General features: G+C 50.3%; 53 protein-coding genes (1 of these 53 running past the window's edge). 30 read left to right on the top strand and 23 right to left on the bottom strand.

All coding sequences use genetic code 11. The features are described from left to right. Window positions 1-189: 189 nt before the first annotated feature. The 5 genes from AB2U10_RS07340 to AB2U10_RS07360 form a co-directional block, all read right to left on the bottom strand. Window positions 190-549 (bottom strand): hypothetical protein, encoded by a 360-nt coding sequence (locus tag AB2U10_RS07340; protein ID WP_367915088.1) that lies wholly within the window; start codon window positions 547-549, stop codon window positions 190-192. 27 nt (window positions 550-576) lie between these two features. Next, complete coding sequence (locus AB2U10_RS07345) at window positions 577-1,239, bottom strand: response regulator (protein ID WP_367915089.1); 663 nt, start codon at window positions 1,237-1,239, stop codon at window positions 577-579. Window positions 1,240-1,342: 103 nt separating this feature from the next. Continuing rightward, entirely contained in the window at window positions 1,343-2,656 is a 1,314-nt protein-coding gene (locus tag AB2U10_RS07350) for a Gfo/Idh/MocA family protein (protein WP_367915090.1), read from the bottom strand. A gap of 3 nt (window positions 2,657-2,659) precedes the next feature. Continuing rightward, window positions 2,660-3,604: a formylglycine-generating enzyme family protein gene (locus AB2U10_RS07355; protein ID WP_367915091.1), complete on the bottom strand. Its 945-nt coding sequence runs from the start codon at window positions 3,602-3,604 to the stop codon at window positions 2,660-2,662. A 60-nt stretch (window positions 3,605-3,664) separates the two neighbouring features. Continuing rightward, window positions 3,665-5,131: a sodium:solute symporter gene (locus tag AB2U10_RS07360; protein ID WP_367915092.1), complete on the bottom strand. Its 1,467-nt coding sequence runs from the start codon at window positions 5,129-5,131 to the stop codon at window positions 3,665-3,667. 191 nt (window positions 5,132-5,322) lie between these two features. Between AB2U10_RS07360 and AB2U10_RS07365 the strand changes: the two genes are divergently transcribed. The 3 genes from AB2U10_RS07365 to AB2U10_RS07375 are packed head-to-tail and all read left to right on the top strand — an operon-like array spanning window position 5,323 to window position 6,958. Beyond that, a complete protein-coding gene (locus tag AB2U10_RS07365; protein WP_367915093.1) occupies window positions 5,323-5,610 on the top strand; it encodes an ATP-dependent Clp protease adaptor ClpS in 288 nt (95 codons plus the stop codon). A gap of 4 nt (window positions 5,611-5,614) precedes the next feature. After that, window positions 5,615-6,217: a recombination mediator RecR gene (recR, locus tag AB2U10_RS07370; protein ID WP_367915094.1), complete on the top strand. Its 603-nt coding sequence runs from the start codon at window positions 5,615-5,617 to the stop codon at window positions 6,215-6,217. A gap of 39 nt (window positions 6,218-6,256) precedes the next feature. Beyond that, window positions 6,257-6,958 carry a superoxide dismutase gene (locus AB2U10_RS07375; protein WP_367915095.1) on the top strand — a complete coding sequence of 234 codons (702 nt, stop codon included), beginning with the start codon at window positions 6,257-6,259 and terminating at the stop codon, window positions 6,956-6,958. Window positions 6,959-6,963: 5 nt separating this feature from the next. Here the strand turns inward: AB2U10_RS07375 and AB2U10_RS07380 are convergent, their stop codons facing one another. After that, window positions 6,964-7,764, bottom strand: a complete 801-nt coding sequence (locus AB2U10_RS07380) for a hypothetical protein (protein ID WP_367915096.1) — start codon at window positions 7,762-7,764, stop codon at window positions 6,964-6,966. A 118-nt stretch (window positions 7,765-7,882) separates the two neighbouring features. Between AB2U10_RS07380 and queG the strand changes: the two genes are divergently transcribed. Then, window positions 7,883-8,803, top strand: a complete 921-nt coding sequence (gene queG, locus AB2U10_RS07385) for a tRNA epoxyqueuosine(34) reductase QueG (RefSeq protein WP_367915097.1) — start codon at window positions 7,883-7,885, stop codon at window positions 8,801-8,803. Here the strand turns inward: queG and gdhA are convergent. Beyond that, window positions 8,800-10,128, bottom strand: a complete 1,329-nt coding sequence (gene gdhA / locus AB2U10_RS07390; protein ID WP_367915098.1) for an NADP-specific glutamate dehydrogenase — start codon at window positions 10,126-10,128, stop codon at window positions 8,800-8,802. The genes queG and gdhA overlap by 4 nt on opposite strands. A gap of 335 nt (window positions 10,129-10,463) precedes the next feature. Here gdhA and AB2U10_RS07395 point away from each other — a divergent pair, with 335 nt between their 5' ends. The 5 genes from AB2U10_RS07395 to AB2U10_RS07415 all read left to right on the top strand — a co-directional run bounded on the left by AB2U10_RS07395 (window position 10,464) and on the right by AB2U10_RS07415 (window position 17,944). Further along, window positions 10,464-12,800 (top strand): glycoside hydrolase family 3 N-terminal domain-containing protein, encoded by a 2,337-nt coding sequence (locus tag AB2U10_RS07395; RefSeq protein WP_367915099.1) that lies wholly within the window; start codon window positions 10,464-10,466, stop codon window positions 12,798-12,800. A gap of 109 nt (window positions 12,801-12,909) precedes the next feature. Then, window positions 12,910-13,152: a FeoA family protein gene (locus AB2U10_RS07400; protein WP_367915100.1), complete on the top strand. Its 243-nt coding sequence runs from the start codon at window positions 12,910-12,912 to the stop codon at window positions 13,150-13,152. Further along, window positions 13,142-15,196 carry a ferrous iron transport protein B gene (feoB, locus tag AB2U10_RS07405; protein WP_367915101.1) on the top strand — a complete coding sequence of 685 codons (2,055 nt, stop codon included), beginning with the start codon at window positions 13,142-13,144 and terminating at the stop codon, window positions 15,194-15,196. The genes AB2U10_RS07400 and feoB overlap by 11 nt, the downstream gene beginning before the upstream one ends. A gap of 281 nt (window positions 15,197-15,477) precedes the next feature. Then, window positions 15,478-17,010, top strand: a complete 1,533-nt coding sequence (scpC, locus tag AB2U10_RS07410; protein ID WP_367915102.1) for a succinyl-CoA:acetate CoA-transferase ScpC — start codon at window positions 15,478-15,480, stop codon at window positions 17,008-17,010. A 40-nt stretch (window positions 17,011-17,050) separates the two neighbouring features. Continuing rightward, the gene (locus tag AB2U10_RS07415) at window positions 17,051-17,944 is read left to right on the top strand and encodes a DUF72 domain-containing protein (protein ID WP_367915103.1); all 894 of its coding nucleotides are present in this window, start codon (window positions 17,051-17,053) and stop codon (window positions 17,942-17,944) included. On the opposite strand, the gene AB2U10_RS07420 is transcribed toward AB2U10_RS07415, so the two are convergent. The 3 genes from AB2U10_RS07420 to AB2U10_RS07430 form a co-directional block, all read right to left on the bottom strand. Next, on the bottom strand, window positions 17,937-18,767 hold the full coding sequence (locus tag AB2U10_RS07420) for a tyrosine-type recombinase/integrase (protein WP_367915104.1): 831 nt from the start codon (window positions 18,765-18,767) through the stop codon (window positions 17,937-17,939). The genes AB2U10_RS07415 and AB2U10_RS07420 overlap by 8 nt on opposite strands. 61 nt (window positions 18,768-18,828) lie before the next feature. Then, the gene (locus tag AB2U10_RS07425) at window positions 18,829-20,046 is read right to left on the bottom strand and encodes an aminoacetone oxidase family FAD-binding enzyme (protein ID WP_367915105.1); all 1,218 of its coding nucleotides are present in this window, start codon (window positions 20,044-20,046) and stop codon (window positions 18,829-18,831) included. A 4-nt stretch (window positions 20,047-20,050) separates the two neighbouring features. Further along, entirely contained in the window at window positions 20,051-20,536 is a 486-nt protein-coding gene (locus AB2U10_RS07430; protein WP_367915106.1) for a hypothetical protein, read from the bottom strand. Between the two features lie 110 nt (window positions 20,537-20,646). On the opposite strand from AB2U10_RS07430, the gene AB2U10_RS07435 reads away from it, so the two are divergent. From AB2U10_RS07435 to AB2U10_RS07445, 3 genes are read left to right on the top strand one after another with little or no spacing between them, the layout of a single operon-like run. Continuing rightward, entirely contained in the window at window positions 20,647-22,767 is a 2,121-nt protein-coding gene (locus AB2U10_RS07435) for a Tex family protein (protein ID WP_367915107.1), read from the top strand. Beyond that, window positions 22,764-23,525 (top strand): sulfite exporter TauE/SafE family protein, encoded by a 762-nt coding sequence (locus AB2U10_RS07440; RefSeq protein ID WP_367915108.1) that lies wholly within the window; start codon window positions 22,764-22,766, stop codon window positions 23,523-23,525. Before AB2U10_RS07435 ends, AB2U10_RS07440 begins: the two co-directional genes overlap by 4 nt. Continuing rightward, window positions 23,522-24,514 carry a serine hydrolase domain-containing protein gene (locus tag AB2U10_RS07445; RefSeq protein ID WP_367915109.1) on the top strand — a complete coding sequence of 331 codons (993 nt, stop codon included), beginning with the start codon at window positions 23,522-23,524 and terminating at the stop codon, window positions 24,512-24,514. The genes AB2U10_RS07440 and AB2U10_RS07445 overlap by 4 nt, the downstream gene beginning before the upstream one ends. Window positions 24,515-24,575: 61 nt before the next feature. Here AB2U10_RS07445 and AB2U10_RS07450 read toward each other — a convergent pair whose 3' ends face one another. The 5 genes from AB2U10_RS07450 to AB2U10_RS07470 all read right to left on the bottom strand — a co-directional run bounded on the left by AB2U10_RS07450 (window position 24,576) and on the right by AB2U10_RS07470 (window position 29,003). Further along, entirely contained in the window at window positions 24,576-25,103 is a 528-nt protein-coding gene (locus AB2U10_RS07450; protein WP_367915110.1) for a DinB family protein, read from the bottom strand. 9 nt (window positions 25,104-25,112) lie between these two features. After that, window positions 25,113-25,991 (bottom strand): 1,4-dihydroxy-2-naphthoate octaprenyltransferase, encoded by an 879-nt coding sequence (gene menA, locus AB2U10_RS07455; protein WP_367915111.1) that lies wholly within the window; start codon window positions 25,989-25,991, stop codon window positions 25,113-25,115. Further along, window positions 25,992-26,597, bottom strand: a complete 606-nt coding sequence (locus AB2U10_RS07460) for a glutathione peroxidase (RefSeq protein WP_367915112.1) — start codon at window positions 26,595-26,597, stop codon at window positions 25,992-25,994. 154 nt (window positions 26,598-26,751) lie between these two features. After that, a complete protein-coding gene (serA, locus tag AB2U10_RS07465; protein ID WP_367915113.1) occupies window positions 26,752-28,650 on the bottom strand; it encodes a phosphoglycerate dehydrogenase in 1,899 nt (632 codons plus the stop codon). Window positions 28,651-28,760: 110 nt separating this feature from the next. Continuing rightward, the gene (locus AB2U10_RS07470) at window positions 28,761-29,003 is read right to left on the bottom strand and encodes a hypothetical protein (protein ID WP_367915114.1); all 243 of its coding nucleotides are present in this window, start codon (window positions 29,001-29,003) and stop codon (window positions 28,761-28,763) included. Between the two features lie 43 nt (window positions 29,004-29,046). Here AB2U10_RS07470 and AB2U10_RS07475 point away from each other — a divergent pair, with 43 nt between their 5' ends. Then, a complete protein-coding gene (locus tag AB2U10_RS07475; protein ID WP_367915115.1) occupies window positions 29,047-30,000 on the top strand; it encodes a tetratricopeptide repeat protein in 954 nt (317 codons plus the stop codon). Window positions 30,001-30,018: 18 nt separating this feature from the next. Here the strand turns inward: AB2U10_RS07475 and AB2U10_RS07480 are convergent, their stop codons facing one another. Then, entirely contained in the window at window positions 30,019-30,453 is a 435-nt protein-coding gene (locus tag AB2U10_RS07480; RefSeq protein WP_367915116.1) for a DUF3299 domain-containing protein, read from the bottom strand. Window positions 30,454-30,584: 131 nt separating this feature from the next. On the opposite strand from AB2U10_RS07480, the gene AB2U10_RS07485 reads away from it, so the two are divergent. From AB2U10_RS07485 to AB2U10_RS07495, 3 genes are all read left to right on the top strand, one after another. Continuing rightward, window positions 30,585-30,935, top strand: coding sequence for a hypothetical protein (locus AB2U10_RS07485; protein WP_367915117.1), 351 nt, complete (start codon window positions 30,585-30,587; stop codon window positions 30,933-30,935). Beyond that, the gene (locus AB2U10_RS07490) at window positions 30,932-31,342 is read left to right on the top strand and encodes a hypothetical protein (protein ID WP_367915118.1); all 411 of its coding nucleotides are present in this window, start codon (window positions 30,932-30,934) and stop codon (window positions 31,340-31,342) included. Before AB2U10_RS07485 ends, AB2U10_RS07490 begins: the two co-directional genes overlap by 4 nt. Window positions 31,343-31,405: 63 nt before the next feature. Next, complete coding sequence (locus AB2U10_RS07495; RefSeq protein WP_367915119.1) at window positions 31,406-32,761, top strand: acyl-CoA dehydrogenase family protein; 1,356 nt, start codon at window positions 31,406-31,408, stop codon at window positions 32,759-32,761. Between the two features lie 79 nt (window positions 32,762-32,840). Here AB2U10_RS07495 and AB2U10_RS07500 read toward each other — a convergent pair whose 3' ends face one another. From AB2U10_RS07500 to AB2U10_RS07520, 5 genes are all read right to left on the bottom strand, one after another. Then, entirely contained in the window at window positions 32,841-34,331 is a 1,491-nt protein-coding gene (locus AB2U10_RS07500) for a RagB/SusD family nutrient uptake outer membrane protein (RefSeq protein ID WP_367915120.1), read from the bottom strand. Window positions 34,332-34,351: 20 nt separating this feature from the next. After that, on the bottom strand, window positions 34,352-37,528 hold the full coding sequence (locus AB2U10_RS07505) for a SusC/RagA family TonB-linked outer membrane protein (protein ID WP_367915121.1): 3,177 nt from the start codon (window positions 37,526-37,528) through the stop codon (window positions 34,352-34,354). A 320-nt stretch (window positions 37,529-37,848) separates the two neighbouring features. After that, window positions 37,849-38,469: an L-threonylcarbamoyladenylate synthase gene (locus tag AB2U10_RS07510; protein WP_367915122.1), complete on the bottom strand. Its 621-nt coding sequence runs from the start codon at window positions 38,467-38,469 to the stop codon at window positions 37,849-37,851. Further along, window positions 38,459-39,781: an amidohydrolase gene (locus AB2U10_RS07515; protein WP_367915123.1), complete on the bottom strand. Its 1,323-nt coding sequence runs from the start codon at window positions 39,779-39,781 to the stop codon at window positions 38,459-38,461. Before AB2U10_RS07515 ends, AB2U10_RS07510 begins: the two co-directional genes overlap by 11 nt. A gap of 5 nt (window positions 39,782-39,786) precedes the next feature. Next, window positions 39,787-40,689, bottom strand: a complete 903-nt coding sequence (locus AB2U10_RS07520) for a glycerophosphodiester phosphodiesterase family protein (protein ID WP_367915124.1) — start codon at window positions 40,687-40,689, stop codon at window positions 39,787-39,789. 154 nt (window positions 40,690-40,843) lie between these two features. Between AB2U10_RS07520 and rpsT the strand changes: the two genes are divergently transcribed. The 11 genes from rpsT to AB2U10_RS07575 all read left to right on the top strand — a co-directional run bounded on the left by rpsT (window position 40,844) and on the right by AB2U10_RS07575 (window position 50,137). Next, the gene (rpsT, locus tag AB2U10_RS07525; protein WP_367915125.1) at window positions 40,844-41,101 is read left to right on the top strand and encodes a 30S ribosomal protein S20; all 258 of its coding nucleotides are present in this window, start codon (window positions 40,844-40,846) and stop codon (window positions 41,099-41,101) included. Window positions 41,102-41,186: 85 nt separating this feature from the next. After that, window positions 41,187-41,885 (top strand): RadC family protein, encoded by a 699-nt coding sequence (gene radC, locus AB2U10_RS07530; protein ID WP_367915126.1) that lies wholly within the window; start codon window positions 41,187-41,189, stop codon window positions 41,883-41,885. 445 nt (window positions 41,886-42,330) lie between these two features. Next, window positions 42,331-42,606 (top strand): rhodanese-like domain-containing protein, encoded by a 276-nt coding sequence (locus AB2U10_RS07535; RefSeq protein WP_367915127.1) that lies wholly within the window; start codon window positions 42,331-42,333, stop codon window positions 42,604-42,606. Window positions 42,607-42,917: 311 nt separating this feature from the next. Next, window positions 42,918-43,961 carry an efflux RND transporter periplasmic adaptor subunit gene (locus AB2U10_RS07540; RefSeq protein WP_367915128.1) on the top strand — a complete coding sequence of 348 codons (1,044 nt, stop codon included), beginning with the start codon at window positions 42,918-42,920 and terminating at the stop codon, window positions 43,959-43,961. Window positions 43,962-43,965: 4 nt separating this feature from the next. Then, on the top strand, window positions 43,966-47,052 hold the full coding sequence (locus AB2U10_RS07545; RefSeq protein ID WP_367915129.1) for an efflux RND transporter permease subunit: 3,087 nt from the start codon (window positions 43,966-43,968) through the stop codon (window positions 47,050-47,052). Window positions 47,053-47,140: 88 nt separating this feature from the next. Continuing rightward, window positions 47,141-48,454 carry a TolC family protein gene (locus tag AB2U10_RS07550; RefSeq protein WP_367915130.1) on the top strand — a complete coding sequence of 438 codons (1,314 nt, stop codon included), beginning with the start codon at window positions 47,141-47,143 and terminating at the stop codon, window positions 48,452-48,454. A gap of 77 nt (window positions 48,455-48,531) precedes the next feature. Further along, window positions 48,532-48,918, top strand: coding sequence for a group III truncated hemoglobin (locus AB2U10_RS07555; RefSeq protein ID WP_367915131.1), 387 nt, complete (start codon window positions 48,532-48,534; stop codon window positions 48,916-48,918). A gap of 17 nt (window positions 48,919-48,935) precedes the next feature. Continuing rightward, window positions 48,936-49,217, top strand: a complete 282-nt coding sequence (locus AB2U10_RS07560) for a GNAT family N-acetyltransferase (protein ID WP_367915132.1) — start codon at window positions 48,936-48,938, stop codon at window positions 49,215-49,217. Window positions 49,218-49,303: 86 nt separating this feature from the next. Beyond that, the gene (locus AB2U10_RS07565; protein WP_367915133.1) at window positions 49,304-49,483 is read left to right on the top strand and encodes a hypothetical protein; all 180 of its coding nucleotides are present in this window, start codon (window positions 49,304-49,306) and stop codon (window positions 49,481-49,483) included. 26 nt (window positions 49,484-49,509) lie between these two features. Next, window positions 49,510-49,785, top strand: coding sequence for a hypothetical protein (locus AB2U10_RS07570; RefSeq protein WP_367915134.1), 276 nt, complete (start codon window positions 49,510-49,512; stop codon window positions 49,783-49,785). Between the two features lie 4 nt (window positions 49,786-49,789). Further along, complete coding sequence (locus tag AB2U10_RS07575; protein WP_367915135.1) at window positions 49,790-50,137, top strand: DUF488 domain-containing protein; 348 nt, start codon at window positions 49,790-49,792, stop codon at window positions 50,135-50,137. Between the two features lie 148 nt (window positions 50,138-50,285). On the opposite strand, the gene AB2U10_RS07580 is transcribed toward AB2U10_RS07575, so the two are convergent. Continuing rightward, window positions 50,286-51,614, bottom strand: coding sequence for a sensor histidine kinase (locus AB2U10_RS07580; RefSeq protein ID WP_367915136.1), 1,329 nt, complete (start codon window positions 51,612-51,614; stop codon window positions 50,286-50,288). Next, window positions 51,601-52,953: a sigma-54-dependent transcriptional regulator gene (locus AB2U10_RS07585; protein ID WP_367915137.1), complete on the bottom strand. Its 1,353-nt coding sequence runs from the start codon at window positions 52,951-52,953 to the stop codon at window positions 51,601-51,603. The genes AB2U10_RS07580 and AB2U10_RS07585 overlap by 14 nt, the downstream gene beginning before the upstream one ends. Before the next feature lie 314 nt (window positions 52,954-53,267). Between AB2U10_RS07585 and AB2U10_RS07590 the strand changes: the two genes are divergently transcribed. The 3 genes from AB2U10_RS07590 to AB2U10_RS07600 form a co-directional block, all read left to right on the top strand. Next, complete coding sequence (locus tag AB2U10_RS07590) at window positions 53,268-54,521, top strand: efflux RND transporter periplasmic adaptor subunit (RefSeq protein ID WP_367915138.1); 1,254 nt, start codon at window positions 53,268-53,270, stop codon at window positions 54,519-54,521. 157 nt (window positions 54,522-54,678) lie between these two features. Continuing rightward, entirely contained in the window at window positions 54,679-55,356 is a 678-nt protein-coding gene (locus AB2U10_RS07595; RefSeq protein ID WP_367915139.1) for an ABC transporter ATP-binding protein, read from the top strand. Window positions 55,357-55,567: 211 nt separating this feature from the next. Continuing rightward, window positions 55,568-57,671 carry the 5' portion of an ABC transporter permease gene (locus tag AB2U10_RS07600; protein WP_367915140.1) on the top strand. It continues 272 nt past the right edge of the window, so only the first 2,104 of its 2,376 coding nucleotides appear in the window; the start codon lies at window positions 55,568-55,570; its stop codon lies off the right edge, out of view.

The raw sequence follows: 57,671 nt of genomic DNA on the forward strand, positions 1-57,671 counted from the left end.
TCGCATATCTTTTCCGTTTCGTTACCCCGATTTTTGGCTCCAACCGTATTATTCGGGGTGATATACAAAGATAATCAAAAGCCCAACAAGTTCTTAATGAACAAGTTGGGCTTTTTCTGAATGGCCCAAAATAAGCCTCAGGAAAACCGTCATTAATGGCAAAGAGTTCAACTCGTTTATTCTCACGGTTTAGCCGTCGAGCCGCGAAAAAATAGAGTTATCAAAGATCCTTCCCACCAGCACATGATCAGAGTTTCCGTATTGGATTCTGAAAATAGTGGTTGGCGGGTGAAAATCAGTAGTGTCAGGCGAAGCAAAGGCCATGATCTGGAACTTCTCCGAATACCCGTGGTCTTTCTTATTCAGAACCAGCGTCAGGGGATTGTCCGGCGTGGCATGCGGGTCGTTGTCGGTAATCGTATACGGTACATCGGCCGACAGGTCAAAATAAGAGGGTTTGCTGTCTTTCTTGAACTGCTGGTAAAACCGTACTCTCTTTTTCTCCGGGCTTTCTTCCTGTTTGAAAAAATGAATTTTGATAGTATCCATAAGATTGATTATTTAGGTGAACTATGGTTATTTATCTTTGTCAATGACCCCGTACTTCATGCCCCACCGTACCAGGGCTACCGCTGAATTCACCCCCAGCTTGCGCATGATGTTCCGGCGGTGCGTTTCTACCGTGGTAGAGGCAATCTGCAGGCGGTCGCCAATGGCGGCATTGCTCAGGTCTTCTGCGATCAGCCGGATGATCTCTCTTTCGCGACGGGTCACCGGCAGCACATCTTTTACGGTCAGCTTTCCGTCAGGGCTGCTTTCAAACGGTATTTCTGCCAGCTTGCGGGCAATATTCTCACTGAAATATTTCTGTCCGTTAGCTACCGTCATCAGCGAAGCGATCAGCTCGGCTTTTGAAGCGCTTTTCATCACATAACCGTCGATACCCAGCGACAGCGCTTCCCGGATATGCTTTGATTCTTCACTCATGGTGAGGATGACCACTTTGGTTTCCGGTGCAACTTCTTTCAGCCGGTGGGCCATTTCCAGCCCGTTCAGCAAAGGCATGTGAAGATCTGCAATAATGATGTCCACCTCATTCCTGCCGGCGTAATCCAATGCCTGCCAGCCGTTATTTACAATGCCCAGGATATGGAAAAACGGTTCACCTGCCAGCATAACCCCCAGACTTTCTGCTACCAATTGGTGGTCATCAGCGATCAGGATACGATTTATTCTCATCTTCTACCGGCAATTTTTACTAAAAGTGGAGAATATTTCCCGGATTTCCATATCAAAGGCAAATTTTTACAGGCGAAATTACGGTAAGCGGTACCCGGAATTCCTATGCCTCAATGTACTGCGTTGTATTCACCCCCGGTATGGCCACAGGGTAAAATCCGTCGGCATCGGGCAGGGTTTTGGGCAGGGCATCCCAGGCATAGCGGTCAGGCATCAGGCTGATTTCCGACTGTATGGCTTTGTCCCATTTGATCACCTGGCCCGTATAGCAGGCCAGCCGCCCGATGATGCCGGTAAGCGTACTGTAGGCACCGTATTCGGCATTGTTAAATTTATATTCCCCTTTGGAGATCGCCTCAAACAGCTCTTTATGCTCCTGCTGGTAAGGATTGGGGTTGCCTTTGGGGTTATGCCGGTAGATCTCTTTGCCTTTCCAGTCGTACAATACGGCCTGGCCGTTGGCAGAAAGGTAGGTCCGCCCGCCGGTAGCCTGGAAAGTTTCATCTACCCGGTAGGCAGCACCTTCAAAGTGGGCACACTGGCTGGAGATCACCGAGCCGTCGGCATAGGTAAGCTCAATGGAGAAATTGTCGTAGATCTCACCATATTCTTTAGCGGTGCGGTGAGCGCGGCTGCCTGTACCCTGGATAGATACGGGGTAGGCGTTTTTCACCCAGTTGGCTACGTCAAGCTGGTGTACGTGCTGCTCCACAATGTGGTCTCCGCACAGCCAGTTGAAGTAATACCAGTTACGCATCTGGTATTCCATTTCGGTTTGCTGCGGCTGCCGGGGCCGTACCCACACGCCCCCCGAGTTCCAGTAGACCTGGCCGGCAACCACTTCGCCGATGGCCCCGTCATGAATACGCCGGATGGCTTCCCGGTAGTTGGTCTGGTATCTCCGCTGAAGGCCTACCACCACATTCAGCTTCTTTTGCCTGGCAATTTCAGCCGCCGCAAGCACTTTCCGGATGCCGGGTATATCTGTCGCCACCGGCTTTTCCATAAATATCTGCTTGCCCTGGCGTACGGCTTCTTCAAAATGGATAGGCCGGAAGCCCGGTGAGGTGGCCAGGATAACCACGTCAGCATCTGCCATAGCACTTTTATAGCCGTCAAAGCCGGTGTATTTGCGGCTGTCAGGTACATCGATCTGGTCTTTGAAGCGCTCTTTCAGCGATGCATACGCCTTGTCGAGGTTGTCTCTGAAGGCATCACACAAGGCGGTTATTTTCAGGTTAAAGCCCGAGCTGAGGGCATCAAAGGCGGCGCCTGTGCCCCGTCCGCCGCAGCCTATCACGGCCACCCGGATGGTATCACTTCCGGCAGCGTATGCGCCCTGGAAAGGTAAGCTGTTTACCAATGCGGCCCCGGATAGCAAGGCGGAGGCCTTCAGAAACTCTCTGCGTCCATTCATAATTCAATAGTCTTTTATAGGTGCTTTGTCGTAATACAATAAAATTTCTTCTTCTGACGGGGGATGCAAAGGGCGTACCAGCCGTATGCCTACAAACGGGGCATCGGGCATCCACCAGTTGCTTTTGGGGATCTGCGGGTCGATCTGCTTCCACGAAGGGTCCGAGTAATCGCGGGCCGTAGGCGTGAGGTAACGGAGGTCGCTCAGGTACGATCCGCCGCGAACCACGTGTGGGTACAGCTTTTCCGGCACATTTACCGGGTCTTTCGCCGTTTTACCGGCAAGAGAGGCATAAAAATCAGGGCTGTACTGGTCGTAGGTCCATTCGGCCACGTTGCCCAGCAGGTCATAAATGCCGTTCCGGTCGGGTTTCCGGGTACCTGCCTTCTGCGTGGTATTGTTGCTGTTCCGGCTGGTCCAGGCATAGTCTTCCAGCTCGCCTTCGGGTTGTCCCTGCCTGGCGGCAAACTCCCATTCGGCTTCGGTAGGCAGGCGGTAAAATACGCCTGTTCTGGCATAGAGCCATTTGCAGAACCGGATGGCGTTGTACTGGGTCATGGCCAGGGCCGGGTAGCCCTGCTTGCCCATGCCGAACGTCATGTCAAGGTAAGGTTTGCTGGGACGGGTAACGGCATCTACCCGGGAAGATACCTTCTGGCCGGTACTGCGGGTCACTTCCAGGTCTTTGTAAACAAATAGCTCGAAGAGGTCCCAGGTGACCTCGTGGGTGCCTATCCAGAACGGGCTGACCGTCACCGGATGCTCGGGCTGCTCGTCGGCCTCGCCCCGGTTATTGCCCATGATGAATGTTCCTCCGGGCAGGGCCACCATATCAAATGCAAGCGGGGTGCCGTCAATCTGCTGCCGGTAGGACTTAAAATCCTGTTGGGCAGAGAGTGGGAATACAACCGTTAAAAGCAGGCAAAACCGGATCTTTGTAAAAAGCATATATACGTAAACCAAAACTTAAAAATAAGAAAAGTATCGGGCTTGCCCAATACAATCCTGTTAATTTTTCCTGTGAAATACGGCCAGGCCGATAATGGTTATCAGCCCGTTCAGCAGCAGGTTCTCAAAACCGAATTTATAGCCGGTCGTATTCTGGATGACCTGCTCCAGGATATACGTGATCAGGGGCGATGCCAGGCAGATATACGGAACCGCCTTGTCAATTACCCCTCTCCGGGTGAAAATACCGTAGGCAAAGAGGCCCAGCAGCGGCCCGTAGGTATAACTCGCAATTTTATAGATAGCGGTGATCAGGTCAGTGCTGTTTAGGGCATGGAAAACCAGGATAACCACTACAAATACGATAGAAAACCCGATGTGCACCCGGTTTTTGATCCGGATGGTCTCGGCCTCGGCCTTCTGCTGCACATTCATGAAATCAATGGAAAATGCCGTGGTCAGCGCCGTCAGGGCAGAATCAGAGCTGGCATACGTGGCCGCGGTGATCCCTACCAGGAAAGTCACGCCCACCAGCACGCCGGCAAGCCCGAAATCGGGGCCGTTGAATATTTCGAGGGCCATCATGGGGTAAAAGTCATCGCTGTTGGCCGGCACCTGTATCCCCGTTTTATGGGCATACATGAACAGCATGGCGCCCAGGCTCAGGAAAAGCAGGTTCACCACCACCAGGGTAACCGTAAACCACATCATGTTTTTCTGGGCCTCGCCGATGTTTTTACAGGAAAGGTTCTTCTGCATCAGGTCCTGGTCCATGCCCGTCATCACAATGGTGATAAACATACCGCTGATAAACAGCTTGAAGAAATTCTGCTTGTCGCCCCAGCCCTGGTCAAAGTGGAATATCCGGGAATAATCGGAAGCGGATATTTGCCGGACCATTTCGCCAAGGTTCCAGTTCATCTGGCTTTTGATCAGGAAAATAGTGGTGATCAGGGCGGCGATCAGGAAGAAAGTCTGGAGGGTATCGGTCACCAGAATGGTCTTCACACCGCCTTTGAACGTGTATACCCAGATCAGCAGGATGGTAAAAATCACCGAAAGCTCGAAGGGGATGCCGATGGGGCCGAAAATGGCCATCTGGAGTACGCTTACGGCTACGTAAAGCCTTACGGCAGAGCCTACCGTTCTGGAAATAAGAAAAATGGCGGAGCCGGTCTTGTACGACCAGAAACCGAAACGGGTCTGGAAAAACTGGTAAATGGAGATCAGGTTAAGCCGGTAATAAAGCGGCATCAGGACCGTTCCGATAAAGAGGTAACCCAGCACAAACCCCAGCACCATCTGGAAATACCCGAACGATTCAGCGCCTACTTTTCCCGGAACCGAAACAAAAGTGACCCCCGATATGCTGGTACCGATCATGCCGAAGGCTACCAGGTACCACGGTGCCGACTTATTGGCCAGGAAAAAAGAGCCGGAGTCGGCGTTCCGGGAAGTACGTATAGAAATAAGAATAAGGATTGCAAAATAAACGAAAAGTATGCCCAGAGCTAAATAAGGACTCATAGAATAGGGGTTGAAATTTTATGATACAGAAACAAATATCTGAAAATAAATTATACCCCGGGGCAGTTTTGCTTTTTTTTAATAAGAGGAAGGAGGAACAAACCCTGCTCCCGAAACTATTTTAGCCGGTAATTGGTTGAAAAAAGAAGATAATTATCTAATTTTGAGTATTAGTGCAAGAGAAGTATACTATGAAACCGGCACCCGAACTGGATATTTTAGTGGAAGAGGAGGTTATCCTGGATGATGTTAAATTATATTCGTTGGTAGTTTTTAATGATGACATAAACACGTTTGAGCACGTAATAGATACCCTGATCGAATATTGCGGTCATACCTTTGAGCAGGCGGAACAGTGTACGCTGATCATTCATTTTAAGGGGAAATGCGCTGTGAAGAACGGAGATTTTGAAGAACTGACGCCGATCCGCAAAGCCATTACCGACCGTGGGATCTCCGCCGAAATATTACTGAGATAAAGCCTTGAATTATCCGTCAAGAACCATCGAAGAGGCTGTGCAGGAAATCGCCAGGCTTCCGGGCATAGGGAAGAAATCGGCGCTGCGAATGGCCCTGCACCTGCTCAAAGCAGATAAGTCGCAGGCCTATGGCCTCAGCCGCTCGCTGCTGAACCTGGTTGAAAAGACCACCTATTGCCGCGAGTGCTTCAATATCTCGGATAGCGATCTTTGCCAGATTTGCGGCTCCCATCGCCGCGACTCCGCCCTCCTGGCCGTGGTACAGGATACCAAAGACGTTCTGGCCATTGAGAATACCGGGCAGTTTACCGGGAAATACCACGTTTTGGGTGGGGTGATCTCGCCGGTGCAGGGCATCGGGCCTCACCAGCTGAACATTGACGCCCTCGTGAACCGGATCGGAACCCACCCGGAGATCCGCGAAGTGATATTGGCCCTCAGTCCTACAATGGAAGGCGACACCACAGCGTTTTATATTAAGAAGAAGCTGTCTGACTTTGACCTGAAGGTAAGCACTATTGCACGCGGTATCCCCGTAGGCGGAGACCTGGAATATACCGACGAGATCACTTTGGGCAGAAGTATCCTGAGCAGGATAGATTTTTAAACGGCTCAATAAAGGTTAAACCATATATCTGTATATACTATGAAAAGGAAAAACTTTCTGGCTACCCTGGCCTTAGGCCTTGCAGCCACCCGTACATCGTGGGCAAAAATGCCCTTTCAACCCGTAGAAGGTAAATTTACGCTGCCTCAGCTGCCGTATGCATACAATGCCCTGGAACCCCACATCGATGCCCAGACGATGGAGATCCATCATTCCCGCCACCATAAGGCCTATGTAGATAACCTGAACAAGGCGCTGACCGATGCCGATGCAGGCACCAGTCTCGAAGACATCATCAAAAATATTTCAAAATACAGTACGGCGGTAAGGAATAACGGTGGCGGCCACTGGAATCACTCCTTTTTCTGGGAAATTCTCAGTCCTGCCAAAACCCAGCCTTCCGGGGCGCTCCTGAAAAAAATCAACAGTGATTTCGGCAGCGTGGATAAGATGAAAGAGGAATTCAATAAGGCGGCGGCCTCCCGTTTCGGTTCGGGCTGGGCCTGGCTTATCCTGCAAAAAGACGGCGCCCTGAAAATCGTTTCCACCCCTAACCAGGATAACCCCTACATGGATGTAGCGGAAGTTAAAGGCTGCCCCATTATCGGTGTGGATGTGTGGGAACACGCCTACTACCTGAAATACCAGAACAAACGGGCCGATTACGTAACCGCTTTCTGGAACCTGGTGAACTGGGATCAGGCCGGCAAAAATTACGCAGCGGCACTGAAGAAAAAATAAGGAGGCTAAAAGAGGAAACCGGGAGCGACCAGCCGGAGAATATTGCCGGTAAGCCGCTTTAGCCGGCTTTTGAAGGAACGTTGATCTTCGTCAAATGAAAATGCGGGGATGAGCGTTCCTTCCCGTCCGCCGAAGCGGGGTTCCCGGTTGAAACGGTACACCAGCTGTCTGCTTTCCATACGCGGCTTGATCACGTTATACATCAGGCCTTCCAGCAGCTTGCCCTCCATATCGTTCAGCGTATGGTTTTCGGTAGCTACGTACCGGAGAAAAAATGCGCTGGTTACTCCGAAAAGCCGTACATCGGCAAAACGGCTGCACCAGTTAAGTCCCAGCTTACGGTATAGATTATGATCCTTGATGTCGATATACAGCTCTTTTCCCTTTTCCATGATCTCCCGGCTGCCGTAATCCAGGAAATACCGGATGTTGTGCACGGGATACCGGCCGGTAACTTTGAGAAAGGCCTGTGCCCGGCGGATATACACCGACTGCTCTATGGCCGCCTGTATTAAAAGCACCTCGTTGTATCCTTTCCCTCTTGAAATATCAAAATCAGCCGGGTCAAAAGAAAGAAATTCGATTTTGTGAAGGTATTTTTCGGGTAGTCCGGCCTTCAGTCGGCCGAGATCCCAGCCTGAATTGTCGGCAAAAACAAGCGTGTAGTTTCCTTTGTCCAGGAGTTTCCTGCCGTACAACTGCAATGTGCTCAGGTACATTTCTTCCCGTTCTTTAGTGCTGAACCGGGCATGAGACATACCGCGGGTATCCACCGAGGCGGTCATCAGCAAGGGTAACTTCTCCATCAAAATCTATCCCATGTTTAATTGGCAGGGTGTCAGTGGTAAAAGTAATAAGAACTTTGCTTTATGCTGTGGGAAAAAGCAGATTAATTTAAGCGATCGTTGTAATTTTACGGCCAATATGGAATTGGTGAGAAGAAATACGGGCATCATCAAGCGGCTGGCGGCAGAAGCGGGCTTTGATTTCTGCGGTATCTCCAAAGCCGAATTCCTGGAAGAAGAGGCTGGCCGCCTGGAGAGCTGGCTGAATAAAAATTACCACGGGAAAATGGCCTATATGGCTAATTATTTCGACAAGCGGCTCGATCCCCGCCTCCTGGTAGACGACGCCCGCTCGGTCATCACCGTTATCCTCAATTACTACCCGGAAGAAGAGCTCAGCGAAACCACTTATAAGATCTCGAAGTACGCGTATGGAGTAGATTACCATTTTGTGATTAAAGACAAGCTGAAAACCCTCATTGAGCGTATACGGGAAGAAATAGGAGAAGTGAACGGCCGGGCCTTTGTAGACTCGGCGCCGGTGATGGATAAGGCCTGGGCACGGCGCTCGGGACTTGGCTGGGTGGGCAAGAACAGCAATGTGATTAACCGGAAGATCGGGAGCTTCTTTTTTATAGGCGAGCTGATCACTGACCTGCCCCTGGAACCTGACGGGCCCATCAAAGATTACTGCGGTACCTGCACCGCCTGTATAGACGCCTGTCCCACCGGGGCCATTGCAGAGCCTTACCAGGTAGATGGCAGCAAATGCATCAGCTACCTGACCATAGAGCTGAAAGAGCAGATCCCCGATGAATTCAGGGGGAAAATGGAAAACTGGGTATTCGGTTGCGATATCTGCCAGGATGTATGCCCCTGGAACTCGTTTGCCCGGCCGCACCAGACGCCCGAATTTTCACCCAATGAGAACCTGAAAGAATTTAAAGACTGGGAAGAGATCACGCGGGAAGTTTTTAACACCCTGTTTAAAAACTCCCCGGTAAAACGCACAAAGCTGGAAGGCCTGCAGAGAAATATCCGTTTCTCCGGAGAACCTTAAACCACGCCCTGGTCAATCATGGCGTCAGCCACTTTTACAAAGCCGCCGATATTGGCGCCCTTCTCATAGTTGATGTGACCGTCTTCTTCGCGGCCGTACTGTACGCAGGTGGCATGAATGCCTTTGATGATGATGCGCAGGCGGTCGTCAACCTTCTCCTTGAACCAGGCATAGCGAAGGGAATTCTGGGTCATTTCGAGCCCCGATACCGCCACTCCGCCGGCATTGGCCGCTTTGCCGGGTACGTAATAAATTCTTTCTTTATTGAACAGGGCCACGGCTTCGGTGGTGCAGGGCATGTTGGCGCCTTCGGCCACGTAGCGGCATCCGTTGTCGATCAGGAGACGGGCATCGTGCCCGTCCAGCTCGTTCTGGGTGGCGCAGGGCAGGGCAATGTCGCACGGTATGCCCCAGGGTTTTTCGCCGGGAAAGAAGCGTGCTCCGGGGTACCGGTCCACATACTCGCTGATACGGCCCCGTTTCACTTCCTTAAGCTCAGTAATGAAAGCCAGCTTCTCAGCGGTGATGCCCGTCTGGTCATAGATGTACCCGTCAGAATCCGACATGGTAACGACCTTGGCGCCGCACTGGATAGATTTTTCCGCTGCAAACTGGGCCACATTGCCCGAGCCCGATATGGTGATCACCTTGCCTTCAAGGGTTTCACCGATGGTTTTGAAAATTTCCTGTACAAAATAGATCAGTCCGTAACCGGTAGCCTCAGGTCGTATACGGCTTCCGCCCCATTCAAACCCTTTGCCGGTCAGCACGCCTGTAAATTCGTTTTTGATTCTTTTGTACTGCCCGAACAGGTACCCGATCTCTCTTTTTCCCACACCGATATCGCCGGCAGGTACGTCAAGATCCGGGCCGATATGACGGTACAGCTCGGTCATAAAGCTCTGGCAGAAGCGCATGACCTCGGCATCGGATTTGCCTTTGGGGTCAAAGTCGGAACCGCCTTTTCCACCACCCATCGGGAGGCCCGTAAGGCTGTTTTTATAGGTCTGCTCAAAGGCCAGGAACTTCAGTACGCTAAGGGTAACAGAAGGGTGGAAGCGGAGACCGCCCTTGTAAGGCCCGATCACCGAGCTCATCTGCACACGGTAGCCCCGGTTAATCCGGATTTCCCCTTTATCGTCTACCCACGGCACCCTGAAAATGATCACCCGCTCAGGTTCAGCCATTCTTTCAAATACCTTAAAGGCTTTATAACGGGGGTTCTGTTCTATAAACGGAATAATGTATTCGGCCACTTCATGTACCGCCTGCAGAAATTCAGGCTCACCGGGGTTCCTTTCCTGGATAGTAGTAAGTATATTCAAGACTTTCGTATATTGTATATTGTGTTCAAATATAAATACGATATATTATTTAGGCTTTTTTTATTTTGATAAATTTTTATTTTGAATGGAATAATTAAATTCTATCTTGTTATTGTTCTGTTTTTAACTGAATAGGTTCTGTTTTTCCGGGAAAATCCAAATTTTCAGGCTACGAAGCTCTCTCTTGGCAGGAGGATATTTCGAGAGAGATTGTTTTCTTCCACGGAATAATACACTGATTTCGCCCGGTAGGCTAAAAGCTTTGCCGGTTTTACGCTGTGTCGTGCGACATCCCATCAGATTTTTGCCTAATTTTGAAGCCTTATACAAACGGCATGCTTCAGAGAATTCTTGTATTTTGTATTTTATCATTTTCAGTGGCGGGACAGGTGCCCGCGTATAAAAACCGGGCCCTGAGCCCGGATGACCGCACCCGCGACCTGCTGGCGCGCATGACCGCAGACGAGAAGGTGGGCCAGCTGCTGTGCCCCATGGGTTGGGAAATGTATATAAAGGAAGGAAATTCGGTCAGTTACTCTCCCGCCTTCCGGGAAATGATCGATACCCGGCACATAGGAGCTTTCTGGGGCGTATACCGCGCTGATCCCTGGACCCGCAAAACCCTGGAGACCGGGCTGAACCCGGCCCTGGCTGCCCATGCCGGCAACGCGCTTCAAAAATATGTAATGGAAAACACCCGGCTGGGTATTCCGCTGTTCCTGGCAGAAGAATCTCCACACGGTCATATGGCCGTAGGTACCACGGTTTTTCCGACCGGTATCGGGCAGGCAGCCACCTGGAATCCTGCATTGATCAGCAAAGCTTCTGCCGCCATGGCCCGCGAAGTAAGGCTGCAGGGCGCGCACATCAGCTACGGGCCCGTTATGGACCTCTCGCGTGATCCGCGGTGGTCAAGGGTGGAAGAGAGCTTTGGCGAAGATCCCGTACTGACGGCCGCCATAGGCGTGGCCACGGTGCAGGGTGCCGGCGCCGGTAAGCTGTCAGAACCGTACAGCGTGGTATCCACCCTTAAACATTTTATTGCCTACGGGATCCCGGAAGGCGGACATAACGGCAATACCGCCCTGGTGGGCGAAAGAGAGCTGCACGAAAACTTTCTCCTGCCTTTCCGGGAAGCGGTGAAAGCCGGGGCGCTGTCGGTCATGACAGGGTACAATTCTATTGACGGAGTGCCGTGTACAGCCAATCCCTGGCTCTACCGCAGCCTGCTCAAATCCCAATGGGGCTTCCGCGGGTTTGTGGTTTCCGACCTCTTCAGCATCAACGGACTTGCCGGAAGCCACCGGGTGGCGGAAAACCTGCAGGAGGCCGGCGAGCTTTCGCTTGGCGCCGGGGTGGATATGGACCTGGGAGCGAGTGGTTTTGCGCGGATAAAGACCTCGCTGGAGGAGGGAAAGATCACCCTGCAGCAGCTGGACGAGGCCGTGGGGCGTATCCTGAAGCTGAAATTTGAAATGGGACTGTTTGAAAACCCGTACGTAAACCCGCAACGGGCCGCTGAAGGAGTACGTACGGCAGCGCATATCGCCCTGGCCCGCCAGGTAGCCCGTGAGTCGATCGTATTGCTTGAAAACAAAAACGGGGTTCTTCCCCTCCGGCCGGGTACCCGGCGAATAGCGGTCATAGGGCCTAATGCCGATAACCGCTACAACCAGCTGGGCGATTACACCGCCCCGCAGGAAGACAGTAACGTGATTACGGTTTACGAAGGTATAAAGCGGCGGTTTAAGAATGCCGAGGTGAGCTACGTGAAAGGTACAGCCATACGCGACACGCTGAACACCGATATCGCTGCTGCGGTACAGGCAGCCCGCAGGGCCGATGTGGCGGTAGTAGTGGTGGGCGGATCCAGCGCACGCGACTTCCGGACGAAATATATAGAAACCGGTGCTGCCGTAAGCAATAACGAGTTGGTGCAGGATATGGAGAGCGGCGAAGGCTTTGACCGGGCCACCCTCAGCCTGATGGGAAAGCAGCAGGAGCTGCTGGAGGCGGTTAGGACTACAGGCACACCGCTGGTGGTGATCTATATTGAAGGCAGACCCCTGGAAATGAACTGGGCGGCAGCAAATGCCGATGCCCTGCTTACCGCCTGGTACCCGGGGCAGGAGGGAGGCAATGCCCTGGCCGATGTGCTTTCGGGTGATGTTAATCCTTCGGGCAGGCTGCCGATATCGGTACCCCGTTCGGTAGGGCAGCTCCCGGTATACTACAACAGGAAGCACCCGCAGGGACACGATTACGTGGAACTGCCGGCAAGCCCGCTGTATGCGTTCGGATACGGGAAAAGCTATACAACCTTTGCTTATTCGGATCTGAAGGTAGAAAAGAAAGGTGAGACCGATTTTGAGGTAGTTTTTCGCCTTAAAAATACCGGGCAGCGCGAGGGAGAAGAAGTAGTTCAGCTCTACCTGCGCGATGAGGTGGCTTCGGTGGTTCAACCCCTGAAGCAGCTGAAAAAATTCAGGAAAGTACAATTGAAACCGGGCGAAGAGCAGCAGCTTACCTTCACCCTCCGTGCCGGTGAGCTGGAAATCATTAACCGGAAAATGCAGAAAACGGTAGAGCCGGGAGAATTTACGGTGATGGTCGGGGCCTCATCAGCAGATATACGGCTGGAAGGGAAGTTTTGGGTAGATAGTTCCGAGTAGATAGTTCCGAGTAGAGAGTAGAGAGTAGAGAGTAGAGAGTTTCGGGAACCACTCGGAACTCACAACTCACAACTCGAAACTAAAGAATAGATTTAGTCTAAAAACAAACATGAAATTACACGAATTAAAAGCCGGCCAGAAGGCAGTGATCAGATACCTTGATATGGAGCATCTTCCCATGAAGGTGGTGGAGATGGGCTGTTTTCCGGGAAGCGAGGTAGAGCTTGTCCTGAAGGCTCCCCTGGGCGACCCCTACTACCTCCGGGTAGACGGTATGCCGCTTTGCATGCGCAGGGATATGGCCATGCAGGTAGATGTGGAACTCTTAAGCAACGGAACACATGGAATTTAAGGTAGCGCTGGTAGGGAACCCGAACGTGGGGAAAACATCGGTTTTTAATACGCTGACCGGGCTTAACCAGCGGGTAGGCAATTACCCCGGCATTACAGTAGACCGGAAAACCGGGACCACCCGGATCAACGATACGCTCAGGGCAAAGATTATTGACCTGCCGGGTATATATTCTATTCAACCCGGCTCAAGAGACGAGGAGCTGGTGCTGGAAACCCTTTTTGATCCCCACAATAAATTCTTCCCCGATGTGGTGGTGGTAGTGGCTGAAGTGGAGAACCTCAAAAGAAACCTGCTGCTGTTTACACAGATCAAAGACCTGGGCTTTCCGGCTGTGCTGGCCATCAACATGGCCGACCGCCTGTCGGCCAAAGGGATACAGATCGATATACAGGCCTTATCGGAGCAGCTCAAAACAGAAGTGGTGCTGATTTCTACCCGCACGGGCCAGGGCATTACCGAGCTGAAAGCAGCCATGGCCCGGTATGCCGATGCCCACACCGGCCCGTTAACCCGCCTGGCCGCGGTAGACGAAGACTACTTCCGCTCCATGGATTATAAAAGCTGGCTGGCACGCTCGCAGGGAGCCGTATTTGAAGGTGTGCCGGTTCCTGACGATGAGCTTTCAACCGGAGATATCAAACGGCTTCAGCAGAAAGAAACCATTAAGCGCTACCAGCTGATCGGTGAAATACTGAAATCTGCCTATACCAAAGATATTTCGGAAGCTACCGGGTGGCAGGCCCGGGCCGACCGCATCCTGACGCACAGGGTATGGGGGTACCTGATCTTTTTCGGGATTATGATGCTGGTTTTCCAGGCTATTTTTTCGTGGTCGGCCATCCCTATGGACTGGATCGACGAGAAGTTTGCCCAGCTGTCTGCCTGGGTGTCGGCCACCCTGCCCGAAGGCAAGTTTACCGGGCTCCTTTCGGAAGGCGTTATTCCCGGTATTGGCGGCGTAGTCATCTTTATTCCCCAGATCGCCATCCTTTTTATGTTTATCGCCCTGCTGGAAGAAAGCGGTTATATGAGCCGGGTGGTTTTCCTGATGGATAAGCTGATGCGGCCTTTCGGACTGAGCGGCAAGTCGGTGGTGCCGCTTATTTCCGGGGTGGCCTGCGCCATTCCGGCCATCATGTCGGCCAGGAATATCGAAAATACGCGTGAAAGGCTTATTACCATGCTGGTAACGCCGTTTGCCACCTGCTCGGCCCGTATACCCGTCTACGTGATCATTATTTCCCTGGTTATTCCCGATCAGAAGGTATTGGGCGTTATCGGCCTGCAGGGACTGGTGATGGCGCTTATGTATTTCCTGGGCTTCGTGGCGGCCCTAGGCGGGGCATGGCTCCTGAAAAAGGTGGTTAAGCCCGTTACCAAAAGCTATCTCATCATAGAAATGCCGCCTTACCGCCGTCCCTTAGCTAAAAATGTGCTGAATATGATGATTGAGAAGACCCGCTCATTTGTGGAAGGGGCCGGTAAGATCATCCTGGCGCTTTCGGTGCTCCTGTGGTTCCTGGGCTCCCATGGCCCGGCCTCTACTTTCGGGAAGGCCGAAGAAAAGGTAACGGAGAGCTTTGCGGGGAAAAACCTTTCGGAAGAAGAATGGCAGGATGAAGTGGAAGGGTATAAGTTACGCCATTCGTATATCGGTATGATGGGAAGCGGCATAGAGCCTGTTTTTCGTCCGTTAGGATACGACTGGAAAGTGAGTATCGCCGTGCTGACGTCTTTTGCGGCCCGCGAGGTATTTGTAGGCAACCTGGCCACCCTTTATAACATAGGCAGCCACGGAGAAGAAGAAACCCGGATTGTGGAGAGAATGGACCGGGAGCGGAGGCCTGACGGCTCCAGGATGTTTGACCTGGCTACGGGCGCCTCGCTGTTGCTTTTTTATGCCTTTGCCATGCAGTGCATATCTACGATTGCCATTATGCGGCGCGAGACCAACTCCTGGAAATGGACCATCATCCAGATTCTTTTTATGAGTACGCTGGCTTATCTTTCTGCGTTTTTAGCTTATAGCTTACTGAAATGATACAGGATATTTTAATGTACGGAGCCGTTGTGGCTGCCCTGGCTTTCCTGGGGCGCAGGTGGTTGTGGCCCCGGAAACCCAAAAAACCCGGTTGCGGACCCGATTGCGGATGCGGGTGAGGGCTCACGGAGGGGTGTAATCTGTAAGAAAAAAATCCCGTGAGAAAAACGCTCCGTGAGAAAAACATGACAACAGTCAGCCGGCCCGCGCCGAAAACCTGAGAAACCTCATGCCTCCGGAAGACAAAAACAGCCGAAATTTGCACCTTCAAAATCCGAGATATGTCAAACGAACGAATTAAGATTCCGGCCCTCTTCTCCAAAATAATGGACGCCGAAACCGCTGCCTCCTTTATTGAAGACAACATGGTGGTAGGCGCCAGCGGCTTCACCAAAGCCGGCGACAGTAAAGTGGTGCTTCCGGCCTTTGCCGAGCGGGCCCGGCAGGAAAAAATAAAAATCACTCTCATGACAGGTGCTTCACTGGGGCACGATACAGACGGTAAGCTGGCCGCAGCCGGCGCCCTGAAGAAACGTATGCCTTTCCAGGTTGACCGGGTGCTGAGACAGAAGATCAACGCGGGAGAAGTGCTGTTCATTGACCAGCACCTCAGCGAAAGCGCCGAGCTTCTCCACAATAAAAACCTGCCATCGGTAGACATTGCCGTGATCGAGGCGGCGGGTATTGAGCGCGACGGCAGCCTGATTCCGACCACTTCAGTGGGTAACTCGGCTACATTCGCCGCCCTGGCCAAACGGGTGATTGTAGAGATCAATACCGCCGTGCCCCTGAGCATTTTCGGTATTCACGATATTTACCAGGCAGAAGACTACCCGCACCGCAACGTGATCCCGATTGTGGCGGCTGAAAATAAGATCGGCCGGCGGACCATCCCGCTGGACCCGGAAAAAATAGTAGGAATTGTCTTTACCGACATCAAAGACAGTCCGGCAGACGTGGCCGAACCCGATACCAAAACCACGGCCATAGCGCATCATATCCTGCGTTTCTTTGAAAATGAGGTGAAGATGGGCCACCTGACCGAAAGGCTGCTGCCTATACAGGCGGGCATCGGCAAGGTAGCCAACGCCGTGCTGACCGGGTTTAAAAACAGCTCTTTCTACGACCTGACCATGTTTTCGGAAGTGCTGCAGGACAGCACCTTTGATCTCATTGATGCCGGGAAGCTCTCGGTAGCGTCGGCTTCGTCGATCACCGTGTCGGAATCGTGCTATAACCGGGTTTTCGGAAACCTGCAGAACTACCGCGATAAGATCGTGCTTCGCCCGCAGAACATTTCCAACACCCCCGGCCTGATCCGCCGCCTGGGGATCATCGCCATCAATACCGCCATTGAATTCGATATTTATGGCAACGTGAACTCCACGCACATTTCAGGCACCCATATCATGAACGGTATCGGGGGCTCAGGTGATTTTGCCCGGAATGCCTACCTGAGCATTTTTGTTACCCAGGCCGCTTCTAAAAACAATACCATTTCGCATGCATTGCCGATGGTTTCGCACGTGGACCATACCGAGCATGACGTAGACATTATCGTTACTGATGTAGGACTGGCCGATTTGCGGGGACTGGCGCCGCGGGAGCGGGCCCAGGTGATCATCGATAACTGCGTGCATCCCGATTACCGTGAGCAGCTGCAGTCGTACTTTGACCGGGCCAAAGAAAGGGGCGGACATACCCCGCACATCCTGGAAGAAGCTTTCAGCTGGCACGTTAACCTGAAGAACAAAGGAACCATGATGCTGGAACCGGTTGAATCGCCGGCAGATTTATTAGGGGGATTGGCCTAAACCTGCGTATATTTGAGCTGAAACATCTGTTCAATACGCTATGAAATTCGGCCAGGTACCCGACCCCTCGGTAATTGACTTCAGCATTCCGGAAACCCCGGAGGTAACCTTCGATCTGCTGAACCATTACAAGGCAGACCAACCTATGGAACTGTACGTAGGTTGTGCCAAATGGAACAAGACAGACCTGAAGGGATTCTACCCCAAAGGCGTAAAAGATGAACTGATCTATTATTCGGGTCAGTTCAACGCCATTGAGCTGAATGCCACGTTTTATAATTCGCCTACACCGCAGCAGGTGGAGACCTGGAAGGCAAAAACTCCGCCGGGCTTCAGGTTTTTCCCTAAGCTGCCTCAAACCATCAGCCATTTCGGCCGTTTGCTGAATACGGATGAAAAAGTACGGGATTTTGTGGATGCCACCGTGCTCTTCGAGGAAAAGCTGGGAATGGCCTTCCTGCAAATGCACGATAATTACAAGCCGAAAGATTTCAGGCGGCTGGAAGATTTCCTGCACGGCTTTCCGAAAGGCTACCCGCTGGCCCTGGAGGTCAGGAACCAGGAATGGTTTTCAGATCCGGTGGTCAGTAAAAACCTGTATACGCTGCTGGAAGAAACCGGTGTAACCAATGTGCTGGTAGATACCGCCGGCCGGCGCGATATGATGCACATGCGCCTGACCACTCCGGTGGCCTTTGTCCGCTATGTAGGCGCCAATCATCCTTCAGATTATGCCCGGCTGGAAAATTGGGTAGCTACCCTGAAAAAATGGAAAGAGGCCGGGCTGCAGAAGCTTTTTTTCTTTATTCATCAGAATGTAGAACTGGAATCGCCGCTGCTGGCAGCCCATTTTATCCGGAACCTGAACCGTGAGCTGGGTACTGACCTGCACGTTCCTGTCAGGCCGGAAATTCAGCCGGGCTTATTCAGCTGATGAGGTCTTCGTAAGGCGACCGGATGTTGTTCAGCTCCACTTTGGCAAAAGGCACATAAAACGAGGTGGTCTGGATATTGCTGTGCCCCAGTATTTTCTGCAGGTGGTTAATGGCAATACCGTTTTCGAGAGAGTGAACGGCAAAGCTGTGCCGCAATGTAGTGAGCTTTGCCGTTTTGCCTATGCCTGATTCTTTAAGCGCCTTTTGAAAAACCAGCTGGATATTCCTGGCCGAGTAGTGCCCTATGCCTCCCGAGCCGGGGAAAAACACATCAACGGGCTTATACTTGTTCTTATACTCTTCGATCAGCGGGTTCAAGGCCGGGCTAAGACGGAGGATCCGGGTCTTTTTGGGCTGATCCGAATCAATCCGGATCGTATGGTTCCCGGTATCAATATCTTCTACTTTAAGGCTTATGGCTTCATTGACCTTCAGGCCGTTGTTGTAGATGATGATGAGTAAAAGCTTATGCTTGAGGTTTTTGATACCGGAGAACAAAACCTGGAGCTCGCTCCTGGATAAGATTTCCACCGATTGCTCGTCTTTGATCTTACCGGTGGCCTTGATATTGAGCTTCCGGTTATAAATTTTGTCAAAGAAGAGGATAATGGCTTTTCCCGTCTGTGCTGCTACCTGCGGCGAGGTCTTTTTACTTAATCCCAGGATGTACTCGGAAATCAGTTCATCGGTAAATTTGTTTTGGGGATAATCCCGGAAATTATTGTAAAAAACAAAAATAGCGTTACGGTAGGCGGCAATAGTGGCAGAATTGTACTTCCCTTTTTTTAATAGTTCGGTAAATCGTTCAATTAAATGAGTCACAGTTTTCTAAATGGTTATAAGATTAATTCAAAATTAGATTTTTCACTAAAAATTAGCAACTTTAAATGCTATAATTGTGGAAAATATGCTCTGAAATAAGCCATCCGGCCGTCCAGGCGGCCTGAAAATTGAAACCGCCGGTCACAGCGTCGATATCCAGCACTTCTCCCCCCAGGTAAAGATCGGGGTATTTACAGGTAGAGAAGCTTTCAGCATTCACCTCGTCCAGGCTTACTCCGCCGGCCGTTACAAATTCTTCCTTAAAAGTGCTTTTTCCGTTTACGCTGAATTTAGAGGCTGTAAGATTTTCCAGGAGAGCAGCAATCTGTTTTTTGCCGCCTTCGGCTCCTTTCCGGAACTCGGATATACCGGATTTATCACAAATATAAGTCCAGAATCGTTGCGAAACGCCTGAAACCGGCAGCATTCTTATATTTTTTTTAGGATTTTCGCTAAACCTTTTCTTAAGCTCTTTTTCCAGATCATTTTTGTTCCTGTCAGCGAGCCAATTTACCTCAATTTCAAAGATGTAGCCGGTTTTTTTCAGGAGATAGGCCCCCCATGCCGAGAGTTTAAGGACGGCAGGGCCTGAAAGTCCCCAATGGGTGATCAGCAGCGGGCCCTCCTGTACCAGCGAGGTTTTTGCAACCGATACCCGTGCCCTGCTGAAGCTGGTTCCCTGCAGGGCGGTCAGTGTACCATCAGGAATATTAAAGGTAAAAAGAGAAGGCACGGCTTCTGAAAAAGCCAGGTCCAATTGCTGAAGAGCAGACCATACCCGGGCATCGCTGCCGGTGGCGATCATCAGCCGGCGGGTCTGGTAAACCTTTCCTTCCGCGGTCTGTACCTCCCAACCTGCCGGCACAGGTGTTATCTTCTCTACCCGGCTGTGGAGCAGCAGGTCGATGCCTCCGGCTTCTTTCAGGAAACAGTTGATAATGGTTTGTGAAGAGTCAGATACGGGAAAAACGCGGCCGTCTTTTTCTGTTTTGAGCGCTACCCCTCTTTTTTCAAACCATTTCCGGGTATCGGCTGAGCTGAATTTCTCAAATGCCTTTTCCAGGAAATCACCTCCACGGGGATAGTTACGGGCCAGCTCTCCGGGATCGGAAACCGCATGGGTAACGTTGCATCTTCCGCCTCCCGAAACTTTTACTTTCTGAAGCACCTTTCCCTGTTTCTCCAGGATGGCTACCTTCAGTCCCGGCACTTTCTTTTTTGCATTGATCGCGGCAAAAAAACCGGCGGCACCTCCTCCTATCACTAGGAAGTCGAACATACGCTTATCTGTATTTATCCATCAAAGATAGGCGGTAGGTACGAAGAGAGGAAATGATTTCTTCAAAACCCTCCAGCGGAGAGCCGTATTCAAATTTTACATTTTTAATGGTACCGTCGGTAAATTCAATTTCCAGCCATTCTGCCCCGCCGTCGGCATAATCGGGGTACCCGTACTGATCTTTCAGCCGCAGAAATTTGTCTTTCGGAAAACCGGCCAGGTCGGCTTTGATCTGGTTCAGCAGCGAATTGTCGCGGTGTTCGATGCTTTCGGTGTCGCTACCCCCGCGTTCTTTTCTCTCTACCTGTTTGAGAATGACCGAATTATTTTCCACGATCAGCTCATTGTAGCACTTGCCTATGCACATGCCGAAAGACTGCCCGGATTTCAGCCGCACGATGTTATCGCGGAGGGGTTGAACAGCGTTTTTTTCCTCGCAGGAAAATGCCATCATTATTATGGCAGAAAAGGTAATGAATAGCTTTTTCATAGTTATTTTTGTGCCTTGCCCGGCTGCTGTGTTGCAACCGGTGAGGTGCCGCCGGCCAGGTGCATGGCCGGTTTGTATAATTAGACATTATTCAGAGGAAAAAGGTTGGAATGACGCAATTAAAATTTATAGCGGAAACGCTGAATATTTCTGTTTCGCAGGTAACAAAAACAACAGAGCTGCTGGACTCGGGGGCTACGATCCCCTTTATAGCCCGGTACAGGAAAGAGGCGACCGGCAGCCTGGATGAGGTGGCCATACAGGAGATCCGGAAATTGTATGAGAAGCTGAAGGAAGCCGATAAGAGGCGGGCGGTTATCCTGGAATCTGTTGAAAGCCAGGGGAAGCTTACTCCCGAGCTGCGAAAAAAGCTGGAAAACGCGGTATTTGTATCCGAGCTGGAGGAGATTTACCTGCCTTACCGGCCCAAAAAGAAAACCCGCGCCTCTGTGGCTATAGAAGCCGGCCTGGAGCCCCTGGCCCGGCTGCTTTTTGAGCAGAAGGAGCGTTCGGTAGAGCCGGTGGCCGCCCGTTTCCTGAACGATAAGATCACCACGGTAGAGGAAGCGCTGGCCGGCGCCCGCGATATCATGGCCGAATGGATCGCCGAAGATGCCGACTGCCGCCGGAAGGTCAGGCTGCTCTTTGAGAAAAGCGGCGTGCTGGAAGTGAGTGTCAGGAAAGGCAAGGAGGCGGAAGGCCAGAAGTTCAAGGATTATTTTGACTACTCCGAAACGGCAAAGAATATCCCCTCGCACCGCTACCTGGCCATCCGGCGCGGAGAAGAGGAGGGATTCCTGAAAGCAGGCATTCATATCGATACGGAAGAAGCGCTGGATAAGCTGGAAAGAGGTCTGCTGAAAGGAATGCCGGAGTCTAAAGAGCAGGTGGAGCTGGCCATGGCCGATTCGCTGAAACGGCTGATGCTTCCGGCCCTGGAGAAAGAGTTTGACGGCAGCCTGAAAGAAAAGGCAGACAAAGCCGCTATTGCCATATTTACTACTAACCTTCGCCAGCTGCTGCTTTCGCCGCCCATGGGGCAGAAACGGCTGATGGGCATTGATCCGGGGTTCCGAACGGGTTGTAAGGTGGTTGTGCTTGATGAGCAGGGCAACCTGAAAGAAGACGATGTGATCTACCCGCAGGGAAAGAGCATGGAAGCCGAAGCCCGGCTTATCCATTTCTGGAATATGCATAAAACGGAAGTGGTGGCCATTGGTAACGGAACGGCCGGCCGCGAAACGGAGCAGTTTGTGAAAGAGGTGATCAGGCGGCGGCCCGAGTTTAAGCCGATCCGGGTGGTGATGGTTTCCGAGCAGGGAGCCTCGGTGTATTCAGCTTCTGATGTGGCGCGGGAGGAGTTTCCGCACAAAGACATTACCGTACGCGGCGCCGTATCCATTGCCCGCCGGCTGATGGACCCGCTGGCTGAGCTGGTGAAGATCGACCCCAAATCAATCGGAGTGGGGCAGTACCAGCACGACGTCAACCAGAAAGAATTGAAAGAATCGCTGGATACGGTGGTCGGGTCGTGCGTGAACCTGGTAGGCGTGGAGCTGAATACGGCCAGCCAGCATTTGTTGAGCTATGTGTCGGGCATAGGGCCGTCTATTGCCCGCAATATCGTAGAATACAGGGCAGCTAACGGCAAGTTCGGTAGCCGGAAAGAATTGAAAAAGGTACCCCGGCTGGGTGAAAAGGTTTTTGAGCAGGCCGCCGGTTTCCTGCGGATACACGGTGCGAAAAACCCGCTGGATAACTCGGCGGTACACCCCGAGTCGTATCACCTGGTAGAGAAGATGGCAAAAGACCTGCACGTTGACCTGAAGACCTTCCTGGCTTCGGAAGAGCTGCAGAAGCAGGTAGAGGTGAAGCGGTATGTGTCAGGCGAAGTAGGACTACCCACCCTCCAGGATATCTTGCAGGAGATCAGGAAACCGGGAAGGGACCCAAGAGAGCAATACGAAAGCGTGGAATTTGCCGATGTGAATTCCATTGGTGACCTGAGAACGGGTATGGTGCTGCCGGGAATTGTTACCAATATTACGGCTTTCGGGTGTTTTGTAGACATCGGGGTGCACCAGGACGGCCTCGTCCACCTGTCGCACCTGGCCAACCGCTTTGTGCGTGACCCGAATGAAGTAGTAAAGGTACACCAGAAAGTAACGGTGAAGGTGCTGGAAGTAGATGAAGTACGCAAACGGATTGCCCTCAGCATGAAAGAAGTATGATAGAAGAAGCACTTTCGCTCATTCCTTCCCCCTCTGCGTGGGCGCTGTATTTTCTTTGCGCCCTGTTTATCGGGATGTCTAAAACCGGGATTCTGAACATCGGTACGCTGGCTATACCGTTCTTTGCCATGCTCTTCGGGGCACGGTATTCTACGGGCATTGTGCTGATCCTGCTGTGCTTTGCCGACCTGGTGGCCGTGATTTATTACCGCAAAGCCTTTCTGTGGAGTGAGGTGAAGCAGCTGCTTCCCATGGCCCTGGCGGGCCTGGTGGCCGGGCTGCTGCTGGGACAGTATATAGATGACCGGACCTTCAAAATACTTATCAGCTTTTGTATCCTGCTGGGCATGGGCATAATGCTTTGGACACAGAGCAGCTCCCGTTTCGGCCGGCTGGTCAATAACCGCTGGTATTCTCCTCTTTTTGGGTTCATTATGGGCTTTTCTACCATGATCGGTAATGCGGCAGGTCCGGCGCTGTCGGTGTATATGCTGTCGAAAAAGCTTGACAAGATCACTTTTACGGCCACGGCTGCCTGGTTCATTATGATTCTCAACTTCACGAAGATCCCCCTGCAGCTTTTTGTGTGGCATAACCTGAGCTACCAGGGGCTTATCCTGAACATAATGGCTCTCCCCTTTATTATCCTGGGCGGTATCCTGGGGATAAAAATTCTGAAGGTCATGCCGGAAAAAAGGTTCCGGCAGGTAATTATGGTGTTAGTGGTGATATCGGCATTATTCCTCGTATTCAAATGATGGCTTTATTTTTCTTACTGATGGCGCATACGGGTCCGGCACCGGGCATGGCCGCCCTGATCCGGCAAAACGGGGCAGAAGAGCTGCGGGTGAGCGGCCGGTCGGTTCTTCCTGAGGGCCCGCAGGTAAGTGAGCAAACCTGCTTCAGAATGGCATCGGTTTCCAAGCAGTTTACGGCGGCCTGTATCATTTTGTTGAAAAATGAAGGTAAATTATCGTACGAAGACCCGCTGGATAAATTTTTCCCGGGCTTTGATCCTGCGGTCCGGCTGAAGCATCTTCTTACGCATACTTCGGGTTTATACGATTATGAAGGGCTTATTCCTGCCGGCCGTACGGAGCAGGTTTCTGATGCCGACGTACTGAAATGGGTGTCGGGTATCGGTGCTACGTATTTTGTACCGGGCAGCCGCTACCGCTACAGCAATTCGGGGTTCTGTATTCTGTCGCAGGTGGTAGAGAAAGTATCGGGGCAGCCTTATGCTGAATTTCTGAAGGAGCGCATCCTCGGGCCACTCGGCATGGATCATTCTTTTATCTATCGGGCCGGTGAGCCTATGCCTGCCCGGGCATTGGGGTATGCGCTGCAGAACGATAAGGTGACGGAGTCAGACCAAAGCGTAACTTCTGCCACAAAAGGCGACGGCTGCCTGTATACTTCGCTGGCCGATTACAGGAAATGGATGGATGCAATAGTTGAGAACAGGCTTTTTAACCTGGAACAGGAGCTGAAGCAGGTCAATTACAGGATTAAAGAGGATCTTTTCTACGGGTTGGGCTGGTTCAATATAGGAGGGAATGAATTGTTTCACACAGGCTCTACCTGCGGTTTCAGCAATGTGGTGTGGCTGACCCTGGATGGCCGCAATGCGCTGGTTTATTTTTCCAACCTGGCAGATTATCACGCACCGGCATTTGTACTTGAAAACGGGCTGAAGTTCCGGAAGCCGGCGTTCGCACTGGAAAAAGTGCTGACGTTAACCGATTGATTGTTTCACACAGATTTACACAGAAAGAATCTATCGGTGTATTCAGGTCTGTGTAAGCCGGTTATTGGCTTATGATGGGATAATACCGCTCCTCCAGCACGATTTTGTGGTGAACGGCATGTCCCAAAAGCATGAAAGCCAGGGCCAGAGGTGTTATCCGGAGGTTATTGGCGGTACCCACCCGCAGGATCATGTCACGGCTCATGTGCTGAAACAGCATCTCCGTGGCAGAACGCACCGTTTTGTATTCTTCCAGCAGATCCTCAACAGTACGCGAGGCCGCCACCGTATTTTGGGCATACGTTTTTTCTTCAAAGCCCGGCAGCGAAACGGTCTCGCCGCGTGAAATGCACAAGGCGCGAAAAGACATGATCCGCTCGGTATCGATGCAGTGTTGTAAAATGTCTTTTACCGTCCATTTCCGCGGGGCATATACACGGTCTCCCAAACGGAGGAGATTATCGGTATCACCGAAAATTTTTTCCGGCGAATATTGCTCAAATGCATCGGCCAGGCTGATATCGTCAGGAATACGCACGATATACGCATCGAAATACTGAGGCAGGAAGGGGAGGTCTTTTATGTTCATAAGATGAATTTAATGGAGGTTCAGGCTGAGCCCGAACAGGATTACAAAAACCAGTGAAGTCAGCGCCAGCGTTTTCAGGTACGGATCCGGGTTTTCATGTTTACTCACCTGTATACCGTTCAAAAAGATCAGCGGGAAGCTCAGCAGGTAATAAGGCTGGCCGTTTTTGAGGGAGATGTAGGCCACTGCACCCCCCATGGCGATCAGCAGCAGGCACCAATGGTAAATAAGCGCTTTTTTTCTTCCCAGCCGTACAGGAATGGTTATTTTCCCGGCTTTCCTGTCCGACTCCATGTCCCGGATGTTGTTAATGTTCAGCACGCCGGTGGCCAAAGCCCCGCAGGCAATCCCGGGAAGCAGCAACGACCACTCAAAGTGCAGCGTGTAAAGGAAATAGCTGGCTACCACGCCTGTAAGGCCGAAGAACAAAAGCACCGATACATCTCCCAGGCCCACGTAGCCATACGGTTTCTTACCGGCGGTATACGTATAGGCGGCGGCCATGGCCAGGAGGCCGAGCCCCAGGAAACCCCGGAAGTACACCGATGAAAAACTGCCGAAAGCCACCACAAGCAGGTAAATACCCGAAAGAAAAGCGGCTGTTCCGGTAATGAGAATGGCATTCAGCATTTGCCGGGGCGTGATCTCGCCGCTTTGCACTGCCCGTACGGGTCCTACACGCTCTGCAGTGTCGGCACCGTTCCTGGTGTCGCCGTAGTCATTGGCAAAATTCGACATCACCTGGAGGAGTATGGTGGTGAGCACGGCCCATGCAAACACATCCCGGCGGAACATAAACACATGCTGAGCCAATACTGCCCCCATCAGAATGCTCGACAACGCCAGAGGCAGGGTCCTGAGGCGGGCAGCAACAATCCATTTCTTCATTTAAACACCTACCGCCTTGCGGAACTCTTCGTTATCCGGGGTGATTTTTGATTCAAAGAAGTGGGTGAGGTTCCCGTCTTTATCTATCACGTACTTGCAGAAATTCCAGGTAGGTTCTTTGTCGTTCCAGCCGTTCAGCTCTTTTTCCGAAAGCCACTTATAAAGGGGGGCTTTATCTTCTCCTTTGACGTCGATTTTCGAGAACATCTTAAAGGTAACGCCATAGTTTTTCTGGCAGAACTCGGCGATCTCTTCGTTTGAGCCGGGTTCCTGGCTCATAAAATTATTGGCCGGGAAACCCAGTACGGTCACTTTATCGCCGTATTTTTCATGAAACTTCTGCCAGTCGGCATACTGGGGCGTAAAGCCGCATTTAGATGCTACGTTGATGATGACCACGGGTTTGCCTTTGTAGTCTGAAAGGTGTACAGGGTTTCCCTGAAGGTCGTTTAGCGTAAAATCGTAGAGAGAGCCTTTATGCTCCTGGTTTGCATCAATCATAGCCATGGAATTTTTCTTGGAAAAAATATTTTTGAACCATCCGAAGTTAACCGAGATCAGCAGGGCCGCCACCAGTACCGCCGCTACTGTGAACAAAGTTTTCATATGTTTGCTGTTTTAGAGAGACAAATATAACCAAACGCGGAATAAGATAAAAGTGAAAAGATAAAAGTGAAAAGTTACGGAATATTCATTTGTACAAATACAGGCCGCAGCTTTCCACTTTTGTCTTTTCGTTATTATCAGAACAACATTTTTATTAAAACAACATTCTGAACTTAATGGTTTCTTCTATGCTCCTGATCTCTTGTACGAACTCGCGGGAATACGATTTTTCGATATCCACGATCACGTAACCTATTTCAGGACTGGTTTTCAGGTATTGGCCGCGGATGTTGATGTTATGCTTGGCGAAGATATTGTTCAGCTTGGCCAGGATACCGGGCACATTGCGGTGGATATGAAGCAGCCGGTGCGAGTCGTGGAGCAGCGGCAGGCTCAGCTCAGGGAAATTCACACTTCCCGTGGTGCTTCCGTTATTGATGTACTCCAGTAAACGTTCGGGAACATACGCACCGATGCTTTGCTGGGCTTCTTCCGTGCTGCCCCCGATATGTGGCGTAAGGATCACGTTTTCAAGCCCCATCAGCTCAGAAGCAAAAGGATCTTTGTTGGTCTTGGGTTCTTTCGGGAAGACATCCACGCCGGCTCCGGCTACCTTGCCCGATTTCAGGGCATCTACCAGTGCCGGGATATCCACTACATGCCCGCGGGCCAGGTTCATGAAGATAACGCCGTCTTTCATTTGCTCAAACTGGCGTGCACCGATCAGGTTGGTATTTTCGGGCCGGCCGTCAATGTGCAGGCTGACAATATCGGCTACCTTGAAGACGTCTTCCATGGTACGGCACTTCCGGGCATTGCCAATGGGCATCTTGTCGGTAATATCGTAAAAATACACTTCCATTCCCAGGGCTTCGCCGATAACGGAAAGCTGGGTACCGATGTGCCCGTAACCGATCATGCCCAGCTTCTTTCCGCGTACTTCAAAGCTGTTGACCGCTGATTTATCCCAGGTACCCTTGTGCATGCCTGTACTTTTCACAAACACCTTACGGATCAGCATAATCATTTCACCGATCACCAACTCTACCACTGAGCGGGTATTGCTGTAAGGCGCATTGAAAACACTGATACCTCTTTTCTCTGCCTCTTTGAGGGCTATCTGGTTGGTGCCGATACAGAATGCCCCGATGGCCAGGAGCTTTTCGGCATGGGCCAGCACTTTTTCGGTGATATGGGTTTTTGAGCGGATCCCGATGATCGACACCTCTTTTATCTTCTCACACAGCTCTTCCTCATCCATGGCGCCTTTGTGGAACTCCACGTCAAAGCCCTGCTCTTCAAATGCCGCAACGGCGGCAGGGTGTACGTTTTCCAGCAGCAATACCTTGATCATGCTTTTGGGATAGGAGTAGCCCCGGGGAAGTTGATTGTAAAAAAGAAACTCGTCGAGGCTCTTGATCACGAAGTCGGCTACGGCAGTAACAGCCGGCCGTTCAACGTTTTCTATAAAGGCATAAAAGCGCTGGGCAAGTCCGTTCTTTTTAATCTCGTAGTCGGTGAATCCGTCCCCGATGACCGAAATGTGCCCGTCAAGCCCCAGTGACCTGACCACTTCGATCTTACCGCCGGTACGTGAAAGCGGGTTGCCGGTGTCTATGCCTGTGATATCCCCCTGTTCGTTGTATACAAAAGTGTTGGCATACACGTTTTCGGGCTTCAGTCCCAGGTATTCAACGACCGGCAGGATAAAATCTTTGAAACCGCTCGATATGATGAGGATATCGTCAGCATATTGCGAAAGAAATGCGCGGTTCCGGAGAAAAGAAGCGGTAATATTCTCCTTCAGAAAATCGACCAGGATGTCTACGTGGCTCCTGTTGGCATTCAGCAGGGCCAGCCGCCGGGTTAATGATTCGGAAAAGGTCAGCTCCCCGGTCATCCCTTTGTCGGTGAGCTCCCTGATCTGTGCTACCTTCTCTGCGCCGTCGGGAAAGGCTTTCAGCGCAATGGCGGCTAATTCATCCAGTCCTTCCACACGGGTAAGCGTACTGTCGAAATCAATGAGGAAATATTTCCTGGGGTCTGTTATCACGGTTTAATCAGTAATAGACTTACAAGGTACACAAGGAAGAAATTAAAAGAAATAAAGATTGTTTTAATTTCACGGTTATCTCCTATAAGTTATTCAAAAAAGAATACATTTTAGTCAATAGAATCCAGTATTTCCTCAAAGTCCTCGCTCATTTCTTTAAAGCGCTGCATGACCTTTTTCATGAAGGTATCGCCCAGCATTTCCTCGATGTCGTCTTCTCCGGATACATCCAATTCAGATACTTTATAAATTTGTTCCAGGTTTCCTGCTTCGAATTTGATAATGTACTTGTTGTTAAACGAGTACAGGTTGGCAGAGCAAAAATCGTTTTCAATGTTTTTTACTAATCTCATGAGAGTAATTGTATTGTTTGTTATTGGTATATGTTTGACCAGCTTGTCCTGCAAAAGTAAAAAAGAATCGGCTGAGTTTTTTACCCGGGGAAATTTTCATTTTAAAAAGAAAGAATATGACCGGGCAGAGCACTTTTTTTCAGAGGCTATACGCAAAGACCCCGGGCTGGCCGATGCCTACAATAACCGCGGGCTTATTTACCTGCACCGGGGCGAATGGGACAAGGCAGGCAAGGATTTTGAAGAAGCGGTAAGGCTGGACAAAACGTTTACCGATGCCCGCTATAACCTGGCCCGGTTTTACACCGAAACAGGGCGTGCTGATGCCGGGGAACCGCTTTTTAAAGAGCTGGCTGCCCGTATGGATACCTCCAGCGCTTTTCACAATGCCTATGGTCAGAATTTTATTATGCGTAATCATTACTCGGAAGGAGAGGAGCAGTTTAAGCGGGCATTGGAGATCAACCCGGATAATGTGGAGGCGCTGACCAACCTGGCCTATGTGAAAACTGTCAATCACCGGTATGAGGCGGCGGCGCCGCTCCTGGAAAAGGCCCTGGGGCTGTCGCCTGATTTTGTTTTTGCCCTGAATAACCGGGCCGTGCTTTACGGGCTGCAGAAGCAGTGGAGCAATGCCATACCCCTGCTGAAAAAGGCAGAGCAGGCCGAGCCCAATAACCTGGTGGTGGTCAATAACCTGGCCCTGTTTTACCTGGAAAGCGGCAGCCTTGCCGAAGGCAGGGAGAAAGTGCTGCGGGGAGAAAAGCTGAACGAAGAAAACGAATATACCCGGCGGAACCGCGCTGTGCTGCTTTTTAAGGAAGGCAAAACGGAAGAAGCCCTGATCCTGTTGAAAAACGTGGAAGCTGAGCACCCGGAAACCGACCATATTTACTATTACCTGGCACAGGTGTCTGAAGCGCTGGGAAACCGGCCGGAGGCCCGTAAATACGGTGAAACGGGCCGGAAGCTCAACGATCCGTGGATAGGGGAGTAATACGGGTTCCTGACCGGGTCAGTGCTTCAGTACGGGCTCGCATTCGTCCAGCACGTAATTGCATTCGTCCAGGTTTTCTGCATTGAGCCTGAACCTGCCGCGCACGGTCCAGATTTCGTCTGTCCTGAACTTTTTCCTGTTTTTAAGATTGAGCTGGATGATGGTTTCAGGCCCGGCCGCCCCGCAAAAAAAGCAGGAGGCCATTGGACGTGCCGAAAGAACGTAGATTTTGTCTTCAGGGTCAACAGGGATCATGTATCCTTTGATCTGCAATGCCTGTCCGTTCAGCTTTTTTACTTTTTCTCCGAAGGCCGGGAACAGGAAATACATGTCTTCTCCTTTAACGAACTTCCGGCTGAACTTTACGTCTTTCAGATCTTCCCAGGTGATGGTCCGGGCTTCGGCCCACCACAGGGAAAAGGGGATAAGCAGTAAGGCAATAGTTGTTTTCATAGGTTTAAATTTATTAAATGCAACATTGTTGCATTTGCAAATATTATACATTACTTTTGCATTACAAAATATTCGGGAGAAGAATTATGAACGATTGGCTCACTTACCCGGAACTCCAAACTTATATACCTATGAAAAAAGCAGGAATAGCATTAAATGTGGTGTCAATGGCTTTGCTCCACCTGGTATGTTGCGGTTTTCCCCTGGTTATGGCGCTGGGAGGAAGCATAGGGATGTACCTGTCTTTTAAATCGTACTCAGGGTGGTTCCTGGGCTTTCATCTGCTGACCGTGCTGGTCATGATCGGGGTACTTTACCGATCCCGGTATTCAGGGAAGCTGAAGGGGCAAAAGCTCTTTTTCTGGGTTTTTACCGTTGTAACGTTGGGCACTTATCTCTATACACACAGCAATCTCTTCAAATCAGAAGAAGAAATAATAAAGCAGCAGCATTTTGAACGGATTTTTAAAAATATAAAATGATGAAACTGAAAATGATCACCCTGGCCGCCCTGGTGGCCTTCTCGTGTGGCGGAAAGAAAAAGAGCCCGGTGCTTGATGAAGCCTATGAAGTTCATAAGGAAATACGGGAAATACAGAAAGAGGTCATCGCCCAATGGACGAAGCTGGATTCGCTGCAGAACAGCCCGGGGGCGTATCCGGGCCTGGATTCGGCAGTGGCGGCCAACAAGTCGGCCTACGACTCCTGGAAGCACGACCTCCTGGAAATACCGGGATACCCGCATATTCACCTGGAAGGAGATGTGCACGAACACCATCACCAGGAGCAGAGCGGGCTTCCCGATGAGCAGATCCTGGAAATTCAGAAGGCTTCGCGCTCGGGTATTGAGGATATTTTCAGCAGAAACCACCGTTTGCTGGAGAACTGATCCTGCCGGGCTCTTGGAAAATAGGGAGAATAGTAGGATATTGGCCCTGACAAACAAGATTTTATGAGCATTTTCAAAGATATCCGGGGGGCAGTAGAGCTCCTGAAGCACATCGATATCCGGCAATTAAGCGCCTTAAGCCGGAAAGTAGACCTGGGAGCGGCCATGAAGCAGCTTTCAGCCATGGACGAAACCCAGCTGCAGGGGCTGATGAAAATGCTGCATTCTTCGGGCAGGAAAAAAGAGCTGCCGGAGATCAACCCCGATTTTTACGAATTGAGCGACAAGCTGACGCCGGACCAGCGGGCCCTGCAGCTCAAAGTACGTAATTTCATGGAAACCGAGGTGGCACCCCATGTCAATGACTTCTGGTTGCGCGATGAGTTTCCTTACGATCTTATTCCGAAAATGGGCGAATTACGGCTTGCCGGTATTACCTATGAAGGCTACGATTGTCCCAACCTGCCTTTTCTTATGGAAGGGGTGCTGGCCATGGAAATGGCCCGGGTGGACGCTTCTATTGCTACGTTTTTCGGGGTTCAGAGCGGCCTGACCATGGGTTCGATATACCTGTGCGGCTCCGAAGAGCAAAAGCAGGAATGGTTGCCTGCTATGAACCGGATGGAGAAAATAGGGGCGTTTGGCCTGACCGAGCCGGAAGTAGGGTCGGGGGCAGCCGGCGGACTGACCACCACCTGTAAAAAAACGGCGGATGGCTGGGTGCTGAACGGGCAAAAGAAATGGATCGGCAACGCTACTTTTGCGGATGTGGTGGTTATATGGGCAAGGGATGAAGCAGACGGCGAAGTGAAAGGTTTCCTGGTACGTAAAAACAGCCCGGGTTTTCATGTAGAAAAGATCAGGGGCAAAATGGCGCTCCGGATCGTTCAGAACGGGCTGATCACCCTGACCAATTGTGTAGTGGAAGAAAAAGACCGTTTGCCGCATGCCAATTCTTTCAAAGATACGGCCAACGTGCTGCGGATGACCCGTGCCGGGGTGGCCTGGATGGCCGTAGGATGTGCCCGCGGGGCCTACGAAAATGCCCTGGCTTACACCCGTACCCGGAAACAATTCGGTAAGCCTATCGCCTCTTTCCAGCTGATCCAGAACCACCTGGTAGAAATGATCTCTAACCTCACGGCCATGCAGACCCTTGTTTTCCGCTTGTCTGAGCTGCAGGACCTCGGGCAGCTGAAAGACGAGCACGCCTCGCTGGCCAAAGTTTTCTGTACCTTAAGAACCCGTGATATTGTCAGGGGAGCCCGTGAAGTAATGGGCGGAAACGGTATCCTGCTGGATTACAACGTGGCCCGTTTTGTGGCCGATGCCGAGGCCATCTACTCGTATGAAGGTACCAAAGAGATCAATACCCTGATTGTGGGCCGGTCGATCACCGGGTTCAGTGCTTTTGTATAAGGGATCCTGACGGGGTCAAAGCACATAAAAAAAGGCTGCCATCCGGCAGCCTTTTTTTGTATAACAGATAGTCTCAAAATCACAGCGGATTCTGTACAACCAGTCCGTTTGTTCTTTCGATTTCGTTCTGAGGAATCGGAAGCTGCCATCTCTTATCACCGGCCTCAACTTCCATCAGACCGTTGGTATAAGAAGCATTGTGGTTACCTCCTCTTCTGTCCAGCTTAGAGTTAGTTCTTTTCAGGTCATAGAACCGGAAACCTTCTCCCCAAAGCTCAATTCTTCTCTGAGTACGGATTTCATCCATCAGATCAGCACCGGTTTTGGTTGATTTTACATAAGAAGGGTCACGGGTAACTACCATTTCCTGAAGAACAGTAGCCGCTTCGCTGTCTTTGCCCTGTGCTGCCAGCGCTTCCGCTTCGATCAGGTACAGTTCGGCAGCCCGCATGTACGGAACATCACCGATACTGCTTGACGGGTCAGCTACCTGGAATTTCTTATGCAGGTAAGGTACTCTTGAATAAGCGCTTGTTGGCAGAGGGAAATCGGCTGTATTTTTTCCGGTAGGATCAAACAGGGTCTTCCGGATATCGGTATCCGAAATCTTGTTGTAAAGTACCGAGAAAATGGTTTTCGGAGTAGCCCGGATAGCCGTAGAGTTAAAGTTAACAGACATGTAGGCGAAGAACGAATAGAAATAGTTGGTTTCTGCCTGGATGATCCGTGAACCCCATAACCACTCCTGGTTATCGTAGTTATTGAACCCTTTTACATAATCTGCTCTTGACATCAGCGTATAGCCGGTTCTGGCTTCTTTAGCAGCCTGGGCAGCTGTAGCCCAATCCTGCTTGGTTAAAGCAATACGGGCCTTGATTCCTTTGGCTACGTTAGCATCGAAATCCGATTTGGAAGGACGCTTGTAACCGGAAGAAGTAAACAGGCCGATGGCTTCGTCAATGTCCTTGTCGATCTGGGCATATACTTCAGCTACCGTGTTTCTTGGTGCAGGCTCAGTGGTAGGTTCCAATACCAGCGGCACACCCAGGTCACTGTTAGGCTGGCCGGCTACATAACGCTTTCCGAAAAGCTGAACCAGGCTGAAATAAGCCCATGCCCGGTAAGTCAGGGCCTGTGCCTTGATGGCGTCTTTGTCTTTCTGTTCGCCGGCTGCACCCTCCACGTTGGCAATGATCATGTTGGCATTACCAATGATGGCGTAGTAGAAACCGTAATTGTATAGGTTAGAATAAGCAGAAGGGTTGCTGTGCACCAGCCACTTGTACTCGTTCAGTAACCAGCCGTTGGATACGTTAGGGAAAACCACATCGTCGCCAAAAATATCCATGTAGAGCATATTACCTGACTGTCCACCCTGAGATTGCTGTCCGAAAATCTGGGAGAACATATACCGGTGAATCCCGTTTACTGCCGCCCATGCATTTTTAGTAGTGCTGAAGGCGTCAGCCGTAGAGGTTTTATCGGTAGGCTTGGTTTCCAGGAAATCTTTTTCACAGGAAGTCATCAGGCCTATCAAAACCAATGTTGATAAAAATATTCTGATCTTCATAATTCTTTGTTCAAATAAAATTAAAATCCTACTTTAACACCTGCTGTAAATACTTTGTTGAAGTTGTAGCTGTTATCCACAGTACCGTTGAAGTTTCCGGTTACGTTCATACCTCTTCTGGCAGAACCCAGGTACAGGTTTTCAGCCGTTACATATACGCTGGCGCTTTTCGCTTTCATAGCGTTCAGCGCTACTTTAGGCAGATCATAGCCCAGTGATATGTTATTCAGCTGGAAGTACGAGGCGCTTGTCAGCCACCGTGTTGAAGTTCCTGTAAAGTCTGCGTTTCTGGCGTTATCCAGTCTCGGGATATTCGAGGTGGTATTGCTTTCTGTCCAGCGGTTCAGGATATCCACGTGCATGGCGTTACCGTAACTTCCGGAGTTCATCAGGCTACCGTAAACGCTATCGTATACTTTTCCGCCTACCTGGAAGGTAAATATCGCAGACAGGGTGAATCCTTTATACTTCAATGTATTATTCATTGAACCGTAAAAATCAGGGATAGATGTGGTACCGTTATACCGGTAGTTTGCTTCTCCGATCACGCTGGTTAAGGTATCACTTCCTACCACTTTGGTATTAGCGGTGATCTTGTCTGTTTTGTAGAGCGCTACCCCGGTTTCTTCATCTACTCCGGCGTATTGTCTCAGGTAGTAGTCATAGATCGAGTGGCCTACGCTGTAACCTTTGGTTCCTGATATAATAAGCGGCTGATCATCCGGCATTTTGGTGATCTTGTTTTTGAAGCTAGTCAGGTTCACGGTAGCATTGTAAGAGAAGTCTTTGGTTTTCACCACTACTCCGTTCAACTGAAGTTCCACACCGCGGTTGTACAGGCTACCGATGTTTTTGTTGATCGAGAACCCGTTAGTACTGGTAGCCCCTCCGTTCTGGTAAGCAACCGGCACACCAAAGATCAGGCCGTCTGTTTCGCGGTTAAAGAATTCAAGTGATCCGGTCAGTCTTCTGTTCAAGAATCCGAAGTCAACACCTATATCAAAGTTCTTTGCAGTTTCCCAGGTCAGTTCGCGGTTAGGAATATTGTCCTGGATAAAGCCGGCAGTTCCTGCGTTGTTCTGTCCTAAGCGATATAGTGAGTGATAAGGATAATAACCGATACCGGCGTCGTTACCTACCTGTCCGTACGAAGCTCTTAATTTCAGGATATCTATCCAGCTTACATTGAAGAAATTCTCTTTTACAATGTTGTAAGCACCGCCCACTGACCAGAAGTTGGCCCATCTTACTTCAGGAGCAAAACGCGAGTTACCGTCTCTTCTGAGTGAAAGGGAAGCCATGTATTTTCCGTCATTATCCCAGTTTAAACGGGTAAAGTAAGATTCCACGGTTTGGTTATCTTCATAAGCGGTAAGCGATAAAACTTCCGAGAAGTTAACCAGCTCGATCACACCGTCAACCACCTGGCCTGAACGACCTCCACGCAGGTAGTTGTATTTGTACATATACGACTCATGACCACCCAGTAACGTGAAGTTGTTTTTACCAATGTTCTTTTCGTACTCCAGCAACTGGTTCCAGGTTACAGATCTGTCACTGTTGAATTCGTTGTAGGCTCTACCTGCAGGGGCACCATCACCAAGGACTCCGTTGTTGAATTCACGGTCGTTGATGGTACGGTAATCCAGGCTCAGGTTGGTAGTAGCAGTCAGACCGGGTAAAAGGGTAACCCGGGCAAAAGTTCTGGTACCAATGGCGCTTTGAGTGATAAATCTCTCGTTCAGCTCGTTTTCCCAGATGGCGTGACGACCGGGTGAATAAGGACGTCCGTCTCCCCTGTCATAGGTTTTGTTACCGTTACCGTCCAGGATGTACTCACCGGTTGTACGGTCATGTGCATGAACAGGATAAATAGGGCCTGCATATCTTGAATAGTAGAACGGGTTCACGTAGCTTGATCCTGAGTAGCTCTGGGCACCGCTAGCTAAGCGGTAAGAACCGTTAATATTCAGACCCACACGCAGCCATTTGGTAGCCTGTGATTCAGCATTTACCCTACCGGTCCATCTTTCCATGGCCGATTTAAGCAGGTAACCTTCTTCTTTGGTATAACCGAATGAAGCGTAGTAATTATTTTTGGTAGTACCTCCGTCATACGATAAAGAGTAGTTCTGACGGCTTTTTCCACCGGTCTGAATGGCAGAAGCCCAGTCCAGATCTTCAGGATAAAGCAATTTGGCACTTGAGTTCAGGTTTCCGTTGGCATCTACAATCTGGTTATTGGCCACATTAAAGGGGTTATATCCCAGCATGTTGTAAATACCGCTGTAATTATTACCGTTGTAGCTGGTCAGGGTTCCTGCAGCGATCTGGCCGGCAATGTCTTTAGGAATTTTCTGTCCGTACTGAAGGCTGTTGCGGTACGCTTCCCACATCAATGGATAATACTGAAGAGCGCTTACGGTTTCATATTCCGGTAAACCTCTTGAAATAGCACCTGCTGATGCATGGAAGTTCAGGCTGCTCTTTCCTGCCTTTCCTTTTTTGGTAGTGATCAGAACCACACCGTTAGCCCCTCTTGAACCATAAATGGCAGTAGTAGAAGCATCTTTCAGGACAGAAATAGATTCGATATCCTCAGGGTTGATGTTGGTAGTATTGCCATCTGTATTGGTATAAGGTACACCGTCAACTACAAACAGCGCATTGTTTGAGGCGTTGATTGAGCCAAAGCCCCGGACACGGATTTCAGGTGCAGAACCGGGAGCACCACCAGAAGAGGTAGCCTGGATACCGGGAGCCGCGCCTATAATCGCATTTAATGCGTTGGCGTTAGGACGATCACCGATCTTATCTCCGGAAACCTGTGCAGATGAACCCACGTGCTTGTCAGCAGAAACGGTACCGTATCCGATTACGAGCACTTCTTCCAGCATTTTTTCATCCGACTGCAGTGTAGCATTTACCACTGATCTTCCGTTAACGGCGATTTCCTGTGTAATGAAACCCACCGCTTTGAATACCAGGGTTGCACCTGCCTGTACGTTCCTGATGACATAGTTACCTTCTGCGTCAGTTGAAACACCGGCAGAAGTTCCTTTTACCACCACACTCACTCCGGGTATACCTAACCCGTCATCGGCAGCTTTCACCACCCCTTTTACTTCCGATTGTCCATAGGTTATCCCTACACCTACGAACACCATTACTAAGAGTAATGTAATTCTTTTAATCATAAAAGTTAATAGTTATAATTGGTTAATTCGCAAATTTGCTAAAGAGTATTCAAAATAACAACAATTTGGAAGCCCAAATGTTGATAATCTTTATTTTTTTAGGGGGGATTATTGCTTTTTTACCATTTTTTAGAACGATGTTCCGTATCTGAGGGAGTAGAAAGATAAAAATAACCCTGAAAGCAGGCTGCTGCCACCTTTCTCCCGCCCGGCTGCAATTACCCCGTCTCAATAGTATCGTGTTATCTATTTATCTATTTCTGATTATCTATTTTTGTTCCTCGCTCTCTGCACTATCCACTATTCACTGTTCATTGTTTTCACAGCTCCACTTCTCCCAAACCCTCTCTCACTACTTCAAAGTGATTCGGATCGGTACAGTCAATAATGGTAGAAGGGATGATGCCGCTCCATCCGCCGTCAATGATGATGTCGGCCAGGTATTGGTTTTCTTCGTAGATCACTTCTATCTCGTTGGGGTATTCCAGGATGTCATCGTACTTCACGGAGGTGGTAATGATGGGTTTGCCCAGTTCCCGGATCAGCGTGTGGGGAATGGGATGATCGGGCACCCGGATACCGATGGTTTTTCGGTTGGTTTGCAGAATCCGGGGTAATTCATTGGTAGAAGGGAGAATAAACGTGTAGGGGCCCGGCAGGTATTGCTTCATGAGCCGGAAGGCTTCATTGGAGACCCGGGCATAGGTGGCTATATCGCTCAGATCATGACAGACAATGGAAAATTTATTCTGGCTGGGTTTGATGCCCTTGATCCTGCAAAGCTTTTCCACCGCCTTGGTGTTGTAGGAATTGCACCCCATAGAATAAACGGTGTCGGTGGGATAAATAATTATCCCACCGTCTTGAAGGCATTCCACTACCCGGTTGATTTTTCGCATATCGGGGTTACCCGGAACTATTTCGATTAGCTCAGCGGCCATTCTTTTGGGTGTTATACAGGTCTGCGTAGTTGATGACCAGGTTACAGAAGGTACGTACCCCGTTTTTAAAGCCCGATTCATCGAGGTAAAAATCAGGCGTATGATGCGGTGCTGCCTGTTCGGCAGGCGTATCTTTCGGCCGGCCGCCCAGGAAGAAAAACAGGCCGGGTACTTTTTCCTGGTAATAGCTGAAGTCTTCGGCTCCCATCACTACCGGAACTTCCTTTACCATGTCTTTTCCTACGGTTTCAATAAAGGTAGGCACCATCATCTGCGTGAGCGCTTCGTTGTTGGTCGTTACCGGATAGCCTGGAATGATCTTGAACTCTGCTTCGCATTGGTTGGCGGCAGCAATATTACGGACAATAGATTCAATTCGCTTGTGTACGAAAACCCGTTGTTCCCTTGTAAGGGTACGGATCGTTCCGATCATTTTAACCGATTCGGGAATAATATTGTGGCGTATCCCCCCGTGAATGGCCCCCACGGTAACCACAGCCGGGGCTTCTATCAGCTTTACGTTCCGGGAAACCACGGTCTGAAGCCCGTTGATAATCTGAGAAGAAGCCACTACCGGGTCTACGCCGTCCCAGGGATAGGCCCCGTGGGTTTGCTTTCCTTTTACGGTAATCTCCATCTCGTCTACAGCAGCCATGGTAGGACCGGGCTTATAGGTGATCATACCGGCCGGGGTAGGGGAGTTGATATGCAGCCCGAAGACGGCATCTACCCTGGGGTTTTCCAGCACCCCGGCTTTTACCATGCCGTCTGCGCCAAAGGCTACGCTTTTGTCCTGTACGCCTTCTTCAGCCGGCTGGAAAATGAATTTAACGGTGCCCGCCAGGTCTTTTTTCATGCCGGCCAGGATCTCGGCCACGCCCATCAGGATGGCTACATGGCTGTCGTGGCCGCAGGCATGCATTACGCCGGTTTCCTGGTCGTTATACACCGTTTTTACCACCGATTTGAAGGGTACATCTACCCGTTCGGTCACCGGCAGGGCGTCCATATCTGCCCGAAGAGCAACCACGGGCCCGGGTTTACCGCCTTTAAGTACGCCCAGCACACCGGTGAAAGCAATGTTCTCAGTTACCTCTATACCCAGCGAGCGCAGGTGGTCAGCTACAATCTTTGCGGTTCGTACTTCCTGGTTTCCCAGTTCGGGATGCTGGTGGAAATCGCGGCGCCATTCAATGACCTTCTTTTCAATCCGGTCCGATTCCGACAGTACCTTTTGCTTGAGGGCATTCTGGCTGAAAGCAGGAAAGGCGAGACCTCCCAGCAGTATTCCGTAAAGTAGTTTTTGTTTCATAGTGATCAAGGTTTTTTAATGACGCTGTACACCGCTTCGGGCCGGTCAGTTGACAATATATCCACCCCCAAATCTATATAATTTTTATAAACTTTATTGCCCTGAGCAGCAGCTTTTTTATCCAGGTTTCCCAATACTCCGAGAATTACCGGAATGCCTTTGGCATGAAGGAAGGTGATCAGTGTCTTATCGGGCTCGTTCACGCCGATGAAAGCCACCATGTTCCGGTCAGGAACACCCAGCTGGTGAAGCCGTTCGTAGTCGTCCTGCTTCATGATGCCTACCGAGATCATCAGGTCAGGGGCAAGCTCGTATACTTTCCGTGCATCTGTGGCGTTGTAGGTAATAATGACCGCTGAATTTTCTGCCCGGGTTTTCCTGACAGATTGGACCACCTTTTCAAACGGGGTACTCCGCTTGACATCCAGCGTAAACAGAACCTTGTTCCTGCCCCATTGCAGTACCTGGTCCAATGAGGGGATCCGGTAGGGCGTTACCGTGCCGAAATTATCTTTGATGTAAAGCGACTGCAGGTACGCCCAGTCTCTTTCCGATGTTTTTCCTGTGCCGGTGGTGGTTCTTTCCAGGGTGTTATCGTGCATCATATACAATACGGAGTCAAGCGACATGGCAATGTCGCATTCAATGATGGAAGGCATCCGCCGGGCAAAGTATTCAAAAGACTCCAGGCAGTTTTCGGGGTAGCCGGGCAGCTCGCCGCCGCCCCTGTGCACCGATACCATCGGGAAGTGCCGGTTTCCCGGTGTGAAATAATCCGGTGCAGACCGGGGCTCTGTTATAAAGGTAGAAGAGGTCCGGCAGGCGGTAAGTAAGGTGATGAAAAAGACGAAATACAGGGCTTTTCCCTGTACCCGGACGCTTTTAAAGAAGCCTGATGGTATACGCATAAGAGCAATTTTTATGCGGAAATATACAAGCACTAATCCGAAAAGTCTGTTTTTTAATGTAAATCTTATGTTTTTTATTTAGAATGTAGTTGGGTATTAAAATTAGTTTGTATATTTGCACCTCGAAAAAATGGATAAAGTTATATAGAACGAAATGGCAAATCATAAATCAGCTCTTAAGAGAATCAGATCTAACGAGGCGAAAAGATTAAGAAATCGCTACCAGCATAAGACAGCAAGAACGGCTATCAGGAAACTGAGAACGCTGACTGACGCTATAGAAGCATCAGCACTGCTGAAGACCGTATCTTCAATGGTAGATAAGCTGGCCCGTAAGAATGTGATCCATAAAAATAAAGCAGCTAACCTGAAGTCATCGCTGAGTAAGCATGTGAACGGTCTTGCCGCTTAAAAATAACAGGATTTTAAAGGCAGGCTGACTGAGAAGTCAGCCTTTTTTTATATCTTGTGGGCTCAACAGAGCAACTAAATCCCGTATGTACTACAATAACGCTAAAATTGCTATCAAACATTGGGCGGAAGATGACCGCCCCCGCGAAAAGCTGATCATGAAAGGCCGGTCGGCCTTATCCGATGCCGAGCTGCTGGCTATCCTGATCGGTAAAGGTTCAAGAGTGAATTCAGCCCTTGACCTGGGAAAGATCATCCTGGAAATGGCAGGGTACGACCTGAATAAGCTGGCCAGGTTTTCCGTGGAAGAGCTTACCGGTGTAGAGGGTATCGGGCAGGCCAAAGCTGCAGGGATCATCGCAGCCATGGAGCTGGCTCGCCGGAAAAAGAGAGAAGAACCCGGTAAAAAAGCTGTGGTAAACAGCTCCGAAACAGCCTATGAGCACATGAAACCGTACCTGCTGGACCTGTCGCACGAAGAATTCTGGCTGCTGTGCCTGAACCGGAGAATGGAAGTGGTAAAAACAGTTTTGGTCAGCAGCGGCGGTGTGAGCGGTACCTTTGTAGATACCCGGATCCTCTTCCGGCATGCCCTGCAGAACCTTAGTAGCGCCATCCTGCTGTGCCACAATCATCCTTCGGGAAACGCCAACCCCAGCGAAGAAGATATGGTATTGACACAAAAGATCAAGTCAGCCTCCCGTTACCTCGATATTTCGGTAGCAGATCATATTATCTTTACCAATGAAGGGTATTTTAGCTTTGCGGATAAGGGGATTCTTTGAAAGTGAAAAGTGAATAGTGAACAATGAACAGTGAATAGTGAACAGTTGCGGAAGAGTTACAGCGTGCGAAAGTGAGCGATTTGGAGCATTTGCTGCCCCTTAGGGGCATTACTCAGTTACCCCTGGACACCGTCCGGGGAGCTTACAACGTGCGAAAGTGAGCGATTTGCGTCACCTGCTGCCCCGTAGGGGCATTCTCAGTTTACCCCTGGACACCGTCCGGGGAGCTTACAACGTGCGAAAGTGAGCGATTTGGAGCATTTGCTGCCCCGTAGGGGCATTACTCAGTTACCCCTGGACACCGCCGGGGAGCTTACAACGTGCGAAAGTGAGCGATTTGCGTCACCTGCTGCCCCGTAGGGGCATTACCCGATTTACCCCTGGCACCGTCCGGGGAGCATGGGCCACAGCTCTCACCGTCTCAATCACCCAAAAAACAAAAACCATGACCGAAATAACCCTCAGCGAACTCAGAAAAAACTTCAAAGACACTGAAATAGTGGATGTAAGGGAAAAAGAAGAATACGCCGGTTTCAATATAGGGGGAAGGAATATCCCTGCCCACGAGATAAATTATTTCCTGCCTGAGCTGGAGAAAGAGGAGAAGCTGGTGGTGATCTGCTCGAACGGATTACGAAGCAGTATAGTGGCCAGAGTTCTTCAGAAGAAACTACCCACTATACCGGTCTTCCATCTGACGCATGGTATTATAGAAGCCTGAAATCAGCTTTTATATTTCCGGTCATTTTTTAGAAGCCACCTGCCCATAAAGAATGCGCTTACCAGAAGCGTTCCAAAAAATAAGAGCGGTAACCAGGTAGGAAATTGATATCCGAACATAACGTTAAAATCTTTATATCTGCAAAACTAATAGAAAAAAAAGAGTTTCAAAAGAAGAATAATAAGTTAGGCGGACAGAAATCTATTTTTTGTCTATGAAATGAATATAATTATCCACAAGGCTGCCGCTTTTGAGCAGAATAATGCTATTTTAGCATCTTAACCTAAGTTTGCTGAACCTTAAGCATCGTTATGAGACCTTTGATTTACGCGGGCCTGCTTATTTTGGCCCTTATTGCAGGAAAATTCCTGTTTTTTAGTGACAAACCGGATAAAGCAGCGCCGGGCGGAGGAGGTAAGAAATCTTCAGGCCCCAAGCTGAATACCGTAGTAGTGGGGTATGAAGAGAGCTCCAGTGTTATATCGGCGTCGGGCTCTACCCTGGCCAATGATTTTGTGGAGATCAGGAGCGAAATATCGGGTATCATTACCCGCCTGAACATACCTGAAGGGGGCCTCGTGCAGAAGGGCTTCCTGATTGCTAAAATCAAAGACGATGACATCCTGGCCCAGTTGAAGAAAATTGAGCTCGAAGAAGCGCTGGCAGCCCAGACCGAGGCCCGCCACCGGAAACTGCTCGATATCAATGCCATCAGTAAAGAAGAATACGAAATATCGCAAAACAAGGTATTGACCCTGCAGGCCGACAAAGACCTGCTGAACGTGCAGCTGAGCCGCACGGAGATCCGGGCACCGTTTACCGGCAAGCTCAGCCTGAAGAATATTTCCCTGGGGGCCTATGTTACCCCGGCTAACGTGATCACCACGCTCACCCAGTATAATCCTTTAAAAATAGATTTTACCACGCCTGAGCGTTATATTAATGACATTCATGTAGGGAGCACCGTTCAGTTTAAGACAGACGGCTCTCCTGAAGTGCATACGGCTACGGTGGCGGCTATTGACCCGTCTATTGACGCTAGCTTAAGAACACTGAAAGTCAGGGCGCTGGCGCAGAATCCCGGCAATACGCTGATTCCGGGAATGTTTGTTAACGTAACCATAGACATCAGGCGCAGCCGGTCTATCATGGTGCCTACCGAGGCCGTTATTCCTGTGGTAGACGGGATGGAAGTATTTGTGAAGCGGAACGGCAAGGCAGAGATCGTGAAAGTGGAAACCGGTTTCCGCGACGTCAGCAAAGTGGAGGTCCTGAAAGGACTTAGCCCGGGCGATACCCTGATTACAAGTGGTTTAATTACTTTAAAGGCCGGTGATCCGGTAGCATCGAACTAAAGATATGTCAATTTCAACCTTATCGATCAAGAGACCCGTACTGGCTATTGTGCTTAACCTCATGATCATGCTGTTTGGGGTTATCGGGTTTAATTACCTGGGGGTAAGAGAATTCCCCTCGGTAGATCCGCCTATTGTTAACGTGAGCACCAGCTACCCCGGTGCGAATGCAGACATTATTGAGTCACAGATCACCGAACCCCTTGAGAAAGCGCTGAACAGCGTGGAAGGCATACGCTCGGTGTCATCGTCATCTAACCAGGGCCGCTCGAACATCACGGTGGAGTTTAACCTGGGCATGGACATGGAGAAGGCCACCAACGATGTGCGCGACAAAGTGACGTCAGCCGTATCGCAGCTCCCGCGCGACATTGACGGGCTGCCGGTGGTACGAAAAGCCGATGCCAACTCGGATGCCATTCTCTCTTTCAGCCTGCAAAGCGACAGGAGGGGAATCCTGGAAATGTCTGATTTTGCAGAAAATACCATCGCTCCCCGCCTGGAAACCATTGAAGGCGTGAGTGAGATCCGGGTATGGGGTATGAAAAGATATTCCATGCGGATCTGGATGAACCCCGCCAAAATGACGGGTTTGGGAGTAACTACCCAGGATGTACGTGCGGCGCTTGACCGGGAAAACGTGGAGCTGCCCTCCGGTAAGCTCCAGGGAAGCGCCACCGAGCTGGTGGTAAAAACCATCGGCCGCTTTACCACGGTAGACGATTTCAACAACATGATCGTGAAGAATGTGGGGGAAAGCATTGTGCGGCTTCGCGACATCGGCTATGCCGAGCTGGGCGCGGAAAATCCCGATACCATTCTTCGCCTGAACGGGATTCCCATGAACGGGATTGCCATTCAGCCGCAGCCGGGCGCCAATTACCTCGACATAGCCGAAGAAGCCTATAAACGGAAAGCCGAAATAGAGAAAACGCTCCCCGAAGATATTAAAATGGGGGTGATCTTTGATACCACCACCTTTATCAAGCAGTCGGTGACCGAGGTGGCCGAAACCATCCTTATCGCGATTGTACTGGTGGTTATTATTATTTTCCTGTTCTTCCGTGACTGGATCGTGGCTTTCCGCCCGCTGATCGATATTCCCGTCTCACTCGTCGGTACGTTTTTTATCATGTACCTGTTCGGGTTCTCGGTTAACGTGCTCACACTGCTGGCCGTGGTGCTGGCCACCGGTCTGGTGGTAGATGACGGTATTGTGGTCACGGAGAACATCTATAAGAAAATTGAAGAGGGAATGAACCCCATAGAGGCCTCTATCAAAGGGGCCAACGAGATCTTTTTTGCTGTAATTTCTACTTCGATCACCCTGGCGGCGGTTTTCCTGCCGGTGATATTTATGGAAGGTTTTGTGGGTAAGCTGTTTATGGAATTCGGGGTGGTGCTGGCCAGTGCCGTACTGATCTCGGCATTTGTTTCCCTGACGCTAACGCCTATGCTGAACGCTTACCTGAACCGGAAACAGATCAAGAGAACCCGTTTTTATGAAGCCACTGAGCCCTACTTTGAGAAGATGGAAAGCAGCTATAAATCCAGCCTGTCTAACTTCCTTTCCAAAAAATGGATGGTGGCACCCATCATGCTGGTGGTATTGGGCATGCTCTTTTTCTTCGGAAGCCGGCTGAATTCAGAGCTGGCCCCGCTGGATGACCGCAGCAGCCTGTCGCTGAACTTCCTGGGACCCGAGGGGATGTCGTATGACGCCATGGATGCATTTATACAAAAGGTAACGGCGGTCATCCGCGACTCCGTTCCGGAAGTGACCGGGGTCATGTCTGTGACTTCACCGGGCTTCGGAGGTTCGGGAGGGGCCAATACCGGCTTCGGCCGGGTGATGCTGACCGATAAAAGTGAGCGGCACCGCTCGCAGGACGAGATCGCCAATTACCTGACCAACCTCACCAAAGGCTTTACCATAGGAAGAAGCTTTATCAACCAGCAGCAGACCATTTCGGTAAGCCGGAGGGGTGGCTTGCCGGTAGGATATGTTATCCAGGCGCCCAACCTGGAGAAAATGCGGGAATACCTGCCTAAGTTCATGGACCTCGTTGAAAAGGACCCTACTTTCCCTATCTCTACGGTTGACCTGAAATTTACCAAGCCGGAACTTTCGGTATACATTGACCGGGAAAAAGCCAAAAGCCTGGGCGTGGCCGTGGCAGATGTGGCCCAGACCATGAACCTGGCCTTCTCCGGCCAGCGGTTCAGCTACTTTACCATGAACGGACGGCAGTACCAGGTGATCGGGCAGTTTGAAAAAGACGACCGTAACGCACCGCTCGATATTAAAAGCATGCACGTTAAAAATGCCGCTGGTAACCTGGTTCAGCTGGATAATATTGTGAGCGTGGTGGAAAACAGCAGCCCGCCTCAGCTATATCACTACGATCGTTACATGAGTGCCACCGTTACCGCCGGCCTGGCGCCGGGCAAGACCATCTCTGACGGGATCAAGGCCATGGATGCCATCCGTGATCAGCTGAATGACAGCCAGATAAGGACAGTGCTGACCGGCTCCTCGCGTGACTTCGCCGAGAGCTCATCAAATACGCTCTTCTCCTTCGGCCTGGCCCTTGTGCTGGTATTCCTGATCCTGGCAGCGCAGTTTGAAAGCTTTATTGACCCGCTGATCATCATGTGTACGGTACCGCTGGCCATTGCCGGAGCCTTGCTCTCCCTCTGGTTGTTTGATCAGACCATCAACATATTCAGCCAGATCGGTATGATCATGCTGATCGGTCTGGTAACCAAAAACGGTATCCTGATCGTGGAATTTGCCAACCAGCTCCGGGAAAGGGGCTACTCCAAGGCCGAAGCTGCCCTTGAGTCGGCCGTACTCCGGCTGCGCCCTATCTTAATGACCACGCTGGCCACGGCCTTCGGTGCATTGCCCATTGCCGCTGCCCTCGGAGCCGCCGGTACCAGCCGGAGATCAATGGGTATTGTGGTGATCGGTGGACTGGTCATGTCGCTGATCCTTACCCTGTATGTGATCCCGGCCATGTATATTTACCTGAGCAGAGAAAAGAACTTTGAAAGAATGAAAGCCATTGATGAAATGGCAGAAGCATAAATAGCGATCAGCTGCCGGCCACCCGCTTCCCTGTACGGCGAAGCAGGTGGCCGGCAGCTGACAGATCAAAGCTGATAGTAACCAAACAATGAAAAGCATTTTAGTAACCCTCCTTTTTACTACTTTAACCACTGCTGCTTTTGCCCAGAATGCACAGTTGGGTGATACCCTTTACCTCGACAACGCCGTTGAAGTGGCCCTCGGAAATAACTACGGTATCCGGGTGGCACAGCGGCAGGTAGACCTGGCCAATAACCGCATTTTTAAGGGAAACGCCGGTATGACCCCCATACTGGACTGGAACACCAGTGTGAACTCTACCTTTAACCAGGTGCAACAGAATTTTATTGACGGGCGGGTTATCAACCGGTTCGGTACCTCGGCATCGCCCAATACCGCCCTGGCACTTCAATATACCCTCTATAACGGCGGACGTATGAATGCCGCTTTTGACCGGCTGAAGTCTCTGGGACAACTCTCGGAAATTCAACGGCAGCTGGTGCTCCAGAACACCGTTAGCAGCGTTATGGAGGCCTATTACAATATCCAGCGACTGCAGAGCACACTGGCGTTTATTGACCAGATCATCCGCTATTACGAAGAGCGGCAAACCCTTACCGAAGAAAGGTGGCAGATAGGGCGGGGATCGAAGCTGGATTTCCTGCAGTCTAAAGCCGACCTCACCATCCAGCTGACCGACCAGACCAACCTGGAAATCCAGTTGCGGAATGCCAAAATTGAGCTCAACCGCCTGCTGGCCAGGGATCCGAACATTGATTTTAAGGTGGAGGGCGAATCGCAGGACTACCAGATGTTTGACCTGCAATACCTGAAAGCGCAGGCCAAAAGCCAGAATCCCGAATTCCTGGCCTTGAAAAAACAGGAAGAAATTAACCAGCTGGAACAAAGAGAAGCCCGGGCCTACCTCAAACCTACCATTAACCTGAACAGCAGCTTCGGATACAACTTTAACTACAATAACGCCGGTCTGATCAGCAACAGCCAGAGCACGGGCCTTTCTGCCGGACTGAGCGCCTCGTGGCGTATCTTTGACGGGAAGCTCATCAAAAAGAATATCGAGATGGCGAAGATCAACGGGGATATCCTCCGGATCAGGCGCGAGGAGCTGATCAGCAATCTGGATAACGAGATCACTGCGGCCTATCACCAGTACGAAACCCAGAAGCGCCTCCTGGAGCTGGAGCAGCAGAACATTGCCACCGCCCAGGAAAACCTGGAAATATCGGCTGAAAAGTTTAAGCTGGGCGCCAGCACCATCCTGGAGATCAACGACGCCCAGACCCGGTTTAACACCATCATGAACCGCCTGGTGGCCGCCGAATACAACCTGCGGATCTCCAAGCTGAATTTATTGACCCTGAGCGGAGAACTGATACGGTAAGTAAAGATGCAAAATTTTGCGTCACCGCATAATAGGTTGTATATTTACGATGATTTTGTCGCAAATAGGAAAGCAATATGAAGGATATAGGAGAACTGGCTGATATTCAATTGTTGGTAGATACATTTTACGGAAAGATAAGGGAGGATGACCTGTTGAAAGATATCTTTAACGGGATAATACAGGACCGCTGGCCCGAGCACCTGGAAAAGATGTATCGTTTCTGGCAGACCGTATTGCTGGAAGAGCATACCTATTTTGGCAGCCCGTTTCCGCCCCATTTGAGAATGCCGGTGAGTGAAGAGCACTTTAACCGCTGGGTTATGCTTTTCAGCGGAACCGTAGACGGGCTCTTTGAAGGCGATAAAGCCGAAAGAGCCAAGTGGCAGGGAAGCCGGATGGCCGAAATGTTCCTGTCTAAAATTACGTACTTCAGGGAGAACAACCTGACCCCACTGGTATAACTTCATCCAGGACAAATATGGAAATCAGGCATACTGCAAACGAAACTAAAGGAGCTTTCGAAGTGATAGAAGAAGGTTCTAAAGTAGGGGAGATGACCTACTTCAAATCAGGATCGGGTCTTATCACGATTGACCACACCGAAGTAGACCCTTCACAGAACGGAAAAGGGCTCGGGAAAAAGCTGGTGGACGCAGGCGTGGCTTTCGCCCGTGAAAACGGGCTGAAGATCATTCCTGCATGCCCGTTTGCCAAACGGGTACTGACCGCTTCGGAGAAATATGCAGACGTACTGCAATAGCCGGGGAGAATCTTTTTTGTAAAAAAACTTGTTTCGTAAGGAAACATTTTGTAACTTTATACTATCCCGCAATTGCACAATGATAAATGAAAGAAAGAATTCGCCAACTAATTGCCGAGCTTTTAACGGAAAATGGTCATCTGAAACTTTTCCTAAGAAACAGAACACGAAGGAATAACCTGACAAATGAAGAAATGGACCGTGTTCTGGACAGGATAATGGAAAATGAAGAGTTAATTGAAAAGCTTAAAGAGGGGCTTAAATAGGTTCTCCTTACAAAATATTGAAATCTATGGAAGTAATAGAAAATACCGGCCTGGAAAGAGCATTGGAACGTGCGGAAGTTGTGGCAGAACGCGCTAAAGCCCTTTTGGATGAAGCGGGTATAGCCTACAAACTGGATGAGTGGCTGACAGTGAAACGATATTGTGAGCGATTTAATATCAAAGATACCCAATTGGTGACTAACTGGATTCGGCGTGGAGTAATACCTCCTGAAAATGTAAAGGAAATCAAAGAGCTTAACGGGCTGAAATTGATAAAGGCCGCTCCATATAAGAATTTTTAATCAAATGATTCAGATCAAACGGATTTATGACGAACCGGGGAATCAGGACGGCTACCGGATCCTGGTAGATCGTTTGTGGCCCAGGGGAGTAACCAAAGAAAAAGCTCACCTCAACGAGTGGGATAAGGAGGTGGCCCCCTCTGACGAGCTACGAAAATGGTTTGGCCATAAAATGGAGAATTTTGAAGAATTTTCCCGGAAATATAAAGCCGAGCTGAAAGCAAAAGGGGAGGAGCTCCAACGGATTCGCGAGCTGGCTGAACAGCAGAACGTTACGCTTCTTTATGCCGCCCGCGACCCGGAAATAAACCACGCCCGGGTATTGTTAGCGGTGCTGGACAGTTCCAGGTAGATAGTTCCGGGTTCCGGTGAGGTGCCACTGTCACCTCGAGCCTGCGCGGCCCGGCCTGCGCGGCTTGACAAGAACCGGGTGCCTCTCGACTACGCTCGACCTCTCGACTACGCTCGAGGTGACAGTGGTCTTCCTCGTATCTTTCCCCCTAACTGAGCGAAATCACAAACACCGTTCCTTCACCCGCCTTGCTCCTGACCTGCAGCGTGCCTTTGTGCAACAATACGATCTGCTTGCAGATGCTCAGCCCGATACCGCTGCCTTTTTTACGCGTGCTGAAAAAAGGGATAAAGATCTTATCCAGTATTTCCTCCGGCATACCGGTGCCGTTATCTGCCACCCTGATTTCCGTACGGCTGCCTTCTGACCCGGCAGAGAGGGTGATCAGCGGTTCCGGCTTATCTTTTACGGCCTCTATGGCATTCAGCACCAGGTTAATCAATACCTGTTCCATCAGGTGGGCATCGGCTAAAACACTCTGGTTCGTATTTTTCAGCACAATCTCCATTTCTATCCCTTTTTGCTCCAGGGTAGGTTCCAGCAGCTGGTAAACGTTCTCAAAGAGATCCCGCACCAGCACTTCTTTTTTGAGCAGGGTAGTGATCTTATTGAGGTTCCGGTAGGCTTCGGTAAAGCGGATGAGCCCTTCGCTCCGGTTCTTGATCGTGTCTATTCCCTGTTCCAGGTCGTTGAGCAGGCTGCCGTCGTCTTCCATCCCGATGCGCTTTTTGAGGGTATCGGCCAGTGAGGAGATCGGGGCCACTGAATTCATGATCTCATGGGTAAGCACGCTTAGTAATTTCTGCCACGACTGCACTTCGTTCGCATCCAGGGCCTCGTTCACATTCTGCACGGCTACCAGCTTGAAATAAATGCTTTCTGTCTGGAACGCGGTAGTAGAAAGAAGTACCTTATAAATGGAGAGATTGCGGGAAAGGTTGATCACCTGTGAAGTGCCCGCCTTTACCGAAAGAATGGCTTCGTGCAGGGCCGGGTTTCTTTTCTGCAGGGAGTGAACGGTACGCAAAAAAGGGATATCAAGCATTTTTTTCAATGCTTCATTCATCCACAAAACTTCCCCGCTTCCTTCTCTATATAACAAAATTCCGGTATCTACCAGTTCCAGCATCTTCTGGAGATAGAGGTACTGCATCTCTTTTTCGCGGGAGATGGTTTTGATGGTGGAATTAATTTCGTTAAATCCCTGCCTAAGGAAACGCACCTCGGAGTCGCCTTTCGAGATATCAAAATAACGGGAGAAATCGCGGTACTGCACGGAGAGGAGAAACTGCTCCAGCTCATCGTGGGTCTTCTTCTGGAAACGGTACATTTCGTACACCTGGTATACGATCAGCAGAAGAAGAGCAAAGATGTAGTTGTAATTCTTCGAGAAATAACAAAATACAGCCACCGTAATGGCCGCGACCAGCAAAAGTATGCGTATAAGTAATTTCCAGAAAAGATTATTCGATTTCATACTTATTTAACCGGCGGTAAAGGGCTGTTCGTGTAATACCCAGCTCTTTAGCGGCCTTGCTGATGTTTCCGTTATTTTTTTCAATGACTTTCAGGATGGTGTTCTTCTCTACCGAGCTCAGCTTTAAATCTTTCTCCTCCTGTTCTGTGAGGGGCGCCTCGAGCGGGAGAAAAATCAGGTCGTCGGGTTCAAGTGTATCGTTTTCGCACATGATCACGGCACGCTCTATGCTGTACTGCAATTCGCGCACATTTCCGGGAAAAGGATACGTTGCCAGCTTGTCTAACGCTTTATCGCTTATGCTGACATGCGGTTTGAAGTATTTTTCACCGTAAATACCACAAAAATGCCCGGCCAGGAGCGGAATGTCGCCCTCACGCTTCCGTAAAGGGGGCACAAGGAGGTCTACGGTATGAATCCGGTAAACAAAATCTTTCCGGAAACGGGCTTCATTGGCCAGCTCTTCCAGCGGGATATTGGTGGCACAGATCAGCCGGATGTCTACCGGGATAGGCTGGTTGCTGCCCAGGCGCATTACCTGCCGGTTTTGCAATACGCTTAACAGCTTGGTTTGCAGGTGAAGAGAGATATTCCCGATCTCGTCCAGGAAGAGCGTGCCACCGTTGGCCGCTTCAAAACGCCCTTCGCGGTCTTCGCGCGCATCGGTAAAAGCTCCTTTCCTGTAACCGAAAAGCTCGCTTTCAAACAGGCTTTCGGTGAGTGCGCCCACATCTACTTTCACAAAAGGCTTGTCAGACCGCAGCGACTGCTGGTGAATGGCCCGGGCTATCAGGTCTTTCCCCGTGCCGTTTTCACCCAGGATCAGCACATTGGCATCGGTAGGCGCAATTTTATTGATTTTGATGAAGAGCTTCCGTATTTCATCTGATTTTCCTACAATTTCTCCTTCCCGGCCCTTGTTTTCCCGTTCTTTTTCGCGGGCCTGCTGCTTTTTCCGGCCCAGGGCCTCACGGATATGATCAATCAGCTTGTCGTTGTACCAGGGCTTAAGGATAAAATCGGTGGCGCCTTCCTTCAGCGACCTCACGGCCAGGTCAATACTGCCGTAGGCGGTGATCATGATCACATCCAGCTGGGGCCTTATTTTCCGGATCTCCTTTAGCCAGAACAAGCCCTCATTGCCGGTATGAATGGGGCTTTTAAAATTCATATCCAGCAAAACCAGGTTAAAATCGTATTGGGTCAGCAGGCGGCGGAGGTTCTCCGGGTTATACTCGGTGATCACCTCCCGGGCCTCTGTTTTCAGCAAAAGGCTTACGGCGGTGAGCACGTCTTTGTCATCGTCTACGACCAGTATGGAAGCGTTTTTTAAAAGCATTCGCTGTTTACTTAAATTAGTTTGGGGTGGGAGTTGCGAGTAGGTACTTTGTCCGCTATCTACCCGGAACTCATCACCCGGAACTCATCACTCGGAACTCACCACTCGGAACTCACTACTCGGAACTCAAAATTACACCACTTTTACCTATCTCACAAACTACCTGAAAACTGTACCGTCACCGAACACCTGTTGTATCAAAACCGTACACCTTTCTGACCGGTGGTTTATTTTATTGTACTGATAATGAGTGTTTTGTAATTTGGCATGATTTTCACCTTAATTTTGACGATACAAATTATGAAAAAGCTATTATGGATCGAAAGATTGAAAAGAAGAAGTGGAGTACGAAGAGAATTCTGACCATCGCCGGGATTGCAGGCGTTGCCGGGCTGATCGGATGGAGCATTTATGCTACCTCCGGCGGCTCGAAGCTGAATGTAGATACCGAGCGGCTCACTATCAGCGAAGTCACCAAAGGTCCTTTTAAAGAAACCATACCGGTTAACGGGGTAGTTATGCCGCTGACCACCATTTATCTTGACGTAATGGAGGGCGGGCGCGTGGAAGAAAAGTATGTGGACGACGGCGCCATGATGAAAAAAGGACAACCCATTCTTCGGCTGGGCAATACCGACCTGGAGCTGAGCCTGGCCAGCCAGGAAACCCAGGTATACAACGTTTTAACCCAGATGAACATCTCTAAGAACAATGCCACCCAAAACACCATTGGCAAGCTGAACCAGATGGCAGAGGTAGATAACGCCCTCAAAGAAGCCGAAAGGGTGTACCTGTTGAATAAAAAGCTGTATGCCGAAAAAGTGATCGGCCAGCAGGAATTCCAGCAGTCGGAAAATGCCTACAACTACCAGGTCAGGAGAAAAAAGCTGACCGATGACATACTGAAGCAGGACGATGAAGTGATCAAGCTGATGCAAAGCCAGGACCGGGAGTCGCTGTCTAAAATGCAGAATACCCTGCAGCTTATGCGGAAAAAGGTAGGTGACCTGGTGGTGCGTGCACCCATTGACGGGCAGCTTACATCGCTGGATGCGGAGATCGGGCAGCTGAAGAATAAGGGCGAGCGGTTGGGACAGATTGACGTGACCAACGGGTTTAAGGTCAGGGCCGACATTGACGAGCATTATATCAACCGTATTTATACTGACCTGGCCGGGGAGGTCACCATAGCCGGGAAACCCTACAAGCTGAAGGTGAAAAAAGTATACAGCCAGGTGACCAACGGTCGCTTCCAGGTAGATATGGAATTTACGGGTGAAGCACCGGGCAACATCCGCCGCGGGCAAACCCTGCAGGTTAACCTGGCGCTGAGCGATGAAACCACCGCCACGCTTTTACCGCGGGGAGGCTTTTACCAGAAAACGGGCGGTAACTGGGTATTTAAAGTAAGTGAAGACGGGAAAACCGCGTACAAGGCAGATGTGCAGTTTAACCGCCAGAGCCCGGAATACTACGAGGTGATCAGCGGACTGAAGCCGGGTGATAAAGTGATCACCTCGAGCTACGAAAACTTTGGGGATATCCAGGAGCTGATCCTGAAGGAATGACAAAACCTGGTAGATAATAAGTTAAAAGTGAACAGTGAAAAACTAAAAGTTAAGGAACATGCTGTCATATAATCACTAAATGTTTTTTAACTTTTAACTTTTAGCTTTTAGTTTTTCACTAATTATTTCTGTCTTGAATGGTTAAAAAACAAAACTTATGATAAAGATTACGGATTTAGAAAAGTACTACCGCACCGAAGAGGTAGAAACCATTGCCCTGAACAAACTGTCACTGGAAGTGAAAGAAGGGGAGTTTGTAGCCGTGATGGGCCCCAGCGGCTGCGGTAAGTCTACGCTGCTGAACATCCTGGGCCTGCTGGATGACCCTGACGGCGGCAGCTTCATCTTCAACGGTACGGAGATTGCGGGCTACAACGAACGCAAGCGGGCTGACCTGCGCAAACATAACATCGGCTTCGTGTTCCAGAGCTTTAACCTGATTGATGAGCTGACTGTTTTTGAAAACGTGGAGCTGCCCCTGATCTATACCGGTGTAAAGCCGGCCGACAGGAAAAAACGGGTGGATGAAGTGCTCGACAAGATGCAGATCATGCACCGCCGTAATCACTTCCCGCAGCAGCTCTCCGGCGGACAGCAGCAGCGGGTAGCCGTAGCCCGTGCCGTAGTGAATAACCCCAAGCTTATCCTGGCCGATGAGCCTACCGGTAACCTCGACAGCAGCAACGGGAACGAAGTGATGCAGCTCCTCACCGAGCTGAACGAGCAGGGCACTACCGTGATCATGGTAACCCACAGCGAGCACGATGCCAAATACAGCCACCGGATCATCCGGATGCTGGACGGCCAAACCGTAACCGAAAATATACTGACCTGACGCCCCGATCACACCGTTCCGCAGGAACGTAACATACATAGCACCGGAATTTATTCCGTGGGGTTCGGAATTTATTCCGTGGGATTCGGGATTTATCCCACGGGATTCGGGATTTATCCCACGGGATCGGGATTCACCCACGGAACCGGGGTTCATCCCGCGAAGAGTGGCCATTGATCATAATCCCGCAGGGATTTAACATGAATAACCGATGATACAGAATTATTTCAAAATTGCCTGGAGGAACCTGCTTCGTGATAAGGGTTTTTCTTTCCTGAATATCCTCGGGCTGGCCGTGGGCATCGTATGCGCTGCCCTCATATTTTTGTGGGTCAATTATAACCTGCAGACCAACCGGGCTTTTGCCGGTGTGGAGAATATCTACATCATCAAAAACAACCAGCAGTACGGCAATGACATCATGACATTCAGCGCCACGTCCGGTCCGCTGGCTCCAGCCATCAGCAAAGAGATTCCCGGCTTTAAAAAAGTGGTTCGTACACTTGATCTCGGCGGTACTTTTGGCCTGGAAGACAAATTTATCAAACAAAACGGCTTATACGCCGACAGCTCCTTCTTTGATATTTTTAAATACCCTGTTCTACAGCAGGCCAGCGACTATTCGGGGGCCAATCCTACCCATATAGCCATTTCGGCCAAAATGGCGGAAAGCTTTTTTGGTCATGAAAATCCCATCAACCGCACCCTGAGCTTCAATAAGAATGACCTTTTTACGATCAAGAAAGTATATGACTTTCCCGATGATAACATCACGTTGAAACCGGGTTTTATTGTATCCATGAACAAGGGTTTCCAGGACAGCAGCTTTGTGCGGTCGTGGAGCTACTGGGGGCAATGCGGAATACGGACCTATGCTTCGCTTGACGGGCAGGCTTCAGCCACTGACATCAACCGGAAGCTACGACCTTTCATAAAAAATAAAACGGAAAACCAGGTCAGCCACGAGGTTTTCCTCTATCCCTTATTGCGCACTACGGTCTACAACAGCTTCAAAAACGGTGTTGAGCAGCCTTCGGAAGGGAATATCCGGTACCTGAAAATATTTTCTACCATAGCGGTGATCATTCTCATCATTGCCTGCATCAATTTTATGAACCTGAGCACGGCCCGGAGTGAAAAAAGAGCAAAGGAAATCGGGCTGAAGAAGGTAGTGGGCGCCAGCCGCACGCAGCTCATCGGCCAGTTTATGTTTGAAAGCATGCTCACCGTGATGATAGCGATGCTGATTGCCGTTCTGGCTTTGTACCTGCTTGTTCCTGCCTTCGGAAGAATGCTGGAAATGCCCCTGTCTTTTAACGTATTCCGTACTGAAAACCTGCTGACCCTGATGGCGGCAGGACTGTTTTGCGGAATCCTGGCCGGATCATACCCCAGCTTGTATCTTTCTTCCTTTAATCCTTTGCATGCGATTAAAAAGAAATTTGTCGGTAACCGGGTAGACGGCGCCTCGCTGTTCCGCAAAGGGCTGGTGGTAGTGCAGTTTTCATCGGCTATTGTCCTGATCATTGCTATCGTGGTGATTTATACCCAGATTAACCATGTACGCAAAAGAGAGCTGGGCTATGACCTCAGCAACGTGGTTTCTATAGGCATTTCTGAAAAGCTGGAAGCCAATTTCGAGGCTTTGAAGCAGACATTGATCAGCGACGGCACTGCCTCAGGGGTAGGAGTGGGTACCTCCAGCATCCTGGGCATTTATTCCAATGGAGGCGGATTCAGCTGGCCGGGCAAAGATGATTCCCAGAATCCGCTCATCAGCTTTATCGGGGTAGATGCCGGCTTTTTGCCGCTTCTGGATGTGAAGATCGCCGAAGGAAGGAATTTCTACGACGAAGTTAACAATGAAGGAAACAATGTACTTATCAACGACGCCTTTGCCCGGCTGATGGGAAAAGAAGGCCATGCCGGCCGGAAACTCTACCGCGGGCAGGAGAGCATGAACATCGTGGGTGTTACCCGGCCTTTCCTGTTCAACGACCTGTACGCCGCTGACCAGCCGGTGCTTTTCTACCCGATGTCTCCGCACGACGTGGCGTCATGGGATGGAAGTATCTACGTTAAATTGAATGAAAATAAGCTGAAAGACCTTGAAAACGGTGTAAAGAAAATAGATAGCAGCTACCCGTTTGAATACCGGTTCCTGAACGACCAGTACGAAGCCATGTTTAAGAACACCCGTTTCATCGGGAAGCTGTCCCTGCTGTTCGGAATACTGGCCGTGTTCATATCCTGCCTGGGTTTATTCGGGCTGTCGGCTTATACGGCCGCCAGCCGCACCAAGGAGATCGGTGTCA

Source organism: Leadbetterella sp. DM7, assembly GCF_040829825.2.
Classification (GTDB): Bacteria; Bacteroidota; Bacteroidia; order Cytophagales; family Spirosomataceae; genus Leadbetterella.

Bases quoted from the DNA above. Each gene is read 5' to 3' on its own strand.
- scpC (WP_367915102.1), top strand. From the start codon at position 15,478: ATGTCAAACGAACGAATTAAGATTCCGGCCCTCTTCTCCAAAATAATG.
- AB2U10_RS07505 (WP_367915121.1), bottom strand. From the start codon at position 37,528: ATGATTAAAAGAATTACATTACTCTTAGTAATGGTGTTCGTAGGTGTA.
- menA (WP_367915111.1), bottom strand. From the start codon at position 25,991: ATGAAGAAATGGATTGTTGCTGCCCGCCTCAGGACCCTGCCTCTGGCG.
- AB2U10_RS07470 (WP_367915114.1), bottom strand. From the start codon at position 29,003: ATGAGATTAGTAAAAAACATTGAAAACGATTTTTGCTCTGCCAACCTG.
- feoB (WP_367915101.1), top strand. From the start codon at position 13,142: ATGGAATTTAAGGTAGCGCTGGTAGGGAACCCGAACGTGGGGAAAACA.
- AB2U10_RS07340 (WP_367915088.1), bottom strand. From the start codon at position 549: ATGGATACTATCAAAATTCATTTTTTCAAACAGGAAGAAAGCCCGGAG.
- AB2U10_RS07425 (WP_367915105.1), bottom strand. From the start codon at position 20,046: ATGTTCGACTTCCTAGTGATAGGAGGAGGTGCCGCCGGTTTTTTTGCC.
- AB2U10_RS07565 (WP_367915133.1), top strand. From the start codon at position 49,304: ATGAAAGAAAGAATTCGCCAACTAATTGCCGAGCTTTTAACGGAAAAT.
- AB2U10_RS07360 (WP_367915092.1), bottom strand. From the start codon at position 5,131: ATGAGTCCTTATTTAGCTCTGGGCATACTTTTCGTTTATTTTGCAATC.
- AB2U10_RS07515 (WP_367915123.1), bottom strand. From the start codon at position 39,781: ATGAAACAAAAACTACTTTACGGAATACTGCTGGGAGGTCTCGCCTTT.
- AB2U10_RS07415 (WP_367915103.1), top strand. From the start codon at position 17,051: ATGAAATTCGGCCAGGTACCCGACCCCTCGGTAATTGACTTCAGCATT.
- queG (WP_367915097.1), top strand. From the start codon at position 7,883: ATGGAATTGGTGAGAAGAAATACGGGCATCATCAAGCGGCTGGCGGCA.
- AB2U10_RS07560 (WP_367915132.1), top strand. From the start codon at position 48,936: ATGGAAATCAGGCATACTGCAAACGAAACTAAAGGAGCTTTCGAAGTG.
- AB2U10_RS07555 (WP_367915131.1), top strand. From the start codon at position 48,532: ATGAAGGATATAGGAGAACTGGCTGATATTCAATTGTTGGTAGATACA.
- AB2U10_RS07535 (WP_367915127.1), top strand. From the start codon at position 42,331: ATGACCGAAATAACCCTCAGCGAACTCAGAAAAAACTTCAAAGACACT.
- AB2U10_RS07375 (WP_367915095.1), top strand. From the start codon at position 6,257: ATGAAAAGGAAAAACTTTCTGGCTACCCTGGCCTTAGGCCTTGCAGCC.
- AB2U10_RS07495 (WP_367915119.1), top strand. From the start codon at position 31,406: ATGAGCATTTTCAAAGATATCCGGGGGGCAGTAGAGCTCCTGAAGCAC.
- AB2U10_RS07345 (WP_367915089.1), bottom strand. From the start codon at position 1,239: ATGAGAATAAATCGTATCCTGATCGCTGATGACCACCAATTGGTAGCA.
- AB2U10_RS07450 (WP_367915110.1), bottom strand. From the start codon at position 25,103: ATGAACATAAAAGACCTCCCCTTCCTGCCTCAGTATTTCGATGCGTAT.
- AB2U10_RS07480 (WP_367915116.1), bottom strand. From the start codon at position 30,453: ATGAAAACAACTATTGCCTTACTGCTTATCCCCTTTTCCCTGTGGTGG.
- radC (WP_367915126.1), top strand. From the start codon at position 41,187: ATGTACTACAATAACGCTAAAATTGCTATCAAACATTGGGCGGAAGAT.
- AB2U10_RS07380 (WP_367915096.1), bottom strand. From the start codon at position 7,764: ATGGAGAAGTTACCCTTGCTGATGACCGCCTCGGTGGATACCCGCGGT.
- AB2U10_RS07580 (WP_367915136.1), bottom strand. From the start codon at position 51,614: ATGAAATCGAATAATCTTTTCTGGAAATTACTTATACGCATACTTTTG.
- AB2U10_RS07400 (WP_367915100.1), top strand. From the start codon at position 12,910: ATGAAATTACACGAATTAAAAGCCGGCCAGAAGGCAGTGATCAGATAC.
- AB2U10_RS07355 (WP_367915091.1), bottom strand. From the start codon at position 3,604: ATGCTTTTTACAAAGATCCGGTTTTGCCTGCTTTTAACGGTTGTATTC.
- AB2U10_RS07350 (WP_367915090.1), bottom strand. From the start codon at position 2,656: ATGAATGGACGCAGAGAGTTTCTGAAGGCCTCCGCCTTGCTATCCGGG.
- rpsT (WP_367915125.1), top strand. From the start codon at position 40,844: ATGGCAAATCATAAATCAGCTCTTAAGAGAATCAGATCTAACGAGGCG.
- AB2U10_RS07590 (WP_367915138.1), top strand. From the start codon at position 53,268: ATGGATCGAAAGATTGAAAAGAAGAAGTGGAGTACGAAGAGAATTCTG.
- AB2U10_RS07595 (WP_367915139.1), top strand. From the start codon at position 54,679: ATGATAAAGATTACGGATTTAGAAAAGTACTACCGCACCGAAGAGGTA.
- AB2U10_RS07485 (WP_367915117.1), top strand. From the start codon at position 30,585: ATGAAAAAAGCAGGAATAGCATTAAATGTGGTGTCAATGGCTTTGCTC.
- AB2U10_RS07490 (WP_367915118.1), top strand. From the start codon at position 30,932: ATGATGAAACTGAAAATGATCACCCTGGCCGCCCTGGTGGCCTTCTCG.
- AB2U10_RS07550 (WP_367915130.1), top strand. From the start codon at position 47,141: ATGAAAAGCATTTTAGTAACCCTCCTTTTTACTACTTTAACCACTGCT.
- AB2U10_RS07430 (WP_367915106.1), bottom strand. From the start codon at position 20,536: ATGAAAAAGCTATTCATTACCTTTTCTGCCATAATAATGATGGCATTT.
- AB2U10_RS07460 (WP_367915112.1), bottom strand. From the start codon at position 26,597: ATGAAAACTTTGTTCACAGTAGCGGCGGTACTGGTGGCGGCCCTGCTG.
- AB2U10_RS07575 (WP_367915135.1), top strand. From the start codon at position 49,790: ATGATTCAGATCAAACGGATTTATGACGAACCGGGGAATCAGGACGGC.
- AB2U10_RS07520 (WP_367915124.1), bottom strand. From the start codon at position 40,689: ATGCGTATACCATCAGGCTTCTTTAAAAGCGTCCGGGTACAGGGAAAA.
- AB2U10_RS07545 (WP_367915129.1), top strand. From the start codon at position 43,966: ATGTCAATTTCAACCTTATCGATCAAGAGACCCGTACTGGCTATTGTG.
- AB2U10_RS07440 (WP_367915108.1), top strand. From the start codon at position 22,764: ATGATAGAAGAAGCACTTTCGCTCATTCCTTCCCCCTCTGCGTGGGCG.
- AB2U10_RS07435 (WP_367915107.1), top strand. From the start codon at position 20,647: ATGACGCAATTAAAATTTATAGCGGAAACGCTGAATATTTCTGTTTCG.
- AB2U10_RS07585 (WP_367915137.1), bottom strand. From the start codon at position 52,953: ATGCTTTTAAAAAACGCTTCCATACTGGTCGTAGACGATGACAAAGAC.
- AB2U10_RS07395 (WP_367915099.1), top strand. From the start codon at position 10,464: ATGCTTCAGAGAATTCTTGTATTTTGTATTTTATCATTTTCAGTGGCG.
- AB2U10_RS07510 (WP_367915122.1), bottom strand. From the start codon at position 38,469: ATGGCCGCTGAGCTAATCGAAATAGTTCCGGGTAACCCCGATATGCGA.
- AB2U10_RS07570 (WP_367915134.1), top strand. From the start codon at position 49,510: ATGGAAGTAATAGAAAATACCGGCCTGGAAAGAGCATTGGAACGTGCG.
- AB2U10_RS07365 (WP_367915093.1), top strand. From the start codon at position 5,323: ATGAAACCGGCACCCGAACTGGATATTTTAGTGGAAGAGGAGGTTATC.
- AB2U10_RS07500 (WP_367915120.1), bottom strand. From the start codon at position 34,331: ATGAAGATCAGAATATTTTTATCAACATTGGTTTTGATAGGCCTGATG.
- AB2U10_RS07445 (WP_367915109.1), top strand. From the start codon at position 23,522: ATGATGGCTTTATTTTTCTTACTGATGGCGCATACGGGTCCGGCACCG.
- AB2U10_RS07540 (WP_367915128.1), top strand. From the start codon at position 42,918: ATGAGACCTTTGATTTACGCGGGCCTGCTTATTTTGGCCCTTATTGCA.